This is a genomic window from Pseudomonas sp. GW821-FHT09C09 (genome assembly GCF_059418105.1).
The window spans coordinates 1-57,671 of sequence record NZ_JBWKPF010000011.1 but is presented as its reverse complement, the minus strand read 5'-3'; the positions used below and the strand labels follow the sequence as shown (position 1 = coordinate 57,671).

Annotated in this window: 47 protein-coding genes (1 of these 47 running past the window's edge); 13 read left to right on the top strand and 34 right to left on the bottom strand. The window is 60.5% G+C overall.

The features are described 5' to 3' along the window. A protein-coding gene (locus AC07NR_RS27595) for a DEAD/DEAH box helicase (RefSeq protein WP_305836419.1) crosses the window boundary here: on the top strand, positions 1-1,847 show its 3' portion. 844 nt of this gene lie to the left of the window's left edge; only the last 1,847 of its 2,691 coding nucleotides appear in the window; the start codon falls outside the window, past its left edge; it ends in the stop codon at positions 1,845-1,847. A gap of 43 nt (positions 1,848-1,890) precedes the next feature. On the opposite strand, the gene AC07NR_RS27590 is transcribed toward AC07NR_RS27595, so the two are convergent. The 3 genes from AC07NR_RS27590 to AC07NR_RS27580 all read right to left on the bottom strand — a co-directional run bounded on the left by AC07NR_RS27590 (position 1,891) and on the right by AC07NR_RS27580 (position 4,517). After that, complete coding sequence (locus tag AC07NR_RS27590; RefSeq protein WP_085733486.1) at positions 1,891-2,628, bottom strand: S-methyl-5'-thioinosine phosphorylase; 738 nt, start codon at positions 2,626-2,628, stop codon at positions 1,891-1,893. 12 nt (positions 2,629-2,640) lie between these two features. Then, entirely contained in the window at positions 2,641-3,639 is a 999-nt protein-coding gene (gene nagZ, locus AC07NR_RS27585) for a beta-N-acetylhexosaminidase (RefSeq protein ID WP_169432674.1), read from the bottom strand. 170 nt (positions 3,640-3,809) lie between these two features. Further along, the gene (locus tag AC07NR_RS27580; protein WP_085713141.1) at positions 3,810-4,517 is read right to left on the bottom strand and encodes a TetR/AcrR family transcriptional regulator; all 708 of its coding nucleotides are present in this window, start codon (positions 4,515-4,517) and stop codon (positions 3,810-3,812) included. Positions 4,518-4,747: 230 nt separating this feature from the next. Here AC07NR_RS27580 and lexA point away from each other — a divergent pair, with 230 nt between their 5' ends. Continuing rightward, on the top strand, positions 4,748-5,356 hold the full coding sequence (gene lexA / locus AC07NR_RS27575; protein ID WP_085713140.1) for a transcriptional repressor LexA: 609 nt from the start codon (positions 4,748-4,750) through the stop codon (positions 5,354-5,356). A gap of 10 nt (positions 5,357-5,366) precedes the next feature. Continuing rightward, on the top strand, positions 5,367-5,840 hold the full coding sequence (sulA, locus tag AC07NR_RS27570) for an SOS-induced cell division inhibitor SulA (protein ID WP_423203959.1): 474 nt from the start codon (positions 5,367-5,369) through the stop codon (positions 5,838-5,840). A gap of 79 nt (positions 5,841-5,919) precedes the next feature. Here sulA and AC07NR_RS27565 read toward each other — a convergent pair whose 3' ends face one another. The 7 genes from AC07NR_RS27565 to AC07NR_RS27535 all read right to left on the bottom strand — a co-directional run bounded on the left by AC07NR_RS27565 (position 5,920) and on the right by AC07NR_RS27535 (position 14,367). Beyond that, positions 5,920-6,153, bottom strand: a complete 234-nt coding sequence (locus AC07NR_RS27565) for a hypothetical protein (RefSeq protein WP_003226592.1) — start codon at positions 6,151-6,153, stop codon at positions 5,920-5,922. A gap of 106 nt (positions 6,154-6,259) precedes the next feature. Next, entirely contained in the window at positions 6,260-6,784 is a 525-nt protein-coding gene (locus AC07NR_RS27560; RefSeq protein ID WP_085713138.1) for a DUF6586 family protein, read from the bottom strand. Between the two features lie 171 nt (positions 6,785-6,955). Continuing rightward, positions 6,956-9,586, bottom strand: a complete 2,631-nt coding sequence (gene topA, locus AC07NR_RS27555; RefSeq protein ID WP_248741242.1) for a type I DNA topoisomerase — start codon at positions 9,584-9,586, stop codon at positions 6,956-6,958. Positions 9,587-9,700: 114 nt separating this feature from the next. Then, positions 9,701-9,937 carry a DUF1653 domain-containing protein gene (locus AC07NR_RS27550; protein ID WP_007953059.1) on the bottom strand — a complete coding sequence of 79 codons (237 nt, stop codon included), beginning with the start codon at positions 9,935-9,937 and terminating at the stop codon, positions 9,701-9,703. A 99-nt stretch (positions 9,938-10,036) separates the two neighbouring features. Then, positions 10,037-11,212, bottom strand: coding sequence for an acetyl-CoA C-acyltransferase FadA (gene fadA, locus AC07NR_RS27545; RefSeq protein ID WP_007953060.1), 1,176 nt, complete (start codon positions 11,210-11,212; stop codon positions 10,037-10,039). A 29-nt stretch (positions 11,213-11,241) separates the two neighbouring features. After that, complete coding sequence (gene fadB, locus AC07NR_RS27540; protein ID WP_305836418.1) at positions 11,242-13,389, bottom strand: fatty acid oxidation complex subunit alpha FadB; 2,148 nt, start codon at positions 13,387-13,389, stop codon at positions 11,242-11,244. 540 nt (positions 13,390-13,929) lie between these two features. After that, positions 13,930-14,367 (bottom strand): hypothetical protein, encoded by a 438-nt coding sequence (locus tag AC07NR_RS27535; RefSeq protein ID WP_495079876.1) that lies wholly within the window; start codon positions 14,365-14,367, stop codon positions 13,930-13,932. 103 nt (positions 14,368-14,470) lie between these two features. On the opposite strand from AC07NR_RS27535, the gene AC07NR_RS27530 reads away from it, so the two are divergent. Next, positions 14,471-14,908: a universal stress protein gene (locus AC07NR_RS27530; protein WP_047295289.1), complete on the top strand. Its 438-nt coding sequence runs from the start codon at positions 14,471-14,473 to the stop codon at positions 14,906-14,908. 75 nt (positions 14,909-14,983) lie between these two features. Here the strand turns inward: AC07NR_RS27530 and AC07NR_RS27525 are convergent, their stop codons facing one another. After that, positions 14,984-16,906 (bottom strand): ATP-binding cassette domain-containing protein, encoded by a 1,923-nt coding sequence (locus AC07NR_RS27525; protein ID WP_248741239.1) that lies wholly within the window; start codon positions 16,904-16,906, stop codon positions 14,984-14,986. A gap of 213 nt (positions 16,907-17,119) precedes the next feature. Here AC07NR_RS27525 and AC07NR_RS27520 point away from each other — a divergent pair, with 213 nt between their 5' ends. Then, a complete protein-coding gene (locus AC07NR_RS27520) occupies positions 17,120-19,048 on the top strand; it encodes a transglycosylase SLT domain-containing protein (RefSeq protein WP_248741238.1) in 1,929 nt (642 codons plus the stop codon). Positions 19,049-19,121: 73 nt separating this feature from the next. On the opposite strand, the gene AC07NR_RS27515 is transcribed toward AC07NR_RS27520, so the two are convergent. Together AC07NR_RS27515 and AC07NR_RS27510 are read right to left on the bottom strand one after the other, a co-directional pair. Further along, positions 19,122-20,156 (bottom strand): Fic family protein, encoded by a 1,035-nt coding sequence (locus AC07NR_RS27515; RefSeq protein WP_495079875.1) that lies wholly within the window; start codon positions 20,154-20,156, stop codon positions 19,122-19,124. Positions 20,157-20,221: 65 nt separating this feature from the next. Continuing rightward, positions 20,222-21,997: an ABC transporter transmembrane domain-containing protein gene (locus tag AC07NR_RS27510; RefSeq protein WP_495079874.1), complete on the bottom strand. Its 1,776-nt coding sequence runs from the start codon at positions 21,995-21,997 to the stop codon at positions 20,222-20,224. Positions 21,998-22,255: 258 nt separating this feature from the next. On the opposite strand from AC07NR_RS27510, the gene AC07NR_RS27505 reads away from it, so the two are divergent. After that, on the top strand, positions 22,256-22,435 hold the full coding sequence (locus AC07NR_RS27505) for a PA1571 family protein (protein ID WP_065260694.1): 180 nt from the start codon (positions 22,256-22,258) through the stop codon (positions 22,433-22,435). 57 nt (positions 22,436-22,492) lie between these two features. Here the strand turns inward: AC07NR_RS27505 and pdxB are convergent, their stop codons facing one another. Beyond that, positions 22,493-23,635, bottom strand: coding sequence for a 4-phosphoerythronate dehydrogenase PdxB (gene pdxB / locus AC07NR_RS27500; protein WP_248741235.1), 1,143 nt, complete (start codon positions 23,633-23,635; stop codon positions 22,493-22,495). A 160-nt stretch (positions 23,636-23,795) separates the two neighbouring features. Here pdxB and AC07NR_RS27495 point away from each other — a divergent pair, with 160 nt between their 5' ends. After that, positions 23,796-25,205, top strand: coding sequence for an MATE family efflux transporter (locus AC07NR_RS27495; RefSeq protein ID WP_495079873.1), 1,410 nt, complete (start codon positions 23,796-23,798; stop codon positions 25,203-25,205). 50 nt (positions 25,206-25,255) lie between these two features. On the opposite strand, the gene tusA is transcribed toward AC07NR_RS27495, so the two are convergent. Both tusA and rlmM read right to left on the bottom strand, forming a co-directional pair. Beyond that, positions 25,256-25,507, bottom strand: coding sequence for a sulfurtransferase TusA (gene tusA, locus AC07NR_RS27490; protein ID WP_011335204.1), 252 nt, complete (start codon positions 25,505-25,507; stop codon positions 25,256-25,258). A 65-nt stretch (positions 25,508-25,572) separates the two neighbouring features. Beyond that, positions 25,573-26,646, bottom strand: coding sequence for a 23S rRNA (cytidine(2498)-2'-O)-methyltransferase RlmM (rlmM, locus tag AC07NR_RS27485; RefSeq protein ID WP_495079872.1), 1,074 nt, complete (start codon positions 26,644-26,646; stop codon positions 25,573-25,575). Positions 26,647-26,867: 221 nt separating this feature from the next. Here rlmM and acnA point away from each other — a divergent pair, with 221 nt between their 5' ends. After that, complete coding sequence (gene acnA, locus AC07NR_RS27480; RefSeq protein WP_495079871.1) at positions 26,868-29,609, top strand: aconitate hydratase AcnA; 2,742 nt, start codon at positions 26,868-26,870, stop codon at positions 29,607-29,609. A 281-nt stretch (positions 29,610-29,890) separates the two neighbouring features. On the opposite strand, the gene AC07NR_RS27475 is transcribed toward acnA, so the two are convergent. Next, complete coding sequence (locus AC07NR_RS27475; RefSeq protein ID WP_423203966.1) at positions 29,891-30,715, bottom strand: aminoglycoside phosphotransferase family protein; 825 nt, start codon at positions 30,713-30,715, stop codon at positions 29,891-29,893. Then, entirely contained in the window at positions 30,708-31,196 is a 489-nt protein-coding gene (locus AC07NR_RS27470) for an SRPBCC family protein (protein ID WP_085713126.1), read from the bottom strand. The genes AC07NR_RS27475 and AC07NR_RS27470 overlap by 8 nt, the downstream gene beginning before the upstream one ends. A 134-nt stretch (positions 31,197-31,330) precedes the next feature. On the opposite strand from AC07NR_RS27470, the gene AC07NR_RS27465 reads away from it, so the two are divergent. After that, positions 31,331-31,735, top strand: coding sequence for a lysozyme inhibitor LprI family protein (locus tag AC07NR_RS27465; protein ID WP_423203967.1), 405 nt, complete (start codon positions 31,331-31,333; stop codon positions 31,733-31,735). A gap of 121 nt (positions 31,736-31,856) precedes the next feature. On the opposite strand, the gene peaD is transcribed toward AC07NR_RS27465, so the two are convergent. The 4 genes from peaD to peaA all read right to left on the bottom strand — a co-directional run bounded on the left by peaD (position 31,857) and on the right by peaA (position 36,426). Continuing rightward, positions 31,857-32,978: a quinohemoprotein amine dehydrogenase subunit beta gene (gene peaD, locus AC07NR_RS27460; RefSeq protein WP_423203968.1), complete on the bottom strand. Its 1,122-nt coding sequence runs from the start codon at positions 32,976-32,978 to the stop codon at positions 31,857-31,859. Positions 32,979-33,007: 29 nt separating this feature from the next. Next, complete coding sequence (qhpC, locus tag AC07NR_RS27455; protein WP_008016081.1) at positions 33,008-33,331, bottom strand: quinohemoprotein amine dehydrogenase subunit gamma; 324 nt, start codon at positions 33,329-33,331, stop codon at positions 33,008-33,010. 1 nt (position 33,332) lies between these two features. Beyond that, positions 33,333-34,763, bottom strand: coding sequence for a quinohemoprotein amine dehydrogenase maturation protein (gene peaB, locus AC07NR_RS27450; RefSeq protein ID WP_495079870.1), 1,431 nt, complete (start codon positions 34,761-34,763; stop codon positions 33,333-33,335). An 82-nt stretch (positions 34,764-34,845) separates the two neighbouring features. After that, positions 34,846-36,426, bottom strand: coding sequence for a quinohemoprotein amine dehydrogenase subunit alpha (gene peaA / locus AC07NR_RS27445; protein ID WP_423203970.1), 1,581 nt, complete (start codon positions 36,424-36,426; stop codon positions 34,846-34,848). A 370-nt stretch (positions 36,427-36,796) separates the two neighbouring features. On the opposite strand from peaA, the gene AC07NR_RS27440 reads away from it, so the two are divergent. Further along, complete coding sequence (locus AC07NR_RS27440; RefSeq protein WP_495079869.1) at positions 36,797-38,731, top strand: amidohydrolase; 1,935 nt, start codon at positions 36,797-36,799, stop codon at positions 38,729-38,731. Positions 38,732-38,996: 265 nt separating this feature from the next. Here AC07NR_RS27440 and AC07NR_RS27435 read toward each other — a convergent pair whose 3' ends face one another. Beyond that, a complete protein-coding gene (locus AC07NR_RS27435) occupies positions 38,997-39,197 on the bottom strand; it encodes a hypothetical protein (protein WP_432217296.1) in 201 nt (66 codons plus the stop codon). Between the two features lie 356 nt (positions 39,198-39,553). Here AC07NR_RS27435 and AC07NR_RS27430 point away from each other — a divergent pair, with 356 nt between their 5' ends. Then, positions 39,554-41,044 carry an aldehyde dehydrogenase family protein gene (locus tag AC07NR_RS27430; RefSeq protein WP_495079868.1) on the top strand — a complete coding sequence of 497 codons (1,491 nt, stop codon included), beginning with the start codon at positions 39,554-39,556 and terminating at the stop codon, positions 41,042-41,044. 16 nt (positions 41,045-41,060) lie between these two features. Here the strand turns inward: AC07NR_RS27430 and qhpG are convergent, their stop codons facing one another. The 7 genes from qhpG to AC07NR_RS27395 all read right to left on the bottom strand — a co-directional run bounded on the left by qhpG (position 41,061) and on the right by AC07NR_RS27395 (position 50,360). Beyond that, positions 41,061-42,356, bottom strand: coding sequence for a flavin-dependent monooxygenase QhpG (qhpG, locus tag AC07NR_RS27425; RefSeq protein WP_305836407.1), 1,296 nt, complete (start codon positions 42,354-42,356; stop codon positions 41,061-41,063). Continuing rightward, a complete protein-coding gene (qhpE, locus tag AC07NR_RS27420) occupies positions 42,353-43,030 on the bottom strand; it encodes a subtilisin-like serine protease QhpE (protein WP_305836406.1) in 678 nt (225 codons plus the stop codon). Before qhpE ends, qhpG begins: the two co-directional genes overlap by 4 nt. After that, a complete protein-coding gene (locus AC07NR_RS27415) occupies positions 43,020-44,738 on the bottom strand; it encodes an ABC transporter ATP-binding protein (protein ID WP_495079867.1) in 1,719 nt (572 codons plus the stop codon). Before AC07NR_RS27415 ends, qhpE begins: the two co-directional genes overlap by 11 nt. Next, complete coding sequence (locus AC07NR_RS27410; RefSeq protein WP_248741223.1) at positions 44,738-46,642, bottom strand: sigma-54-dependent Fis family transcriptional regulator; 1,905 nt, start codon at positions 46,640-46,642, stop codon at positions 44,738-44,740. The genes AC07NR_RS27415 and AC07NR_RS27410 overlap by 1 nt, the downstream gene beginning before the upstream one ends. Before the next feature lie 117 nt (positions 46,643-46,759). After that, positions 46,760-47,785 carry a histone deacetylase family protein gene (locus AC07NR_RS27405; RefSeq protein WP_495079866.1) on the bottom strand — a complete coding sequence of 342 codons (1,026 nt, stop codon included), beginning with the start codon at positions 47,783-47,785 and terminating at the stop codon, positions 46,760-46,762. Positions 47,786-47,788: 3 nt separating this feature from the next. After that, positions 47,789-49,027 carry a Zn-dependent hydrolase gene (locus AC07NR_RS27400; protein WP_423203975.1) on the bottom strand — a complete coding sequence of 413 codons (1,239 nt, stop codon included), beginning with the start codon at positions 49,025-49,027 and terminating at the stop codon, positions 47,789-47,791. A 22-nt stretch (positions 49,028-49,049) separates the two neighbouring features. Continuing rightward, positions 49,050-50,360, bottom strand: a complete 1,311-nt coding sequence (locus AC07NR_RS27395) for an MFS transporter (protein ID WP_495079865.1) — start codon at positions 50,358-50,360, stop codon at positions 49,050-49,052. A 162-nt stretch (positions 50,361-50,522) separates the two neighbouring features. Between AC07NR_RS27395 and AC07NR_RS27390 the strand changes: the two genes are divergently transcribed. Then, on the top strand, positions 50,523-51,458 hold the full coding sequence (locus tag AC07NR_RS27390) for a LysR family transcriptional regulator (protein ID WP_085704518.1): 936 nt from the start codon (positions 50,523-50,525) through the stop codon (positions 51,456-51,458). Here the strand turns inward: AC07NR_RS27390 and AC07NR_RS27385 are convergent. The 3 genes from AC07NR_RS27385 to AC07NR_RS27375 are packed head-to-tail and all read right to left on the bottom strand — an operon-like array spanning position 51,452 to position 54,431. Next, positions 51,452-52,381 (bottom strand): 2-hydroxyacid dehydrogenase, encoded by a 930-nt coding sequence (locus AC07NR_RS27385; RefSeq protein ID WP_495079864.1) that lies wholly within the window; start codon positions 52,379-52,381, stop codon positions 51,452-51,454. The genes AC07NR_RS27390 and AC07NR_RS27385 overlap by 7 nt on opposite strands. Next, the gene (locus AC07NR_RS27380) at positions 52,378-53,133 is read right to left on the bottom strand and encodes a class II aldolase/adducin family protein (protein WP_011335215.1); all 756 of its coding nucleotides are present in this window, start codon (positions 53,131-53,133) and stop codon (positions 52,378-52,380) included. Before AC07NR_RS27380 ends, AC07NR_RS27385 begins: the two co-directional genes overlap by 4 nt. After that, entirely contained in the window at positions 53,130-54,431 is a 1,302-nt protein-coding gene (locus AC07NR_RS27375) for an MFS transporter (protein WP_495079863.1), read from the bottom strand. Before AC07NR_RS27375 ends, AC07NR_RS27380 begins: the two co-directional genes overlap by 4 nt. Before the next feature lie 144 nt (positions 54,432-54,575). Between AC07NR_RS27375 and AC07NR_RS27370 the strand changes: the two genes are divergently transcribed. Then, positions 54,576-55,535, top strand: a complete 960-nt coding sequence (locus tag AC07NR_RS27370) for a LysR family transcriptional regulator (RefSeq protein ID WP_495079862.1) — start codon at positions 54,576-54,578, stop codon at positions 55,533-55,535. Positions 55,536-55,547: 12 nt separating this feature from the next. On the opposite strand, the gene mrdA is transcribed toward AC07NR_RS27370, so the two are convergent. Then, entirely contained in the window at positions 55,548-57,440 is a 1,893-nt protein-coding gene (gene mrdA, locus AC07NR_RS27365) for a penicillin-binding protein 2 (RefSeq protein WP_085713108.1), read from the bottom strand. Between the last annotated feature and the right edge of the window lie 231 nt (positions 57,441-57,671).

Below are 57,671 nucleotides of genomic sequence, written 5' to 3'. Positions count from 1 at the left end.
CAGAGCGGGACTGGTTCGATCTGGAACTGGGCATCATCGTCAATGGCGAACGCCTGAGCCTGCTGCCGATCCTGCTCAATCTGATGCGCTCGCACACGGAAATCCTCAACCCCGAACGCCTCGCCCGGCGACGGGACGATGAGTTGATTCTGGTGAACATTCCGCAACGCAACAGTGAGCACGGGCCGTTGCAAGTCGCCCTGCCTCTCGGGCGGTTGAAACCGGTACTGGCGACCCTGGGCGAGTTCTATCTGCAAGAGCCGGGCGAAACCACCCTGCGCCTGAGCAAGGCCGACGCCACACGCCTGAATTCGCTGGAAGGCATTCCTCTGCTTTGGGAAGGCGGGGAGCAGATCCGCAGCTTCGCCCAGCGCTTGCGCGATATCCGCGACTACAGCGCCGAAGCACCACAAGGGCTGAACGCGACACTGCGCCCTTATCAGCTCGAAGGCTTGAGCTGGATGCAGTCGTTGCGACAACTTGAGGTGGGCGGGATTCTCGCGGACGACATGGGCCTGGGCAAAACCCTACAGACCCTGGCGCATATTCTCAGCGAGAAAAACGCCGGACGCCTGGATCGACCCTGCATGGTGGTAATGCCCACCAGCCTGATCCCCAACTGGCTGGACGAAGCGGCACACTTTACGCCACAGCTCAAAGTGGTGGCCCTGTACGGCGCCAGCCGCAAAAAGCATTTTGAGCATCTGGCTGATTACGACCTGATCCTCACGACCTATGCGCTGCTGCCCAAGGATGTCGAGCGTCTCGCACAGCAACCGCTGCATGTATTGGTGCTGGACGAGGCGCAATACATCAAGAACCCGAACAGCAAAGCAGCTCAGGCTGCCCGCGAGCTGAACGCCCGTCAGCGCCTGTGCCTGAGCGGTACGCCGCTGGAAAACCACTTGGGCGAACTGTGGTCGCTGTTTCACTTCCTGCTGCCCGGATGGCTCGGCGACGTCAAAAGCTTCAACGCCGATTACCGTGTACCGATCGAAAAGCGCGCCAGCGAAGTCAGACTTCAACACCTCAACGGTCGGATCAAACCCTTCCTGCTGCGCCGCACCAAGGAACAGGTCGCGACCGAGTTGCCGCCGAAAACCGAGATCATCCACTGGGTCGATCTCAACGAGGCCCAGCGGGACGTTTACGAAACCATGCGCCTGGCCATGGACAAGAAGGTGCGCGACGAGATCACTCGCAAAGGCGTGGCGCGCAGCCAGATCATCATTCTCGAAGCACTGCTCAAGCTGCGTCAGGTCTGCTGCGATTTGCGCCTGGTCAACGACGCCACCCTGCCCGCTCGCGGCAGCACCTCGGGCAAGCTCGACAGCCTGATGGAAATGCTCGAGGAGTTGTTTGAGGAAGGACGGCGGATTCTGTTGTTCTCGCAGTTCACTTCGATGCTGTCATTGATCGAGGACGAGCTGAAAAAGCGCAATGTCCCCTATGCATTGCTGACCGGGCAAACCCGGGATCGGCGCACACCGGTGAAGGAATTCCAGAGCGGCAAGCGTCAGATCTTTCTCATCAGCCTGAAAGCTGGCGGCGTGGGCCTGAACCTGACGGAAGCGGACACCGTGATTCACTACGATCCGTGGTGGAACCCGGCGACCGAAAACCAGGCGACCGACCGTGCGTATCGCATTGGCCAGGAGAAGCCCGTGTTCGTCTACAAGATGATTGCCCGGGGCACGGTCGAGGAGAAGATTCAGCATCTGCAGAAGGAAAAATCCGACCTGGCGGCCGGCGTGCTGGACGGGCGCAAGGCCGGAGACTGGAAGTTGCAGAGTGATGATATCGAGGCGCTGTTTGCGCCGCTGCCGGACAAGTTTGAAAAGCGCTGAGATCCCTCAGCGCTTTTTCATTCAAGTCATTGCGGAGCCAGACTCAGCCCTTGAGCACTCGCGCCAACGTTGACTTCACTTTGCCCATGCCGTCATGCAGTGCCTGCTCGATCTCGGCCATGGTGATCACCGCCGTGGTCTTGCCCGCCGCCGGATTCACCACCAGCGACAGACAGGCGTAATCCAGATCCAGCTCGCGAGCCAGCGCCGCTTCCGGCATGCCGGTCATGCCGACGATGTCACAACCGTCACGCTCCAGACGCACGATTTCGGCCACGGTTTCCAGTCGCGGGCCCTGGGTGCAGGCGTAAACGCCTTGGTCGCTGTATTCGCAGCCTTCGGCGGCCAGCGCTGCAATCAATTGCTGACGCAGCGGCTCGCTGTAGGGAAAGCTGAAGTCGATGTGTGTGACATGTTCCAGATCATCGGCGAAATAGGTGTGCTCACGCCCGCTGGTGTAGTCCACGATCTGATGCGGTACACAGAAATGTCCGGTGCCCATTGCAGGATGAATCCCGCCCACGGCGTTGACCGCAATGATTGCTTCGGCCCCGGCCTGCTTCAACGCCCACAGATTGGCGCGATAGTTGACCTTGTGCGGCGGAAAGCGATGTGGGTGGCCGTGGCGAGCCAGGAACAGCACTTCCTTGCCGGCGTATTCACCGATCTGGACTTCAGCCGATGGCGCACCATAAGGCGTATCCACTGCCAGCGACTGACGAATGCTCAGGCCTTCAAGCTGGGTCAGGCCGGTGCCACCGATGATTGCGTAAACCGTCATAGCGAAAAATCCTTAATCGATCAGTTGTGCGTCTTTGAGGGCGCCGACAGCGGTCAGCCAGCGCGGATCCTGACGGTATTCGGTATTGGCGAATGCCTGACCGCGCATGCGTGCGATGCGCGGCGATGGCTTGACCTTCATGCGTTGCGCGGCACTCAGGGCCAGCTCGGCGGCAGCACGATCGTTGCACACCAGACCCATGTCGCAACCGGCGCTGAGTGCGGCTTCGATACGACTGGCGGCGTCGCCCACTACATGCGCGCCGGCCATCGACAGGTCATCGCTGAAGATCACGCCGTCGAACTGCAGCTCGCCACGCAGGATGTCCTGCAACCAGCGCCGGGAGAAACCTGCGGGCTGTGCGTCAACTTGCGGATAAATGACGTGGGCCGGCATGACGGCGGCCAGTTGCTTGCTGAGTCTGGCGAACGGCACGAGGTCGTTGGCGCGGATCTCTTCGAGGCTACGCTCGTCATTGGGGATTGCGACGTGGGAGTCGGCTTCCGCCCAGCCGTGGCCGGGGAAGTGCTTGCCGGTAGCCGCCATGCCGGCACTGTTCATACCTTTGATGAACGCACCGGCGAGCAGTGCTGCACGCTCCGGATCGCCTTCGAATGAACGAGTGCCAACCACGGCGCTGCGCTGGTAATCCAGGTCCAGCACGGGGGCAAAGCTCAGATCGAGGCCGACCGCAAGTACTTCTGTAGCCATGATCCAGCCGCATTGCTCGGCCAGATATTCGGCATTCGGGTTGTCGGCAATCGCCCGCATGGCCGGCAGACGCACGAAGCCCTGACGCAGACGCTGGACGCGACCGCCTTCCTGGTCCACCGCCAGCAGCAGATCCGGGCGAATGGCACGGATCGCCGCGCTCAGCTCGCGCACCTGACGCGGGTGCTCGATATTACGGGCAAAAATGATCAGGCCGCCCACTTCGGGCTGGCGCAACAATTGGCGATCTTCGGCCGTCAGCCAGGTACCGGCGACGTCCACCATCAACGAGCCTTGCAGGCCAGCAGTCATAGAGATTCCTTGAAAACGAAAAACCCGTCGCCCATGAAACCACTACCAGAGGCATTGCCCGGCAGGTTGGTGATTTCAATGAGTAACGGGTTCAAAACGAGAGTCGGCATGGGCGGCTAGCTTAGCGGATGTCCGCTGCCACGCCCACCCATGGACGGTTAAACCTTGGCCGGTGCCGGTGTCGATTTGCTGCGAGGACGCAACTGCGCGGTGGCCATTGCGGTATCGGTGACGCCGGTTTCGGCACGCATGCCGGCGGCCAGGAACGGCACCATCAGACGCATCACCTGCTCGATGGAGGTGTTGACGCCGAAATCGGTCTCGGCAATCGCGCGCAGGGCCTTGATACCCGACATGCTGAATGCCGCTGCGCCGAGCATGAAGTGCACGCGCCAGAACAGTTCGATAGGAGGAATACGTGGCGCCGCTTCGTTTACCAGCAGCATGTAGCGGCGGAAAACCTTGCCGTACATGTCTTCCAGATAACGGCGCAAGTGGCCCTGGCTCTGGCTGAATGCAAGACCGAGCAAGCGCATGAAGATCGACAGATCGTTGCCGCTGCGTGGCTGCACCACCAGCGCCTGCTCGACGAGGATTTCCAGCAGCTCTTCAAGCGAAGGCTTGTTCTCTGGCTTGGCCTGGCGGCGCTCCAGCTCTTTATCGAGGCTGATGCAGAACGGACCGAGAAAGCGCGAGAAAACCGCCTGGATCAGCGCCTTCTTCGAACCGAAGTGATAGTTCACCGCTGCGAGGTTGACCCCGGCCTTGCTGGTGATCAGACGCAATGAGGTTTCGGCGAAACCTTTTTCCGCGAACAGCTGTTCTGCAGCATCAAGAATGCGTTCAACGGTTTCCGACTGGGCCATGGCTACTCCGCCTGACAAACACTTGTTTGAAACATACGTTTCAGCCTGTGCCTTGTCAAGCCTGCCGGTTCGTTTTGGGAATGGTCGGTCAGATATTTAACCACAACAAGGACGCCACATTAATCGACGCCGTCACTGACCGTCCGGCGGCCTGGCAAAAAACGATCATTGCCAAGACTGCTTCACTGTATATAATCCCAGTCACTGTATAAAAAGACAGAGCGATCAATATGCTTAAGCTGACGCCACGCCAAGCCGAGATTCTGGCCTTTATCAAACGCTGCCTCGAAGACAACGGCTACCCGCCGACCCGTGCGGAAATCGCTCAGGAACTGGGTTTCAAATCGCCCAACGCGGCCGAAGAGCATCTCAAGGCGCTCGCCCGCAAAGGCGCAATCGAAATGACTCCCGGCGCCTCTCGCGGCATTCGAATCCCCGGCTTTGAAGCCAAGGTCGACGAATCCACCCTGCCGATCATCGGCCGAGTGGCCGCCGGTGCGCCGATTCTCGCCCAGCAGCACATCGAAGAGTCCTGCAACATCAACCCGGCCTTCTTCCATCCTCGCGCAGACTACTTGCTGCGCGTCCACGGGATGAGCATGAAGGACATCGGGATTTTCGACGGTGACCTGCTGGCAGTTCACACGACCCGGGAAGCACGCAACGGCCAGATCGTCGTTGCCCGGATCGGCGACGAGGTGACCGTCAAACGCTTCAAGCGCGATGGCAGCAAAGTCTGGTTGATCGCCGAGAACCCTGAGTTCGCCCCTATCGAAGTCGACCTGAAAGATCAGGAACTGGTGATTGAAGGCTTGAGTGTCGGCGTAATCCGCCGCTAAAGGAGGCTTTATGCAGTTCCCACACGTACCTCAGCAAACACAACTGCCGTTGTTCGAGGCTTTTCTGGCGCAACCATTGGCCCCCATCCTCAAGGATGTAGCCGAACGCCCATGGAATGTCGAACCCGAAGCGTTCAGTGAACTGTCGCTGCGCGGTGCGGCCGGGAACTGCCTGAACCTGCTGGCACCGATACTTCGTGAATTGAGTGAGGATCAGGACGCACGATGGCTGACCCTGATTGCGCCACCCGCGAGCCTGACCCAGGCCTGGCTGCGGGATGCAGGATTGAATCGCGAACGCATCCTGCTGCTGCAGCCGCGCGGGACTCAGAGTGCCCAGCAACTGGCTTGCGAAGCCCTGCGTCTGGGTCGTAGCCATACGGTGGTGACATGGTTGAACCCGCTCAGCTCAGGCTCACGCCAACAACTGATCAGCGCCGCCCGCACCGGGGACGCTCAAAGCCTGAATATTCGACTGGGCTGACTACGTGCGCGCTATCTGAAGCGCGGGGCTTCTCAAAGGACAGAGAAGCCGAAACGAAGCGATAAGCGACGGGCGGTGCTCAATGAAGAACCCGCGGCCCCTCCTCCTTATCAAACTCGCCTTCAACCATTCGACCAGCCATTTGCACACCAACGCTGAGCATCGCCTTGGCAATTTCAACGTGCTGGCCCTGCAGAAATGCCTTGGCATCCTCGGAGAAATCCAGAGTCACCAGAGAACCCTCGTCCTCGGCCCTGCGCAGTTCGATTCGGCCGTCTGGTAGCTCGACAATTTCTAGAAAGGACGTTGGCATATAGGTCTGTTCTCCACGAAAGGCAGGGATTATATAGACATCATTCGGGATTCGCTCGGGATCTTGACCAGCAGCATGCATCTCGTCGCCGCCAGTCACGAAGCCATCAGCACTCGTTCAGGCCTTCACGGAAACGGATCGCCAGACTCTTCAGATTCTGCCGCCAGCTCTCCAGCTCTTCACGACTCAACTCTTCCGGGGCTTGCTCTTCATCCAGATTGACCGCCTGAATCAGTGGCTGGGTCACATCGCCTTTTGGCTTGTGTGGCACCCGTGGCGGCTGAAACAGCGCCGAATGTGCGGCCAGCAATTTAGCCAGCCAGGTTTCCGGATTACCCGCCAACTCGACCATCTCGGCCAACTCTGGAATCGCAATCGACTCAAGCACTTCGCGGGTCAACAGCGTTTCCGCTCGCGGCGCGTTAGCCTGCGGTAGGCGGTAGAACCCGGCAATTTCGTGACACAACCCCAGCAATGCTCCGTATAGATGAAACAGCGCCGATTCGCGCCCGGCCTGAATCAACGCAAGCGAATTCATCGCCCGCCCCTCTTCAGCCCTGGCCAGCGCTTCCAGCGACAGACCCGCGAAATAGATCTTCTGATTGGTACGGGTATAGAGCTCGTGGGCCATATCGGCACTCTCCGCAGCGAAATAATTTCTTAATACAGGTCGAACAGTGTCATGGATCAGCCGATCCGACCGCAAGCATTAAACAAAAAGGCCGCATGAAAACCAGAAGGTTGTCATGCGGCCTTTTGTGTTGAAGCCACCCGGTCAGGGCAGCCTCGGATCAGCGCTTGCTCAAGCCTTGGCTTTCGCCGGACGCTTGTCTTCAACGGTCCACTTGCCACCGTCGAAGAACGCTTTCCAGCCTGTCGGCTTGCCGTCGACTTCGGTCTGGACGTATTGCTCCTTGGTCTTGCGGCTGTAGCGGATCACCGCCGGCAGACCATCTGGGTCCTTCTGCGGCGCTTCGCACAGGAAGTGGTACTTCGGATCGATCTCGTCCTTGTGCGGCAGAATCTCGATCACCAGCGGAGCACGGGTCTCGCGGTTTTTCGGGAACTGGCTCGCCGCCAGGAACAGGCCTGAAGCACCGTCGCGCAGGATATAGGTGTCGTTGACCTTTTCGCATTTCAGCTCAGGCATCTTCACCGGATCCATCTTCGGCGGCGCCGCATCACCGCTCTTCAGCAGTTTGCGGGTGTTCTTGCATGTCGGATTGGTGCAACCGAAGAACTTGCCGAAACGGCCGGTCTTGAGCTGCATCTCGCTGCCGCACTTGTCGCACTCCAGGCTCGGGCCTTCGTAACCCTTGATGCGATAGCTGCCCTCTTCGATTTCGTAGCCGGCGCAATCCGGGTTGTTACCGCAGATGTGCAGCTTGCGCTTTTCATCGAGCAGGTAAGCGTCCATTGCCGTGCTGCAGATCGGGCAACGATGCTTGCCGCGCAGCACCAGGGATTCCGATTCACCCTCGTCGTCCGCAGCAATTTCATCGCCTGGCACCAGGTTGACCGTGGCCTTGCAGCGCTCTTTCGGCGGCAGGCTGTAGCCCGAGCACCCGAGGAACACACCAGTCGATGCAGTACGAATCTGCATCGGACGGCCGCAAGTGGTGCACGGGATATCGGTCATCACCGGCTGGTTGGCACGCATGCCGGCTTCCGGATTCTCGGCCACTTCGAGTTTTTTCTTGAAGTCACCGTAGAACTCGTCCAGCACGTTTTTCCAGTCGCGTTCGCCCTGGGCCACGTCATCGAGGTTCTCTTCCATGCCGGCGGTGAAGCCGTAGTCCATGAGGTTCGAGAAGCTCTCGGACAGACGCTCGGTGACGATGTCGCCCATCTTTTCCGAATAGAAACGACGGTTGTGCAGGGTCACGTAACCGCGATCCTGAATGGTCGAAATGATCGCCGCGTAGGTCGAAGGACGGCCAATGCCGCGCTTTTCCATTTCCTTCACCAGGCTGGCTTCCGAGTAACGGGCCGGCGGCTTGGTGAAGTGCTGGGTCGGGTCGAGCTTGATCAGCTTCATCACGTCGCCCTGCGCCATGTCGGGCAGGACATCGTCGTCGCCCGGCTTGGCAATTTGCGGCAGGACGCGAGTGTAGCCGTCAAACTTCAGGATACGGCCCTTGGCACGCAGCTCGAAGTCGCCAGCGGCCACGCTGACGGTGGTCGACAGGTATTGCGCCGGCAGCATCTGGCAAGCCAGGAACTGGCGCCAGATCAGCTCGTAGAGGCGCTCAGCGTCACGCTCCATGCCAGCGAGCTTGCTTGGCGTGGTGTTGGCGTCGGAAGGACGAATCGCTTCGTGAGCCTCTTGTGCGCCTTCCTTGCTGCTGTAGACGTTCGGCGTTTCCGGCAGGTACTTCTTGCCGAACTCGTCTTCGATATAGGTACGCGCCATCGCCACGGCATCGGCCGAGAGGTTGGTCGAGTCGGTACGCATATAAGTGATGTAGCCGGCTTCGTACAGACGCTGGGCCATCATCATGGTTTTCTTTACGCCGAAGCCCAGGCGGTTGCTCGCAGCCTGTTGCAGCGTGGAGGTGATGAACGGTGCCGACGGCTTGCTGCTGGTCGGCTTGTCTTCACGCTTGACGATGCTGTAGCTGGAGGACTTCAGCTTCTCCAGCGCCGCCATGGCCTGCGCTTCGTTGAGCGGCTTGAAAGCTTCGCCCTTTTCACGGGCCACTTCGAAACGAACGGTCGAGCCTTTGGTGGTGCCGAGGTCGGCATGCACTTCCCAGTACTCTTCCGGGATAAACGCACGAATTTCACGCTCACGCTCCACCACCAGCTTCACGGCAACCGATTGCACACGACCGGCGGACAGACCGCGAGCGATCTTGGCCCACAGCAGCGGCGAAACCATGTAACCCACGACGCGGTCGAGGAAACGGCGGGCCTGCTGCGCGTTCACTCGATCGATGTCGAGCTCGCCCGGCTCCGAGAAGGCTTCCTGAATCGCTTTCTTGGTGATTTCGTTGAACACCACGCGCTTGTAGCGGCTGTCGTCACCACCGATGGCTTCGCGCAGGTGCCAGGCAATGGCTTCCCCCTCGCGATCCAAGTCGGTTGCGAGATAGATGGTGTCAGCATCCTTGGCGAGCCGGCGCAGCTCTTCGATGACCTTTTCCTTGCCCGGGAGGATCTCGTACTTGGCCTTCCAGCCATGATCCGGATCGACACCCATGCGCGAGACCAGCTGCTTGCGCGCCTTCTCTTTCGGCGACAGCGCTGGCGCTTCGCCCGCAGCTGCCTTGCCACGCTTGGCAGCTGGCTCCTTGCTGGCGCTAGCCGAACCGCTGGTGGGCAGGTCTCGGATATGGCCGATACTCGACTTCACCACGTATTGGTTGCCCAGATACTTGTTGATGGTCTTGGCCTTAGCCGGGGATTCCACAATGACCAGCGATTTGCCCATGGATCAGAAAATTCCTGAATTCTAGAAGTGAAAGGCGGTTGGCGCCTGACGCGGCACCGCTATATATAGTGGCTACAAGGTGAGGTCAAGCGCAGGGTTTTGCGCGCACTCGCCTTACGGCTTCGAAAAAAGGCTCGGTTCGGCTTGCACCAAAGCAAAGCGTGGGACCTGCTCGCCGTCAACCTCGACGGACTCCAGGAACATGCTCAAGGGACGTACCCAGAAGCCGTAATCGCCATACAGGGCTTGGTAAAAGACCACTTCTTCTTCGGTCTCGGAATGCCGCGCGACACTGAATACGCGGTACTGCGGACCTTTGTAATGTTGGTAGAGCCCAGGTTGTATCGGCACGCTTCGGCCCTCACTCAAATTTTTTCAAAATAAATACAAAAATAAATCCGCAAAAACAAAAACCGGGGCACTTGGCCCCGGCTTCCATCGACGAGACGCTTAAACGCGTTCGAAGACGGTGGAGATGCCTTGGCCGAGGCCAATGCACATGGTGGCCACCCCGAAGGTGCCGCCATTCTGCTTCATCACGTTCAGCAAGGTGCCGGAAATACGGGCACCGGAGCAACCGAACGGGTGACCCAGGGCGATCGCGCCGCCGTGCAGGTTAACCTTCTCATTCATCTTGTCGAGCACTTTCAGGTCTTTCAACACTGGCAGAGCCTGAGCAGCGAACGCTTCGTTGAGCTCGAAGAAGTCGATATCGTTGATACCCAGGCCAGCACGTTTCAGTGCTTTCTGAGTAGCCGGTACCGGACCATAGCCCATGATCGCCGGATCCACACCTGCCACCGCCATCGAACGAATCACGGCCAGCGGCTGAATGCCCAGGTCCTGTGCACGCTGCGCCGACATCACGATCATGCACGAAGCACCATCGGTGATCTGCGACGAAGTACCGGCAGTCACGGTGCCGCCCTTTGGATTGAATGCCGGCTTCAGAGCCGCCAGGCTTTCCAGGGTGGTTTCCGGACGAATGGTTTCGTCGTAGTCGAAGGTTTTCAGGAAACCGTTCTCGTCATAGCCCTGCATCGGGATGATTTCGTCCTTGAACTTGCCTTCCACAGTTGCCTTGTGGGCCAACTGGTGGGAGCGCACGCCAAAGGCGTCCTGCTGTTCGCGAGTGATGCCGTGCATTTTGCCCAGCATTTCAGCGGTCAGGCCCATCATGCCCGAGGCTTTCGCCGCGTACAGGGACATGTGCGGGTTCGGATCAACACCGTGCATCATGCTCACGTGACCCATATGCTCGACGCCGCCAACCACGAATACGTCACCGTTGCCGGTCATGATCGCTTGTGCGGCGGTGTGCAGCGCGCTCATCGACGAGCCACACAGACGGCTGACGGTCTGGCCGGCCGAAGTGTGCGGGATCTGGGTCATCAGCGACGCCATGCGCGCGATGTTCCAGCCCTGCTCCAGAGTCTGGTTCACACAGCCCCAGATCACGTCCTCGACTTCTGCAGGGTCGACCTTGGTGTTGCGTTCCAGCAGTTTGCTGATCAGGTGCGCCGACATGTCTTCGGCGCGGGTGTTGCGGTGCATGCCGCCCTTGGAGCGGCCCATCGGAGTACGACCGAAGTCGACAATCACGACGTCTCTAGGATTCAAGCTCATAAGTTCACTCTCACTCTAGTTGGGGGCGCTTAACCGAAGAAGCTCTGGCCGTTCTTGGCCATTTCGCGCAGCTTCGCGGTCGGGTGGTACAGCGCGCCCAAATCAGCGTACTGGTCGGCCAGGGCAACGAACTCGGCAACACCGATCGAATCGATGTAGCGCAGCGCACCGCCACGGAATGGAGGGAAACCAATACCGTAGACCAGACCCATGTCGGCTTCGGCAGCGGTTTCGACGATGCCGTCTTCCAGGCAACGCACGGTTTCCAGGCACAGCGGGATCATCATCCAGTTGATGATGTCTTCGTCAGTGACTTCGCGCTGCTCGTAGACGATCGGCTTGAGCACTTCCAGTACCGACGGATCGGCGACTTTCTTCTGCTTGCCTTTCTTGTCGGCCTCGTAGGCGTAGAAGCCCTTGCCGTTCTTCTGACCCAGACGCTTGGCTTCGTAAAGCACGTCGATGGCCGAACGACGGTCGTCCTTCATGCGGTCCGGGAAGCCTTCAGCCATCACGTCACGACCGTGGTGACCGGTGTCGATGCCGACCACGTCCATCAGGTATGCCGGGCCCATCGGCCAGCCGAATTTTTCCATGATCTTGTCGATACGGACGAAGTCCACACCGGCGCTGACCAGTTTGGCGAAGCCGCCGAAGTACGGGAACAGTACGCGGTTGACCAGGAAGCCCGGGCAGTCGTTGACGACGATCGGGTTCTTGCCCATTTTCTTGGCGTAGGCAACGGTGGTGGCAACAGCCAGCTCGCTGGACTTCTCGCCACGGATCACTTCCACCAGCGGCATCATGTGCACCGGGTTGAAAAAGTGCATGCCGACGAAGTTTTCCGGACGCTTGAGGGCTTTGGCCAGCAGACTGATGGAGATGGTCGAGGTGTTGGACGCGAGGATGGTGTCCTCTTTGACCTGAGCTTCGACTTCCGCCAGAACGGCTTGCTTGACCTTCGGGTTCTCGACCACGGCTTCAACGACCAGGTCAACGTGACCGAAATCGCCGTAGGACAGGGTCGGACGAATGCCGTTGAGCACTTCAGCCATCTTCGCGGCAGTCATGCGGCCTTTATCAACGCGGCCGACCAGCAGCTTGGCGGCTTCCGCCAGACCTTGCTCGATGCCGTGTTCGTTGATGTCCTTCATCAGGATCGGCGTACCCTTGGAGGCCGACTGATAGGCGATACCGCCACCCATGATGCCGGCGCCCAGTACGGCAGCCTGCTTCACGTCCTTGGCGATTTCGTCGTAGGCCTTGGCCTTTTTCTTCAGTTCCTGGTCGTTCAGGAACAGACCGATCAAGCTCTGCGCGGCAGAGGTCTTGGCCAGTTTCACGAAACCTGCAGCTTCGACTTCCAGTGCCTTGTCGCGACCGAAGTTCGCGGCTTTCTGGATGGTCTTGATCGCTTCAACCGGGGCCGGGTAGTTCGGCCCGGCCTGGCCAGCCACGAAACCTTTGGCGGTTTCGAAAGCCATCATTTGTTCAATGGCGTTCAGCTTGAGCTTTTCCAGCTTCGGCTGACGCTTGGCCTTGTAGTCGAACTCGCCGGAGATGGCGCGCTTGATCAGCTCAACAGCGGCATCCTGCAGCTTTTCAGGGGCAACCACGGCATCGACGGCGCCGACTTTCAGCGCGTCTTCAGGACGGTTTTCCTTGCCGGCGGCAATCCACTCGATGGCGTTGTCGGCACCGATCAGGCGCGGCAGACGCACGGTACCGCCGAAGCCCGGGTAGATGCCCAGCTTGACTTCCGGCAGACCGATCTTGGCCTTGGTGGACATGACGCGGTAGTCCGCCGCCAGGCACATTTCCAGACCGCCACCCAGAGCGATGCCGTTGATTGCGGCCACGGTCGGAACGTTGAGGTCTTCGAAATCGCTGAAGATCTTGTTGGCTTCGAGATTGCCAGCAACCAGCTCGGCATCCGGCAGCTTGAAGTTGTCGACAAATTCGGTGATGTCGGCGCCGACGATGAACACGTCCTTGCCACTGCTGACGATCACGCCCTTGATCGAAGCATCTGCCTTGATGGTGTCTACGGCCTGACGCAGTTCGTTCAGGGTAAGACGGTTGAACTTGTTGACGGACTCACCCTTGAGGTCGAATTTCAATTCGACGATGCCACTTTCAAGAGCTTTAACCGTGATGGCTTTACCTTCGTAAATCATCAACTGATCTCCACGATATGGAAGCTGAACAGTACACGTCGGACGCAGGCGAATGGCTCGGCAGGACGCTTTTTCGTCAATGCTGACACCAATCCACCCGGCACACCCGCCAACGCGATAGTCGGGATTCTGTAGGAGCAGTCTGCAATACAAACGCTCAATTCATACGCCCGTTTGATTTGGGTACGCCACCTTCACGGAATTTCCGACAATTGTCAATCGCCCTAAATACGGGTTGAAATGCGACTTTGCGGTCATTTCTGTAAGACGCAGCCCGTCCACGCATGCTTGCATGTCAGGGCATTCATAAGATTAATAGTTAGAAAAGTCGCCCTAATTCACCGCAAGCCTTGTTTAACAGGCTACGCTGGCTGGACTACGAAGGAAAACAGGCGCACGTTTGCTGACCGGATGACTCCGGTTCAACGCCCAAAAGAATTTCCGGCCTGCCTGGCCAACCCCGCCCGATGAATCATGTCGGGCTTTTTATTGCTCGTCTGCCAGACGTTTCGCACCGTTGCAGTGCGAAACGTCGGTGTGTCATGCCAGCGCTTTCAGCGTGGCATCGATTTCCAGCAGAACCGAAGCGTCACCCTTTTCGCCCCAATAGAGCGCGATCATCTGTTTGTCGGCCTCGACCTTGAAAACGTTGCCCGGCAATTTTTCGAAATGATTCAGCAGCAGCGGTTCTTCACAGACTTCCTGCCACTGATTGACCCACACACCCGGTGATTTCTGCCAATACGTCCAGCACTCCGGCTGCTTGCCGCACCGTGGCCGATGGTATTGCGCGCACGGGTTTGGCGGCTCCTGAGACAACCAGTGCGGCCACTCCTGCGGCGCCAACTGCATGGCCAGCCCGATACGCCGGGCCTCCGTGCGCAAGGCTATCCGGCCACTCTGTGCACGGGACGGACGCAACCACGCCAGAGGGCTCAACACCACCAGCAGGATTGACACCACCAGCCAGACCGTCATATGTGTACTCCCGTTTTGTCATGAGCCCATTGCGTCACTTTGGAACCAATGCGCTTGAAACCAGCCATACTTAACAATATTGATCCCTCACGAGGAGCACCTCATGCCCTACCACCATATCCTGGTCGCCGTAGATCTGACCGAAGAGTGCGACCCTGTGATCCACCGCGCCCGAGAGCTGTCGGTGAGCAATGGCGCCAAGCTGTCGCTGGTGCATATCGTCGAACCGATGGCCATGGCCTTCGGGGGTGACGTGCCGATGGATCTGTCACAACTGCAACAACAACAGTTCGATCAAGCCAAGGAACGCCTCGAGCGCCTGAAGCACAAGTACACCGAACTGGAAGGCTCCAACTGCCACCTGACCTACGGCCAGCCACGCCAGGAAATCCACCACTTCGCCAAGGATCAGGAATGCGACCTGATAGTGGTCGGCAGCCATGGCCGACATGGTCTGGCGCTGTTATTGGGTTCGACCGCCAACGATGTTCTGCACGGTGCACCTTGCGATGTGCTGGCGGTGCACCTGGTCAAACGCTGACCCCAGGCACTTGTGAAAAGCTAAAAAGCCCGACGTCCATCACTGGACGCCGGGCTTTTTCATGCCTGGAAACAATCAGGCATCCAGCTCGGCCCAACGCTCCACCAGCGCATCCAGCTCAGCCTGCAACTGCTCAAGCATTGCAATCACCTTGGCCGTTTCGGCCGGCGGACGCTGGTAGAAGCCGGCTTCAGCCATTTCAGCCTCCACAGCAGCAATCTGCTGCTCTTTGGCGTCGATGTCGCCCGGCAAAGCTTCCAGCTCGCGCTGAAGCTTGTAGCTCAGTTTCTTCTTCGCAGCCGGGGCCGTAGCGACAGGCGCGGCAACCGGGGCCGGTTCGGCAGTGACCACCGCCGAATTCAGGTCAGCCTTGCCGGATTTGCTTTCAGTCACGCCCAACAGACGCGGCGAACCGCCCTGGCGGATCCAGTCCTGATAGCCGCCGACGTATTCGCGAACCTTGCCTTCACCTTCGAAGACCAGGGTGCTGGTAACCACGTTATCGAGGAATGCCCGGTCGTGGCTGACCATCAGCACGGTGCCGTTGAAGGTCAGCAGCACTTCTTCGAGCAACTCGAGGGTTTCCACGTCCAGGTCGTTGGTCGGTTCGTCGAGCACCAGCAGGTTTGCAGGTTTGCTGAACAGTTTGGCCAGCAGCAGGCGCGCACGCTCACCACCGGACAACGCCTTCACCGGCGTGCGGGCACGCTGCGGGCTGAACAGGAAATCACCGAGATAGCTCAGCACGTGGCGGCTCTGGCCATTGATATCGATGAAATCGCGACCTTCGGCGACGTTGTCGACCACGGTCTTTTCCAGATCCAGCTGATGGCGCAACTGGTCGAAGTAGGCCACGTCAATTTTGGTGCCCTCTTCCACCTTGCCGCTGGTCGGTTGCAGACCGCTGAGCATCAATTTCAGCAGGGTGGTCTTGCCGGTACCGTTGGCGCCGAGCAGGCCGATACGATCGCCGCGCTGCAGCACCATGGAGAAATCGCGGATCAGGAACGGACCGCCCGGGTGCGCGAAGCTCACGTTATCCAGCACCATCACCTGCTTGCCGGACTTCTCCGCTGTTTCCAGCTGGATGTTGGCCTTGCCGGTGCGCTCTCGACGCTCGCTGCGCTCGACACGCAGGGCCTTCAACGCACGCACGCGGCCTTCGTTACGGGTACGACGGGCCTTGATGCCCTGACGAATCCACACTTCTTCCTGAGCCAGACGCTTGTCGAACAGCGCGTTGGCGGTTTCTTCAGCGGCCAGTTCGGCTTCTTTGTGGACCAGGAAACTGGCGTAGTCACCGTTCCAGTCGATCAGGCCGCCGCGATCCAGTTCGAGGATGCGGGTGGCCAAGTTTTGCAGGAAGGAACGGTCGTGCGTGATGAACAGCACGGCGCCCTGGAAATCCTTCAGCGCTTCTTCGAGCCAGGCAATCGCACCGATGTCCAGGTGGTTGGTCGGTTCGTCGAGCAGCAGCAGATCCGGCTCGGACACCAGCGCCTGGGCCAGCAGCACGCGACGACGCCAGCCACCGGACAACTCGGCGAGGGTCTTGTCGGCCGGCAGTTGCAGGCGGCTCAGGGTGCTGTCGACCAGGGTCTGCAAGCGCCAGCCGTCACGGGCTTCGAGGTCGTGCTGGACGTGCATCAGCTTTTCCAGATCAGCGTCGGTAACGATGTTCTGGCTCAGGTGATGGTATTCGGCAAGCAGCGCACCCACACCGTCGAGGCCTTCGGCCACCACGTCGAACACGGTCCGCTCGTCGGCCACCGGCAATTCCTGCGGCAATTCGCCGATTTTCAGACCGGGGGCACGCCACACGGCGCCGTCGTCAGGCTTCTGGTCGCCCTTGACCAGTTTCATCATGCTGGACTTGCCAGTGCCGTTGCGACCGATGATGCACACCCGCTCACCACGGGCGATCTGCCAGGACACCTTGTCCAACAACGGCATCGCGCCGAATGCAAGGGACACATCGCTGAATTTGAGCAGGGTCATGAGCTTCTCCAAAAACCGGGCGCGCATTCTACCTGAATCGAGGGCCGAACAGGCCGGCAATTTCGCCGCTGACGTACTCTGCACAACATTTGTTGCGAACTTGTGCCGCAAGGCCGGCAAAGCTTTCGCCGTCTGCTGGCAAAAGGCTAAGCTACAGACAATTCAGTGCCGCCCACGCTGGCACTTGTCATGATTTCTCTGCCCGGATGTCTCATGCGCAGTCGCCTTCTCAGTGTTTTGTCCTGTTTGCTACTCACCGCCGCTGCTGCTCAATCCGCCCAGGCGGTGGACCTGTCCACCCAGCGCCAGTATTACGATGAGGCCAAGCGCGCCCTGGCCAAGGGCGACACCGGCCCGTATTTCCGTTACAGCCAGGCGCTCGCCGATTATCCGCTGGAGCCGTATCTGGCCTATGACGAACTGACCGCCCGCCTGAAGACCGCCAGCAACGCGGAAATCGAGAAATTCCTCGCCGAACACGGTGACCTGCCCCAGGCCAACTGGATGAAGCTGCGCTGGTTGCGCTGGCTCGCCGACCGTGGCGACTGGGCGACCTTCGTCAAGTATTACGACCCGAAACTCAACTTCACCGAACTGGACTGCCTGAACGCGCAGTACCAGATCAGCAGCGGCCACAAGGCCGAGGGTTACGCCAATGCCGACAAACTGTGGCTGACCGGCAAATCGCAACCCGCCGCGTGTGACGCGCTGTTCGGGATCTGGGCCGCCGACGGCCAGTTGACCGAGCAAAAACGCTGGGAGCGCACCAAACTCGCCGCCCAGGCGCGTAACTATCCGTTGGCCAACAGCCTGGTCAACGGCCTGACCACACTGTCCCCACGCGGGCGTCTGCTGGTGGATGTGGCGCAGAAACCTGAACTGCTCAACCAGCCATCGCGCTTCACCCCGGCCGACGAACCGATGTCGGACATCGTCAGCCTCGGCCTGCGTCGTCTGGCCCGTCAGGATCCGGACAAGGCCATGGATCTGCTTGATGGCTACGCCAGCAGCATGCATTTCTCGCGGGATGAAAAAGTCGCCATCGCCCGGGAAATCGGCCTGACCCTGGCCCGTCGCTTCGACAGCCGCGCGCTGGACGTGATGACCAAATATGACCCGGAACTGCGCGACAACACAGTTTCCGAATGGCGCCTGCGCCTGCTGCTGCGCCTGGCGCGCTGGGACGATGCCTATCAGTTGACCCGCCGCCTGCCGCAGGATCTGGCCACCACCAACCGCTGGCGTTACTGGCAGGCCCGGAGCCTGGAACTGGCGCAACCGCAGAACCCGGAAGCACAGACGCTGTACAAGAGCCTCGCACGGGAGCGGGATTTCTACGGTTTCCTGGCTGCCGATCGTTCACAGCTGCCCTATTCGCTGGTCAACAAGCCGCTGGTACTCAGCCAGGCCACCATCAATAAGGTGCGCAACACCCCCGGCGTGCGCCGCGCGCTGGAATTCCACGCCCGTGGGCAGATCGTCGACGGACGTCGCGAGTGGTACCACGTCAGCCGCCATTTCAACCGCGACGAGATGGTCGCCCAGGCCAAACTGGCCTACGACCTGAAGTGGTACTTCCCGGCAATCCGCACCATCAGCCAGGCCCAGTATTGGGATGACCTGGACATCCGCTTCCCGATGGCCCACCGCGACACCCTCGTGCGTGAAGCCAAGGTCCGTGGCCTGCACTCGAGCTGGGTGTTCGCCATTACCCGTCAGGAAAGCGCCTTCATGGACGACGCCCGCTCCGGCGTCGGCGCCAGCGGCCTGATGCAGCTGATGCCCGGCACCGCCAAGGAAACCGCGCGCAAATTCAGCATTCCGCTGGCCTCGCCGCAGCAGGTGCTCGATCCGGACAAGAACATCCAGCTCGGCGCCGCCTACCTGAGCCAGGTACACAGCCAGTTCAACGGCAACCGCGTGCTCGCCTCCGCCGCCTACAATGCCGGCCCCGGCCGCGTGCGCCAGTGGCTGCGCGGTGCCGACCACCTGAGCTTTGACGTGTGGGTCGAAAGCATCCCGTTCGACGAAACCCGCCAGTACGTGCAGAACGTGCTGTCCTACTCAGTGATCTACGGCCAGAAACTCAACTCGCCGCAACCGCTGGTGGACTGGCATGAGCGGTACTTTGACGATCAGTGATCGTGCAAGGATCGACGTAAACAAAAATGCCCGCATCGAGAGATGCGGGCATTTTTTTGGGATCAGCAATTGGTTAACCGTGCTGCAACTTCACCAACTGAAATCTGCCGCTCGAAGTCAGCCGGTACTTCTGATTCGGGCTCCTCGGCGAGTCGGGATCAGTCATCTCGATCAATTCACCCACTAAAGCGGGTGTCAGGTAGTTCGCGCGAAAAGTAGCCTTGTGGACCAGACCCAGCGCCCCCATCAGCTCGTTGACACTGAGTGGAGCGCTATCAACGAGTAGCTGAAGCAGCTTTCTTACTTGGTCGGTTACTTGGTCGGTTACTTGGTCGGTAGAAGGCTCATTTTCAATAGCCTCGCGCAACGCCAGGTTCAGCGCATTCAGCATGTACTCCACGAACGGCGCTGATTCCGCCATTCGGTCAGCAGCCGACAACGCCGCGTAATAATCATCCTGCTGCTCGCGAATCACCGCCTCGACAGGCAAATACGCCAACACCGGTCGCCATTGACTGAGGATCAACGTCTGCCATAGCCGCCCCATTCGACCATTGCCATCGGCAAATGGATGGATGAACTCAAACTCGTAGTGAAAGACACAACTGGTAATCAGCGGATGCCAGTCCGAAGCCTCGAGCCACGCCAGCAAGTCGTCAACCAAATGGGCAATCCTGCTTGGCGGCGGAGCCATGTGGACCAGTTGTTCGCCACGATAGATACCGACTCCCGCTCGACGAAAGCGACCAAAGTCGTCAATCAATCCATGCATCAACAATTCGTGAGCACGCAGCAGGTCGGAACGATTACCGGGTTTCCAGTCAGTCAAGCACTCATATGCGGCAAAAGCATTGCGCACTTCCTGAATTTCCCGAGGCAGACCCAACACCCTTTGACCGGCCAACACAGCAGTTACCTGTTCGACACTGAGGGTGTTGTTCTCAATGGCCAGAGAAGCCTGGATCGTTCGAATACGATTCCCACGACGCAACTGAGGTGTCTGTCGCCCACTGTCAGCAGCCGAAAGCTGACCGATCTGCTCACTGATCTCTGCGATCAACGCAAGCATTCGAGGCGTCAGGGTCAACGGGGGTTGGTAGCGGCTCATATCCTTTCCAGATGCTTCTCAATGGTCGCCATAATGCCCGATGCCATCGAGCTCGGCAGCCATATTCAATGAGCTTTTTGCCCATCACTGAACTGCAACGCCGCCAACCGCGCATACAACGGATTGCTGGCAATCAACTCCTGATGCGTGCCGATCGCCACCAGCTTGCCCTGGTCCATTACTGCAATCCGGTCGGCGTTTTTCACCGTGGCCAAGCGGTGGGCGATTACCAGCGTGGTGCGGTTCTGCATCAGGCTGGGCAGGGCTTGCTGGATCAGGTGTTCGCTCTGGGCGTCGAGGGCGCTGGTGGCTTCGTCCAGCAGCAGGATCGGTGCGTCGACCAGCAACGCCCGGGCGATGGCCAGGCGCTGGCGTTGTCCACCTGACAGGCCGAGACCACCGTCGCCCAGATGGGTCTGGTAGCCGTCGGGCATTTGTTCGATGAAGTCGTGGGCGTGGGCGATTTTCGCGGCTTCCTGCACCTGCTCCAGGGTGGCGTTCGGGCAACCGTAGCGAATGTTTTCTTCGACGCTGCCGAAGAACAGCGCCGGAGTCTGCGAAACCAGCGCGAAACAGCGGCGCAAGTCCAGGGGATCAAGACTCGTCAGCGGCACGCCATCGATCAGGATTTGCCCTTCGCGTGGATCGTAGAAACGCAGCAACAAGTCATACACCGTGGACTTGCCCGCACCGGACGGACCTACAAGCGCAAGGGTTTCGCCCGCGTTGACCGTCAGATTCAAGCCGTCAACGGCAAAGCTTTCGGGACGCGAAGGGTAGGAAAAGCGCACGTCCTGCAACGCTAGCTCGCCTTTGATCCGCTCCGGCAAGGTTACCAGCCCGTCTTTCGGCGGCTGGATAATGTTCTCGGAACGCAGCAGTTCGGCAATGCGCTCGGCGGCGCCCGCTGCGCGCTGCAATTCGCCGATCACTTCGCTCAACGTGCCAAACGCACTGCCGACGATCAGGCTGTAGAACACGAACGCCGCCAGCTCACCGGCAGAAATTCGTCCGGCAATCACATCCATCCCGCCGACCCACAACATCACCGCGACGGCACCGAGCACCAGCACGATCACCAGCGTAATCAGCCAGGCCCGCTGGAAAATCCGTTTGCGTGCGGTTTCGAACGCCTGCTCGACGGTGCCGGCGAAGCGTTGTTCGTCCTGAACCTGATGGTTGTAGGCCTGAACGGTCTTGATCTGGCCAAGGGTTTCCGAGACATAGCTGCCAATGTCGGCGATCCGGTCCTGGCTCAATCGCGAGAGATTTCGCACACGTCGCCCGAAAATCAGGATCGGCGCAATCACCAGTGGCAGCGCAATCACCACGATACTGGTGAGCTTGGCATTGGTGATGAACAGCAGCACGACACCGCCAATGACCATCAGCAGATTGCGCAGGAACAGCGACAGCGACGAACCGATCACCGATTGCAGCAACGTCGTGTCAGCGGTCAGGCGCGACTGGATTTCCGAACTGCGGTTGTCCTCGTAGAACCCGGGATGCAGGTACACCAGATGGTTGAACACCTGCCGACGAATGTCGGCCACCACCCGCTCGCCGATCCATGACACCAGATAAAACCGGGCAAAAGTGCCGACCGCGAGCCCCAGCACCAAGAGCATGAACAGGCCAATGGACTGGTTGAGCAAATGCGGCGACTGGGTCATGAAACCCTGATCGACCAGCAGCTTGATGCCCTGCCCCATCGATAAAGTGATGCCGGCCGTGACGATCAGCGCGAGCAGTGCGCCGAAGGCCTGCCATCGATAAGGGGCGAGAAAATGACTGGTCAGGCGCAAGGCCCGGCGGTGTCGCGAGGAGAGCATCGGGATCATTCAGGTTCACGTCGTGTGCTGATTAATGGGGCCAGCCTGGACACTCAATGGGGTGGAACTCTGCAAATCACAATGAGTCAGGTTAATTATGACCGGCCAGACTACCCCCTAGATGCTATCGGTCTAATGTCCGGGTTGAGACGAACGGTCATTTCTGCTTGAGTGAAGATACCGTTCCGGAAAGATCGAAGGGAGTTGTCACAGCCTGGTCACCTGACGGTTTTATTGTGCTTACACAACCTGATGAGGAGACAGGCCATGTCCTTGCAACACAGCAGCGACGACAAGATTCAAGTGATCCGCACCAAGCCCGGCCAACCTCTGGGTTGCTCGATTATCGATAAGGATGGGCGTGAAGTGCCAATCACTGAAGACATGATCCAGAACGCTTGCCGCGAACTGGAGAAGCGATTGGTCAAGCCTGCCGAACAAAAGTGATGTAGCCACCGTCTTCCTGACCCGGCCCCTGCAGGCCGGGTTTTTTCTGCCCGCGGTTTATACGGCCACAGCGCCCAGCGCCGTCACGATCTGCCGCAGGGCCGGCGAATCACCGTCAATCCGCACCTTCAGCCCTTCGATCTCGCGCCGTACCGGATACTGCTTGCGCAACACATCGAACGCCGCACGTTGCTCGCCAACACTACCCAACAGGGTGCGACGGAAATCCGCATCGTCCCGGCGCGGGTCATACACGCCACGGCACAACATCGCCAGCGCCCAGGCCGGATCGCTGTCGGCATGCAGGGAAACTTCCGACAACCACGGTGCCGGCAACAGGTCGCCGAGCTGAATGCTGGCCGGCTGACCGATGAAATCGCAATACGCCTGATAGATTTGCGCCGTGCCGCGCTGTTTGCCATCGAGGCTGTAACCGGCGATATGCGGAGTCGCCAGCACACAGAGTTCTGCCAAGGCGACATCGACTTCAGGCTCGGCTTCCCACACATCGAGGACCGCTTGCAAGTCTTCACGCTCCAGCAGCACTTCGCGCAACGCGACGTTATCCACCACCGGACCACGGGCGGCATTGATCAGCCAGGCGCCGGGCTTGAGTTGCTGCAAACGTTGCTCGTCGAACAAGTGCCAGGTCGCGCCTTCACCACTGCGGGTCAGCGGGGTGTGCAGACTGATCACGTCGCACTGCTGGATGATCTGCTCCAGGCTGACATAGTCGCCGCCCTCGGCCGCCTGACGCGGCGGATCGCAGACTTTCACGTTCCAGCCCAGCCCTTTCAGCACCTTGATCAAGCGACCGCCCACTTCGCCGGCGCCGATCACACCGTAGGTGCGCTCACTCAAATCGACACCTTCGATTTCAGCCAGAGTCATCAGGCTGCCCAGCACATAATCCACCACACCACGAGCATTGCAGCCCGGCGCGCTGGACCAGGTGATGCCGGCCTCGTTGAAGTATTCGAGATCCAGATGATCGGTGCCGATGGTGCAGGTACCGACAAAACGCACCTGGCTGCCTTCGAGCAACGCGCGGTTGACGTTGGTCACCGAGCGCACCAGCAACACGTCGGCCTGTTCGACCGTAGCCCGGTCAATGGAACGGCCCGGCACCCGGCGGATCTCGCCGAAACCGGCAAAAAAGGCATCGAGCAGCGGGATATTTTCGTCGGCAACAATCAGCATGGCGGGGCTCCTTGGGCGGATCGGCAGTGTAGGCGCTGGGACTGCGATGAGCCAGCAGGCTGTTCGATTACAAATCCGCAACAGAGGATTTTTCCTGACCATAACGTCAGCGGCGTAGAATGCCCGGCCTTGCGCATCAACCCCTGTGGACGCTTTGCCTGTGAACTCCGTAACCGAACGCCCTGACGCCGTTTCCCTCAACCGCCCTGCCCGGGTTCGCCTGGAGCTGAAGAATCTGCTCGGCCTGGCCCTGCCGATCATGATCGCGCAGCTGGCAACCACCGCCATGGGCTTCGTCGATGCGGTGATGGCCGGGCGCGTCGGGCCAAAGGATCTGGCGGCCGTGGCATTGGGCAACTCGATCTGGGTACCGGTGTTTCTGCTGATGACCGGCACCCTGCTCGCCACCACGCCGAAAGTCGCCCAGCGCTTCGGCGCCGGCACCCACAGCGAGATCGGCCCGATCGTGCGTCAGGCATTGTGGCTGGCGCTGGTGGTCGGACTGATGGCGACCGGCTTGCTGTTCAGCGCAGAACCGATCCTGCACCTGATGAAGGTCGATCCGGAACTGATCGGCCCGTGCATGCAGTACCTGCACGGCATCGCCAGCGGTCTGCCGGCAGTGGCCTTCTACCATGTGCTGCGCTGCACCAGTGACGGCCTCGGTCGCACCCGCCCGGCGATGGTGCTGGGCCTCTGTGGTCTGGCGCTGAACATTCCGCTGAACTACGTGTTCATTTACGGCCACTTCGGCGTGCCGGCCATGGGCGGCGTCGGTTGCGGCTGGGCTACGGCGATCGTGATGTGGGTAATGGCGCTGGGTCTGGCCGGTTACGAGCGCTGGGCGCCGGCCTACAAGTCGAGCGAACTGTTCAGCCGTTTCGACTGGCCGCAATGGGCGGTGATCAAGCGCCTGCTGGCCATCGGTCTGCCGATTGGTATTGCGGTGTTTGCCGAGTCGAGCATCTTTGCGGTGATTGCGCTGCTGATCGGCAGCCTTGGCGCCACCGTGGTGGCCGGGCATCAGATCGCGCTGAACGTCAGCTCGCTGGTGTTCATGATTCCGTATTCATTGGGCATGGCCGTGACCGTGCGGGTCGGCCAGGCATTGGGCCGTGAAGAACCCCGTGAAGCGCGTTTTGCGGCGGGTGTCGGCATGGGCACCGCGCTGGCCTACGCCTGCCTGTCGGCGAGCATGATGCTGCTGATGCGCGAACACATTGCAGCGATCTACACCTCGGATCCGATGGTGATTCACATCGCCGCGATGCTGATCGTGTACTCGGCGCTGTTCCAGTTCTCCGACGCGATCCAGGTGACCGCCGCCGGCGCCCTGCGCGGTTATCAGGACACGCGGGTGACGATGATCCTGACCCTGTTCGCCTACTGGGGCATCGGCCTGCCGGTGGGTTACGCCCTCGGCCTGACCGACTGGTTCGGCGAGCCACGCGGCCCGAGCGGCTTGTGGGAAGGCCTGATCGTCGGTCTGAGCTGCGCGGCGCTGATGCTGTCGATCCGCCTGACGCGCAGTGCGCGCAAACGCATTCGCATCAGCCGCTCGATGGGCTGACCGGCCATAAAAAAAGACCTGCAATTGCAGGCCTTTTTTTTGCCTTCCGATCAACCGGACTTCTTGCGAATCCAGTACAGATAGGTCCCGGCCTCTTCGTGCTGCCCCACCAGTTCATGGTCGAGAAACACGCAGAACTTGGGGATGTCGCGACGGGTCGACGGGTCGGTGGCAATCACCTTGAGCAGGCCGCCGGGCACCAGGTCACGGATGTGCTGGTGCAGCATCATCACCGGCTCCGGGCAATTGAGGCCCGTTGCGTCGAGGGTGCCGTCGACCGGCGTATTGATCATTTCACTCATGATTCACTCCTGAAACTGGCCGGCATTGTCGCCCAATGCCGGGTGTTCGGTCACCTGTCGCGCGCTCAGCGGGCTTTGGCTTTCTTCACGTCATGGCGGCGCAAATGGCAGGTCACTTCCTCGCGGTCGTGGTACAGCTGCTTGCAGCCGATGTCGACCTTGATTCCCCGGGCCTTGAAACCATCGGCGATGCGCTCCAGCAGACGCTTCACTTCGGCGTATCGCTGCTTCATCGGCAACTTGAGGTTGACCACCGCTTCCCGGCAATGCCCCTCGCCGATCCACTCTTCAAGCATCGCGGCGTTGCGCGCCGGCTTCTCGACGATGTCGCAGACCATCCAGTCCACTGGCTGTTTGGGCTTGAAGGTGAAACCGTCAGCCATCAAGTGCTGTACCAGACCGGTGTCCATCAGGCTTTCGGCCATCGGGCCGTTATCGATGGCTGTCACCAGCATGCCGCGATTGACCAGTTGCCAGGTCCAGCCGCCCGGCGCCGCGCCGAGGTCGACACCGGTCATGTCGCTGTGCAGGCGCTCGTCCCACTGATCCCGGGGGATGAAGTGGTGCCAGGCTTCTTCCAGCTTCAGGGTCGAACGGCTTGGCGCCTCACGCGGGAACTTCAAACGCGGAATGCCCATCGGCCACATCGCCGAGTTACCGGCATCGGCCAGACCGAGGAACACCTCTCGACCGCTTTTGAAGGTCAGCAGCAGGCGCGGCTTGCCGGCGTCGTCCACCAGTTTGCCGGCGCCGGTCAGCGCCTTGCGCAGCGGGCCTTCGAACTTCTTGCAGAAATTCGACAGTTCCTTGCCGTCATTGGTGTCGACGACTTCCAGCCACAGGCTGCCGCACACCGGGAATTCGGCCATGTGCGCGAGGATCACGCTGATGCGGTCGGTTTCCGGCAGATCGATGAAAAACCCGCGAGCCCATTGGCGCGGGAAGATCAGCTCGGCGAAACGCTGGCCACGCATCAGGCGCTCGGCGCCGTCTTCTTCGGTACAGACGAACTCGGCGCAAGCGGTCGCCGGTTTGGCCTTGGCGTAGCCGGCCACGTTCAGTTGGGCGGCGAGGTCGGAAATCTCCGAGCAGACTTCGCCTTCGAAGCCCGGCCGGCAATGCATGAATAGGGTGTTCATTCTTACTCCTGGGCAGAGGGCGATCATTCATCCCCTGCGCGATGTCCAGACTTGCGTCAAAGCAAAGCCTGTCACGAAAACCGGCGCATGATAGCCGATGTCGGAACCTTGGACTTGCCCATAGAGTCCAGTTATTAGCCAGCTACTGAAAACAGGGCTACGTTGATAGCTCTGCCCGTCCCCTCAGTCCGTAGCCGTGCGGACTCAAAGGAGTGATCGTAATGCCGTCCCTCGATAGTCTGAAATCCCTTAAAACCCTGAAAGTCGACGACAAGACTTACCACTATTTCAGCTTGCCGGATGCCGCCAAGACCTTGGGCGTTCTCGACAAGCTGCCGATGTCACTGAAAGTCCTGCTGGAAAACCTGCTGCGCTGGGAAGATGAAAAAACCGTCACCGGCGCCGACCTCAAGGCGATTGCCGCGTGGCTCAAGGAGCGTCGCTCCGACCGGGAAATCCAGTACCGCCCTGCCCGCGTGCTGATGCAGGACTTTACCGGCGTCCCCGCCGTGGTCGATCTGGCCGCGATGCGCGCCGCAATGGCCAAGGCCGGCGGCGATCCGCAGCGAATCAACCCGCTGTCACCGGTGGATCTGGTGATCGACCACTCGGTGATGGTCGACAAGTTCGCCAGCGCCAGCGCATTCGAACAGAACGTCGACATCGAAATGCAGCGCAACGGCGAACGCTACGCCTTCCTGCGCTGGGGCCAGAGCGCCTTCGACAACTTCAGCGTGGTGCCGCCGGGCACCGGGATCTGTCACCAGGTCAACCTCGAATACCTCGGGCGCACGGTGTGGACCAAGGACGAAGACGGCCGCACCTATGCCTTCCCCGACACGCTGGTCGGCACTGACTCCCACACCACCATGATCAACGGCCTGGGCGTACTTGGCTGGGGCGTCGGCGGGATCGAGGCGGAAGCGGCGATGCTCGGGCAACCGGTATCGATGCTGATTCCCGAGGTGATCGGCTTCAAACTCACCGGCAAACTCAAGGAAGGCATCACCGCCACCGACCTGGTGCTGACCGTGACCCAGATGCTGCGCAAGAAAGGCGTGGTCGGCAAATTCGTCGAGTTCTACGGTGACGGCCTCGCCGACCTGCCGCTAGCCGACCGCGCGACCATCGCCAACATGGCCCCGGAATATGGCGCGACCTGCGGCTTCTTCCCGGTGGATGACGTGACTCTCGAATACCTGCGCCTTTCCGGCCGCCCCACCGAAGTGGTGAAACTGGTCGAGGCTTACACCAAGGTCCAGGGCCTGTGGCGCCTGCCCGGTCAGGAGCCGGTGTTCACCGACAGCCTGGCACTGGACATGGGCAGCGTCGAAGCCAGCCTCGCCGGGCCGAAACGCCCGCAGGATCGCGTCTCGCTGCCGAATGTCGGCCAGGCGTTCAGCGACTTCCTCGACCTGCAATTCAAACCCGTCAGCAAGGAAGAAGGACGCCTGGAAAGCGAGGGCGGCGGCGGTGTCGCGGTGGGCAATGCCGATCTGGTCGGCGAAACCGATTACGAGTACGACGGCCATACCTATCGCCTGAAAAACGGTGCCGTGGTGATTGCCGCGATCACGTCCTGCACCAATACCTCCAACCCGAGCGTCATGATGGCCGCCGGTCTGCTCGCGAAAAAAGCCGTGGAAAAAGGCCTGACCCGCAAACCGTGGGTGAAAAGCTCACTGGCACCGGGTTCCAAAGTCGTCACTGACTATTACAAGGCTGCCGGACTGACTCAGTACCTAGATCAACTCGGGTTTTCGTTGGTGGGCTATGGCTGCACGACTTGCATCGGCAACTCCGGGCCGCTGCCGGAACCCATCGAAAAAGCCATCCAGAAAGCCGACCTGACCGTGGCTTCAGTACTGTCCGGTAACCGCAATTTTGAAGGCCGGGTGCATCCGTTGGTGAAAACCAACTGGCTGGCCTCGCCACCGCTGGTCGTCGCCTACGCCCTGGCCGGCACCGTGCGCACGGACATCAGCAGTGAACCGCTGGGTCAAGACAAGCAAGGCAATCCGGTCTACCTGCGCGATATCTGGCCGAGCAGCAAGGAAATCGCCGACGCGGTGAATCAGGTCAACACGGCGATGTTCCACAAGGAATATGCCGAGGTGTTCGCCGGCGACGAACAGTGGCAGGCCATCGAAGTGCCGCAAGCTGCCACCTATGTCTGGCAGGATGACTCGACCTACATCCAGCACCCGCCGTTCTTCGATGACATTGCCGGGCCTTTGCCGGTGATCACCGATGTGAAAGGCGCACGAGTGCTGGCGTTGCTGGGCGATTCGGTAACCACCGACCACATCTCCCCCGCCGGCAACATCAAGGCTGACAGTCCGGCCGGGCGTTATCTGCGGGAAAAAGGTGTGGAGCCGCGGGACTTCAACTCCTACGGCTCACGCCGGGGTAACCACGAAGTGATGATGCGCGGCACCTTCGCCAACATCCGTATCCGCAATGAAATGCTCGGCGGGGAAGAAGGTGGCAACACAATCTACATTCCGACCGGGGAAAAACTGGCGATCTACGACGCGGCCATGCGTTATCAGGCCTCGGGCACGCCGCTGGTGGTGATTGCCGGGCAAGAATACGGCACCGGTTCCAGCCGTGACTGGGCGGCCAAGGGCACTAACCTGCTCGGGGTGAAAGCGGTGATCGCCGAAAGCTTCGAACGCATCCACCGTTCCAACCTGGTAGGCATGGGCGTGCTGCCGCTGCAGTTCAAGCTCGATCAGAACCGCAAGAGCCTGAACCTCACCGGCAAGGAAACCCTGGAGATTCAGGGTTTGACCGGTGTCGAGCTGACGCCACGGATGAATCTGACCCTGGTGATCACCCGGGAAGACGGACGTCAGGAGAAGATCGAAGTGCTGTGCCGCATCGATACCCTCAACGAGGTGGAGTACTTCAAGTCCGGCGGGATCCTGCATTACGTGTTGCGACAGCTGATCGCCTCGTAAAACCTGCAAATGCAGAAACACCGCCAGATCGGCGGTGTTTCTGTTTGTGGGCGACACTTTTCTGCGGACGAAAAAAAACCCGCCGAAGCGGGTTTTTCCCAAGACCATTATCGACTCCCTGTCGGCAGCGATCCTTGCATATGGTCGATCATCCATGATCCTGAAACACTCCCTGTGCTTCAGTTGATGAGGCTAGATTACGCTGTGGATCCAATCGGCAATAGTCGAAAAAGCTACCAGCGCGTGTAAGACATTCGCCATAGCACCCCTTCCGAAAACCCTTAGACGTGTCGGGCATTGAGTGCAACAGCCGCCAGATCCGCGACTTTCAGCTGTCCGGCGGCGGCTTTCTGCTCGTCATCCTCCATGAACCATGCGGCAGACAGTCCGGCAAACGCCAGTACCCATTGCAGAAGGCGTTTTCGCTCAAGTCCCGCCGTTTCACAGATCACATCGACCTGCCGTTGAAAGCGTTCAAGATCGGCAGCCGTCGGCAGTTCCGGATTGCAGATCAGGTTGGCGTAGTCATAACCACGCTCGCCCCGCACACGTTTCGGGTCAATGGCCAGCCAGCCACGCGGGCCGAAATCCAGGACGTTGTCGTGGTGCATGTCGCCGTGCAGAACCACGATGTCCCGGGGCTCGGCGAGCAAGGTTTCAGCCATTTGCAGGCAGATAGAATATTGGCCGCCGTATCGGGCGGCGGCCACTCGCAGCGAGGCAAACCAAGGCGCCAGCTCCACCAGTGTTGGTGGCTTCGCAGGGCGCGGTGCATGCAACCGCGCCAATGCCCGGCACATGATCCGGGTGGCCTCGTCATCCTCGCCATTGAGCGCCATGTGCATCAACGAACGCCGGCCCATTGCCCGCTCCAGCAACAGGCCGTCCTCGTGATGAGCGAGCACCCGGGCGGCGCCATTTCCGTCCCACCAGGTCATCAACAGGTTGCCGTACTTTTCCTCGTCGTCCACCGCGACTTTCAGCATCGCCGGTACGTCGCCCTGACGCACCGGCAACAGCTTGCTGCCCGGCGTGATGATCGGAGCACCGTCGGGCACCAGCGCCCAACGCTTCAACCACGGGTCAAACCATTCGCTGTCAGCCACCTTCACGCTCGCGTGCCCTGTCGGTCTCGGCGAGAAAGTGTTCGAGCCTGCTCAACTGCTCTTCCCAGCCACGGCTGTCCATGTAATACGCTTCTTTCTGACGCACATCGGGAATATGCGCAAAACCTGACTCGGAGACCTTCAGCAGCGTGCCGTTTTCATAGTCCTGCAGCTCGAATTTGACCAGCGTGGTCGGTTCCTGGGAGTAATCGATTTTCGGGTTCACCGCATACGGGTGCCAGCGAAAGGAAAACAACTGCTGGGGCTCGACCCGCTCCACCAGCACGTTCCAGAGCACATGTTCATAACCGGGGTACGTGACCTGCCCCTGCGTCCACTCGCCGGCGATAAACCTCCGCCCTTCCAGAGCCACGCCAAACCACTGGCCAAACGCCTCGGCATCGACCAGCGCACGCCAGACATGGGAGCGCGGCGAGCGGAGCATGATTTTACGTTCAAAGCTGTTGGGTACTGGTTTCATACGTCACCTCCTGTTTTGAACAGTAGGCTTGTATGACCACATGTCCAATGCGAAGTTGTATCAAACGACTGATCGAAGTCATCCTTCGCCTGTCTACACTGCACATCTCTTCACCGCAAACAGCGAGAAATCCCATGTCCCCACGCCTGCTCCTGGCCCTGACGCCTTTTCTTTTCACTTCCATCGCCCACGCCGCTGTCGACTGCGCCAATGCCAGCGATCAGGCGACGATGAATCAGTGTGCCGGGCAGGAATACAAAGCAGCCGACAAGGAACTGAATGCGGTGTACCAGCAGATCACCGCGCGTTTGAAGGACAACGCCGAGGGCAAGAAGCTGCTGATCAGCGCACAACGAGCGTGGATCGGGTTTCGGGACGCCGAATGCAACTTTTCGGCGTCCGGGGTGGCAGGCGGGAGTGTTTATCCGTTGATTTACAGCAACTGCCTGACATCGGTGACCAAGGTGCGTACCGAGGCCCTGAAGCAGTATCTGAAGTGTGAGGAAGGTGATTTGAGTTGCCCGGTGCCGGGGGCCTGATATTCAGAACCTTTGAAGGCCTCATCGCTGGCAAGCCAGCTCCCACATTGTTTTGGTGTCGTTCACCAACTCCCTGTGGGAGCGAGCCTGCTCGCGATAGCGTCATCCCTGACACTCCCCATCAACGAACAAATATCTGCGCCGTAGTAATCGCCATATCCCCACCCGGCAACTTGATGCTGCCGGTCTGTTTCATGGTCTCGGCATCGAAGATCGCCACGTCGTTGAACGTCCCGGCCAGGTAGATCTTGCTCCCTTCCTTGTTGAACGAAATGCAGTAGTAGGAATGGTCCAGCGTGGCTGCCTGGATCAGCTTCTTCTGCTTGATGTCGTACTTGGCCAGACGGTTGAGCACGCCGAACATCAGATTCGGGTCCTTCGGCGAGCGCATGCCGCTGAAATAGATTTCGGTCAGCGGGCCGAAGTCGGTGGTTTCGGTCTTGCCGGTTTTCAGGTCGACGCTGAACAAGCCGTACAAGTATTCAGCGGTGGCCGGGTCCTGTTTCTTGTCCTTGAACTTCGCTGCCGTGTACAACAGCGAAAAATCGTGGCGATAGGTCTGCTGGTTCCACACGTAGAGCACGTCCGGCGCGCTGTAGTTCGGGCGTTTCCAGTGACGGCTGGGGATCAACACGTCGAACTTGCCGCTCTTCACATCGACCTTGTACACATCAGCGCCAGCGACATACAGCGTGCCGTCATCGCCGCCCTGCATGATCGTCAACTGCCGTGGCGCCGGGAAGCTGCGAACCGGTCTGGCGTTCATTCCGGCGTCAGTGGCGTAGACGTCCAGACGCGGCTGCTTGACCTCGTAGTGATCATTGAGCATCAGCGTCGGGTTGGCGATGGTGTACAGCTCCTTGCCGTCGTGGCTGACGGTGAAGGCAAACATCGACCGTGCCTTCTCGCCCGGCTGCTGGGTGATGCTGGCATGAAACACCTGCTTGCAACTGTCCAGCTCGACACCGTAAACGTCGGCGTAATGGTTGTTCAGCACGTACGCGGTCTTGCGATCCGGCGACAGCTGCACGGTGCCGGGGCCGAAGGCATCGGGCATCTTGCAGGTCTTGTACAAGGTGTCAGTCGACAGGTCGATGACGTGCAGGTTGTTCGGGTAATTGGTGGTCAACATGTACTCGTGACCGTCTTGCAGCGCGGTGTTTTCATCGGCCAGAACCGGGAGCGCACAGGCGCTCAGAACCGCGAGTGCGGCAAGGCCGCAGGCTTTGTTGAGGCTAGGCATGCTGGAATCCTTCTTTTTGTCCGGAAAGGTCACTTGTCTTTCGGGAAGACAGTGCCGAGGTTGCGCCAGTTGTCGTTGGACGCCTGGGCATCCTTGTTCCAGTCCGGGTAGGTGCTCATCATGTCCGGCACCTGGGCCGGCCACCAGCACGGGTCGGAGCAGCCATACAGGTCGGCTTCCATCGGCTGGCACAGCGACGACACCCCGCCGAACGCATCGATTTCCCAGCCCGGGTCGGTGGTCGAGGCACAGCCGGCGACCGAGCTCATCGCCACCACCTCTTCAATGCGGTTCTCGTCCGCGGCCTGATCCAGCTTCAACGCTTTGTTATTGATTGCCTTGAGATGTTTCATATCAGTGAGCCTTGCGCGGAGTGATGTAGCTGCTGATGAACGCAGGGTTGGCGGCCATGATCCGGGTGTAGACCTCGATGCCGAAGTCGACCCAGTCACGCATCAGTTCGCAGTAGTGATACGTCGGATGGGCCGGGTCGCCGTAGCGGGCATAGCTCTCGTGGTAGCAGCCGCCGGAACACAGGTTGCGGATCTGACAGTCATGGCAACCGGTGTTGGTGCGGTCCAGGCGCAGGGACAGAAAGTCGTTCAACTCGACCTGTTTCACCCCGCTGTGAACGTTACCGAAAGTCGGCAGCGACGAGCCGGTAAAGCGATGGCACAGGTTCAATTCACCCTTGTGATCGACCGCCAGCATCTTCAGCCCGGCACCGCACGGCAGGGCTTTTTTGTGGCCTTCATGGATGTCGGTGATCAACTGGTGCAGGTTGGAAAAACCGATGTTGCGGTGTTCCAGCGCCGCTTCCAGATAACGCCGACCCAGGCGTTTCATGCTGGCGAACACTTCGATCAATTCGTCGTTGGTCAGGTTGAAACTGCTGATATCGCCGGACGTCACCGGAGCAAATCCGACCTCGGCAAACCCCAACTCGTTGAACAGGTGATCCCAAATGGTTTCAACGTCGGTGACGCCGGTAGTCAGGGTCACCCGCGCGCCCACCGGGCGACTGTTGTAGCGCGACAGCAGCATTTCGGCCTTGCGCCGCACCACGTCATACGTACCCTGCCCGCCCACGGTGATGCGGTTGCGGTCGTGCACCGTTTTCGGCCCGTCGATACTCACCGACAGACCAAAGCGGTGGGCATTCAGGTAATCCACGGTTTCTTCGGTGAGCAGCGTGGCGTTGGTGGTCATCACGAACTCGACGAACTTGCCGGCCTCGGCAAACCGTTTCTCGCAGTAATCGACCATGTACTCGATCAGCTTGCGATTGCTCAGCGGTTCGCCGCCGAAAAACACCACGGTGAAGCGCTCTTCATCGGGGGATTCACGCAGCAGCATTTCCACTGACGCGATGGCGGTTTCGACATCCATCTTCTTGCCGGCGGACGGCTTGTCGAGGTCTTCCTTGTAGCAGTAGGTGCAGCTCAGATTGCAGCCAGTGTTGACGTTGAGTACCACGGTGTTGATCGCGGTGCGCTCGACGCGTTTGACCGCGATGTCCGGGGTCAGCGGCGAGCCATCGCTGACCAGTTCCAGCGAGATCAGCTCGCGCAGGGTCTCGTTGATTTCCTCGCCGTTGAACCGCGCACCGAGGCGCTGGATCAGGTCTTCCGAGGAGCAGCCAGGGCCGCGCAAAGCATCGATGATGGTGCCGGTCAGTTCATCGCTGGCGAACAGCGAACTGCTGGGGATATGGAACAGCATGCGGTCGGCGTCGACGTGCACTTCGTGCAGATTACGTTCGACCAGATTCAAGATAGCGCCCATTGCAAACCTCCTGTGCAAGCCCCGCCTGACGGGACTTGCGGTCATTCCGAAAAGTGTCTGAATCGCTGCTCTTCAGGACAACTCAAGGAATGGGTGGATTGTTCCAGCGTTGCACAGTGACGATCAGGTGGCCTTCGCCGGTCAGGGATTTCCCTGCGTCGTCGACGGCGGCGATCACCTTGAGGTTGCCGGCATTGTTGGTGGACATCTTGCGTGCCGGATTCGGCCCGGCATCGCCCGGGGTGAACACGCCCGCGTCGGTCTGCATGGTGCCGGCGAACTTGACGTCTTCGTCCTCCTTGGCGCGCTCGTCGAAGGCTTCGACCTTCCATTGCGCCGGGAACACGCCGATGCGATACGGCTTGCCGTCGGCGCCCTTGCCCCAGGCTTCGGCGTCGAAGCGGCCCTGGACTTTCGGCGTCGAACCGCCGCCCTCGCCGATGCGCGCCACCGAGAATTCCGGCACCACTTTGACCGAGGCAATCGTGCTGTACACCGACAGGCTCGGGCCTTTCAGGCTGCCGACGCTGACGGCGCGCAGGCCCGGCTGGGCATTGGCTGCGGCTTTGACCTTGACCTTGATCCGCTCGGCGTTCTGCTCGACCACTTCGACCACGTCTACGCCTTTGCCGAAATTCGGCTTGCCGCTCAGACCGCTACCGATCAGTGTCACTTCGGTTTCGCTGCCGGCCTTCACATAACCCGGCTGCACCGCCAGCAAGCGCTGGGAACCCTGTTTGGCGGCAACGAAGTCCAGACCGCGCTCATCGTGCTCGGCCTCGAACATCCGGCCCTGCATGGCGTTGCCTTGTGCAGCGAACACCTGACGCATCGTCACGCCATCGACGGTCACGTTGCCGCGCCATTCGTAGCCGCTGTAGAGGATCGCACTGCCATCGCCGTTGAACGGGCTGCCATCGGCATATTGACCTTTGACGGCAACCTTGAAAGTGTCACTACCATCGGCGGTAACGCTCATGATGCCGGCCAGTTCACCCTTGCCCGGCAGGTGGCCGCTGAAGCTCCAGTCGCCGATCAATGCTTCGGCTTTCGGCGCGGTTTTCACCCAGGCCTGCCACTCCGGGTTATCCAGCGGATAACGTTTGGCCAGCAGCGGGACCATTTCCTTGCGGGCGATATCGAACCAGTCGCGATCACGGGCCAGCGCCTGATACTCCAGCGACGGCCACTGGCCGAGGTGGAAATTCACCAGGCGCTCCCATTCCTGGGCCGGACGCCGTTGCAGGGCGATCCGCGCACCGGAGTGGCAGCGGCCGCACATCTGCGCGGTTTTCTCGTCGAACTGCTCGACGGTGTTCAACCGACGTTCCAGCGCATAACGCACGCCATCGGTTTCGCTGGGCGCCAGGCCCTGGGTGTCGGCCAGGTATTTGACCAGTGTGCGGCGGTCTTCATCGCTGATCTGCAGACCGTGCATGGTCTGCATGCGGGCGATGCTCATCAGCCAGCCTTCCGGGGTCTTGCGCTGATGACTGATACGGCTCAACCGGTCGCCGGCTTCAGGGGTATGACAGCCCTGGCAGGTTTCCTTGAGGATGGTCTGGGCGTCACGGGCTGCCAGGCTGTGGGGCGAATGCAGGGCCACGCAAGCGGCCACGGCCAGCAGGCTGGCGCTCATGCCTGATCGGAGTTTTCTCTTCATCAACGTCGAACCTCGCACGGTGCTTTCTTATTTTTGTGGCTTATCGTTTTTATGGTTTCTGCCGTTCGTGGCGATGCACGGACGGAGGCAAGCGAAACGTCTGAGGTGAGCAATACACGGAGCGTGCCAGCTTGCCGATAAGCTGTTCAATCAAGCAGTTACGCGCTCATCACAGTGTCGCGCCAATCTTTGCGTGGCCTCCCGGCGTCCAATTTCGCGACAGCTGTTGCAGTCTGAGACAAGCACAGTGCAGCGCCAAAAGCCCGGTTGCCGACGACTGACCGTCCGATATCAAAGTGCCTGCTACGCTTGCTGTTCGCACACTCCGTGCGTCACGCCTCAAACCACCGAAAACCTGAGGAATGGAATCATGGGATCACATGGACAGGGTCAAGGCTGCACCCATTGCGGCTGCGAAAACCCGGTATGGAATACGCTCAGACACACCGTCGACCTTAAAGCCTTCGCAGGCAAGGTCGCCGGGCTGCTACCGGAACCCGGCAGCGAATCGTTGATCTTCACCGGCGGCACCATCTACCCCCTGATAAACGGCAACATGGATGAGCAGGTCGAAGCCCTGGGCATCCATGGCGGTGACGTGGTTGCGTCGGGCACCCTCGCCCATGTGCAGGAGCGCATGAAGGCCAAGGGCATCAAGTACAAGATTCAATCGCTGGAGAAAAGAACCCTGCTGCCGGGACTGGTCGAACCGCACGCTCATATCGTGCAGTCGTGCGTCATGAGCAACTGGCGGGACCTGGGGCCGATCGACGACTTCACGCAACAACTGCGCCCCCTCTACAACTGGGACTACCTGGTGAGGCTCATCAAAGATGACCTGCCCAAAGACAACAAGACCTGGATTCTCGGGCACATGGTCGATCCGGCGCTGATGCCACTGATCGTCGACAAGAACGGGCAAAAACAACTGACCCGCTTCTATTGCGACGCCAGTTTCGACCCGGCTCAGGACAACATCGGCAATCTGGACAGCATCGTCAGCAAAAGTCCGTTGCTGATGATGAGCGCCTCCATGCACACCGTTTACCTGAACACTGCCGCGACCAACGCCGTGTATGACCACCAGTGCAAAAAGGATCCGGACTTCAAGAAGCAATACCCGACTGCCCAGGCGTTTGTGAACGCCACGCAAGGCGTCCTGCAGGAAGAGGCCGGGGTCATGCTCGCCATCAGCGCGATTCCGCTCATACAGGCGCTCGATGTGGTGAACATCTTCAAATACATGAAGAAGTACTTCGACAACGCGTCCAGCCGGGGCATCACGCTGCTGTACGACGCCATGGTGGATCCGGTATCCAAGGTGATTCTGGAAGCCTATGGCCTGACACATCCGCGTAATCTGCGCGTCGGGTATGCAGCGGCCTGTAATGGTGTGGATTTCAGCAAGATCGAAAAATACAAACCGGTGACCAAAGAAGCCGCACGACTTTTTTATCAAGGGTCCGTCAAGCTGATCTCCGATGGCTCGAATCAGGGCCTGACCGGCTACCAATCCCGGAAATACTGCTGCGATGCCACCTCCCCATATGGCAACTTCAACTTCGTCGACGCCGATGACAAAGAGCCAAAAACGCTGCCCGACACCTACGAAAAAACATTGAAGGAAGCCGTGAAAACCGGCTGGCCACTGATGATCCATGCCAACGGCGACCGGGCCATCGCGTTCACCTTGCAGGCTTACAAGGAGGCGTTGAACGGCCAGAGCGGCCTGGCAAAACGCCATCGCATCGAACACTGCTCAATGCTGAGCAATGACACGCTCGACCAAATGAAGGATCTGGGCATCTCTCCCAGCTTCCTGATCGGTCACGTCGGTTATTGGGGGTATGCGTTCGAACAGGCGATTTTCGAGGAACGGGCCAGCGAAATGCTCGACCTGTGCCAGGACGCCCTGGACAGGGGCTTGCGCATCTCGTTGCACAGCGATTGCACCGTCACCCCGTTGGGGCCGTTGCGCTCGATGGAACAGGCGGTGACCCGCAAGATGGAAGGCATACGCGACAAGAACGGTACGTTTGTCAAAGACGCAGCCCGACAACCCGTGCTCAACGAAGGGCAATGCCTGACCCGCCAGCAAGCGCTCAAAGCCATCACCTATGACGCTGCGTGGCAGTGCCATGCCGATGCCTTTACCGGTTCGCTGCAGGACGGGCATTTCGCCGACTTCGTGATTCTCGGCGAGAACCCGCTCGATGAAAAGGTTGCGGCTACCAGCATCCGTGACATCAAGGTCTGTGAAACCTGGAAAGGTGGACACAAGGTGTACACCCATCCCCTGCCCTGACCGATGAACGCCCGATCACCCGGCAACCACGCCGGGTGATCGGTTTCGGCAAATAACCGAGCCCGAATCTAGCGAACGGAATTATCCGGGTGAACCTTGTAACACCCACAAAACTCGCAAACCGTCGAACATTCAGCTTGCGTGTCGGCCTTGGCTGCCAATGACCCGGAATCACGCAGGGCAGCTTGAATTCGACGCTCGCGGTAAAACGCATACGTGATCAGCAAACTAAAGCCCAATGACCAAAAACACAGAATTAAAGCCGTCATGATTTTTCCTCGAGCATGGCAACTGCGAAAGAAGTGGCGATCAAGAAAATACTGCTTGTAGCCATCAAGGCACCTGCCCGAATCGTATCAACATCGGTCAGATCGCCGATCAACAGCGCCGCAAACCCCGTCACCAGAAATCCAGTCCCCACGCCTATCATGAAATTGGTTAGCCACCGAATGGTTAAGTTGTTCATCGACATCCTTGTGAAAACACTGACCCGCCAAATCCATGGCAGGAAAACCCTATACACAAAGCAACTTAGCTCGTACTTAATGCCTCCACCAGTCGGCAAAAACTGTCAGACGCGCGATTTTTCCTACTGCTGAAACGGCCCGATTTCGTCGAGACCCCGTCACCGCGGCATTGGCTTTGTAGGACGCGTATCCTGCATCTCAATGACTGTCGCGTTTTGAGACAAATTCACGCTCATTGCCGATCAAACACTTCCCCCGTCACCCCATGAAACGGGGCTGTGCGCGACCCTCGAGCATTTGGCACAACCATTGCGAAAGCCCCTCTCGATCCCATCGAACAACAAGAGGTTTCGCCATGCCCCTGCCCTATCTGCTCCCTGCCACCTCGGCCTTCATCCAGCGCCCGCCGCGCATGCTGATCGGCGGCGACTGGGTCGAAGCCGCCGACGGCCAGACCATGCCGCTGCACAATCCGGCCACCGGCGAAGTGCTGTGTGTGGTGCCTCGCGCCACACCGGAGGATGTCGACCGCGCGGTGCTCGCCGCGCGTCAGGCTTTCGATGATTCCGCCTGGAGCCGCACCCGTCCGCGTGAACGGCAGAACCTGCTGTGGAAACTCGCCGACCTGATGCAGCGCGACGCCGAACTGCTGGCTCAACTGGAATGCCTGAACAACGGCAAGAGCGCGGCGGTGGCGCAAGTGATGGATGTACAACTGGCCATCGACTTCCTGCGTTATATGGCCGGTTGGGCCACCAAGATCGAAGGTTCCAGCGTCGACGTTTCGCTGCCGCTGATGCCCGGCGATCAATTCCACAGTTTCATCCGCCGCGAAGCTGTGGGCGTGGTCGGCGCCATCGTTGCCTGGAATTTTCCGCTGCTGCTGGCCTGCTGGAAACTCGGCCCGGCGCTGGCCACCGGTTGCACCGTGGTGCTCAAACCCGCCGACGAAACCCCGCTGACCGCGCTGAAACTGGCAGAGCTGGTACTGGAGGCAGGTTATCCGGAAGGCGTGTTCAACGTGGTCACCGGCACCGGGATCACGGCCGGTTCCGCGCTGACTCACAACCCGTTGGTCGACAAGCTGACCTTCACCGGCTCCACTGCCGTCGGCAAGCAGATCGGCAAGATCGCCATGGATTCCATGACCCGCGTCACCCTGGAACTGGGCGGCAAATCACCGACCATCGTCATGGCCGACGCCGACCTGAAAACCGCTGCGGCGGGTGCGGCCAGTGCGATTTTCTTCAACCAGGGCCAGGTCTGCTGCGCGGGCTCCAGGCTGTACGTGCAGCGCAAGCATTTCGACAATGTGGTGGCCGATATCAGCGACATCGCCAATGCGATGAAACTCGGCAACGGCCTCGACCCTAGCGTGGAGATGGGCCCGCTGATTTCCGCGCGCCAGCAGGAGCGGGTCTACAACTACATCGAAATGGGCCGGGAAAGCGGCGCGACCATCGCCTGCGGCGGCGAGCAATTCGGGCCGGGGTTCTTCGTCAAACCGACGGTGATTGTCGATGTCGACCAGCAACATTCGCTGGTGCAGGAAGAGATCTTCGGGCCGGTGCTGGTGGCGATTCCATTCGATGACGAAGCCGATGCTTTGCGCATGGCCAATGACAGCCCTTACGGCCTGGGCGCCAGCATCTGGTCGAACGATCTGGCGGCGGTGCACCGGATGATTCCCCGGATCAAGTCGGGATCGGTGTGGGTCAACTGCCACAGTGCGCTGGACCCGGCGCTGCCGTTTGGTGGCTACAAGATGTCCGGCGTCGGGCGCGAGATGGGGTATGCGGCGATTGAGCATTACACCGAGTTGAAGTCGGTGTTGATCAAGTTGTAATGACTGGGCTCATGGCTCAGGGTTTGAAACCCTGAGCCAACAGCCACCCGCGAACGGCTCGCCCCTGCTCTAACGTCAACCCCGCCAACACCTGATCCGCTGGCTCATCGCACAACCGCCGCACCAGCGGCGCCAGTTCCACGCCTTGCACATGCCAGATCCCCAGCGGCTGATCCGCCGTGATCACCACCTCGGTTTCATCGACAAACCCGTCACGCAACACCGGCATCCGCTCGATGCGCAGCGCGGCAAAATCCGCTGCCGCATGGGCCATTTCAACGTCGGGCCACTGTCGCCGTGCTTGCCAAAACGGCTGATCGAGCCAGCGCTTTTCATCGGCATAAAAGTCTCGACCTATCCGCGCAAAGCGAAGGAACAACTGCTCAACTCGCTGACGGTGAAAACGCTGCGCCAGCAACGCCCGCTCAGGTTTGCGCAACAGTGTGTTGATCACCAATGGCGCCTGCAAAGCCGAGGACAACGACTGAAAAATCCCGTTGCCGGACAGCGGGTCCACTGCCATCGCCGCGTCGCCGACACGAATCCAGTTATCAGCGCAGACCTGTGACGCGAGAATCGCAGTGCTGCTGCGAGCGTGCAGTTGCAACGCCGATTCCTGCCCGCCGGCAAAGAACGCTTGAGCAAAATCGGAGGCCTGACGCCGCGCGCGGCAGTAATCGAGCAACTGCGCCTTACCCGGCAACCCGGCACTGGCAACGTCCACGGTCCATTGCCAATAACATTGGCCGTCGTCACGCCGGGCCATCCACGCCCAGCCATCCTCAAGGCTTTCCACGGCGCTGGCGGTCACACCCGGCGTACCTTGCCAGCGATTGAGCAGGCTGACCGTCTCCGGCCCGCGCAGACCTTTTCCGGATGCCGGCGCTTGTCGCCCCCGAGCTTCCACCAGGAAATCCGCCGCCAACTTCTGTCCGCCATCGAGTTCGACCTGATGGCCGTCGCCCGAGGACTGAACACTCAGGATTCGTCCTTCAATCACCTCGACCCCGGCCACCCGCAGATCTTCACGCAAACCACGATCGAAGGCCGGGCGATCCAGCAGAAACTCGATGTTCTGCGCATGCTGCTGACCATTCCACGAAACCTGTCGCCGGGACGGCAACGTGGTGTCCGCCAGCGCATGATCCAACCCGGCACCGCGCAACGCCTCCAGTACCCGTTGCGACACGCCTTCGAGCGCCGAAAACCGGCGCCATTCGCTGATCAGCGTCACGGCGTAACCCAGCCGTCGTAACCCCAGCGCCACCGCCGCACCGGCTGGCCCGGCACCGAGAATCAGGATCGGCGTCATGGACCGAAACGCCGTTCAGGGCCGCGATAGCGAGCGTGCTGTTTCAGCCAGGCGATGACCTCGGCATTGCTCGCCTGCGGGTGCGCCAGCAGATAGCCCGCGATGTGACCGCTTAACGCGGCGCACCCCAGGCTGGCGCCGGACTGCCCCGGATAGGTGCCACGAACACACGCGGCAAAATCCGCCTGCGCGCTGTCGAGCCAGGACCATTGTTCATCGGTACAACGGGCATCGCCGGTCACCCGCAATACTTGCGGATAACTGGCCGGAAACACCGCTGCGCCCTGTGCCGGGCTCGATGCACACAGCAACACACCTCGGGCCACCGCCGCCGCGCAGGCCTGGCGCAACAGGCTGCGATCCTGCCGCAGGCCCAGACTCAGATTAATCAGCCGCACGTCCTGCGCCACCAGCCAGTCAATGGCTGCTGAAATCTGCAAGGCGCTGGTGACACCGCGCTGATCGAACACCTGAGCCACACAGATCTGCGCGGCCGGTGCCCGGCGGCTGATCGCCTCGATCACCGCGCTGCCATGGCCAAGCGGATCGTCGCGCAAATCCGATTCCGCCAGTCCGTCCTCCAGCAACGAGAAACGTCGCCCGGCAATCACCTGCACTCGCTGCGCTGCCGAGTACCCGCTGTCGACCACACCGATACGCAATTCAGGCTTCATGCAGCACCGTTTTCGAAATGAGTACACCGTCGAGCAACTCGAAACGCAGGTCGGCATCGGCCAAAGTCGAGGGGCGGTGGCTGATGAGGATCCGTGTGCGCCCGGCAAACAAACGGTCGATGGCTTCGATCACCTCGCGCTCGGTGGCTTCGTCGACGGCCGACGTGGCTTCGTCGAGCACCAGAATCAACGGATCCTGCAACAACGCCCGCGCTATCGCGATGCGCTGTTTCTGCCCGCCGGACAACTGCTGGCCGCGCTCGCCCAACGGGCTGTCGAGGCCTTCGGGCAACGACGCGATCAGGCTGTCGAGTTGCGCCAGCCGTGCGACTTCAGCGATGGCTTCGCGGCTGGCGTCCGGCACTGCGTAAGCCAGGTTGTCGGCGAGGCTGCCGCGAAACAGCACGATGTCCTGACTGACCACGGCGATGCGTCGGCGCAGTTCGAACAGCTCAAGTTCGCGCAGATCCACTTCGCCGAGCAGCACCCGCCCGGACTGCGGATCGTGATGCCGTTGCAGCAGATCGATCAACGTCGACTTGCCGACGCCGGAGCCGCCGCTCAAGGCGACTTTCAGACCGTAGGGAATCGTCGCTTCGATGCCGCTCAACGTGCTCGGCCGCCCCGGATGGCTGAAGTGCACCGCGTCGAAACGCAGTTCGCCCGAGGTCGGAAACGGTTTTGGCGTGACCGGCGAAAACACCGTGGGTTCTTCGCCGCGCAACTCCATGACCCGACCGAGACTGACGGTCATGCGCTGGATCGCCACGTAAAGCCCCAACAGGCTCTGCACCGGCCCGACCGCCATCCCCAGATAGGTGGAAAACGCGATCAGCGCGCCGAGTTGCCAAGTGCCCTGCACCACCCAATAACCGCCGATCAAAAAAGCGCAGGCGCGGGACAGCGAGGTCAAGGTGCCGGGCACGGCCTGAGTGAAAAACTCGGTGACTTGCAGGCGCAACAACTGGTTCATGTAGCCCTGTCCGAGGTTTTCCAGACGTCGTGCTTCACGCTGCTGCTGACCGGCGGACTGGATGAATTTCATCACCGGCAAGGTCTCGACCATGAACGACGACATGTCCGCCGAGCGCTCGCGCAACTGCCGCACATCGCGCTCGACCTTGCGCCGCATCCAGCGCAGCCAGAGCACGTCGAGCGGGATCAGCACCAGCGCCAGCAGCGAGAGTTTCCACGACAGCGTTAACAGCATCGCAATCGCGACCACCAGGCCGATCACGCTCGATACCGCCGAGAACAACGAGTCCACGGCGAAGCGCTGAATCTCCGCCACATCACCGTCGAGCCGCGACATCAGATCGCCGATCCGCCGCTGGCCGTAGAAGCTTGGCGACAGCTTCTGCAAATGCCGATAAAGGTCGTCACGAAGGGCAAACAGAATCCGCCCGGACAGCCGCGTGTGCAGATAACGGTTGATCCCCGACAACGCCGTGCCGAGCAACCCGGCGATGATCATCAGCACCGCGATCATTACCAGCATTGGAAAGTTGCGCGCCAGCAGCCCGTCGTCGATCAACAGTTTGACCAGCCAAGGCTGCACCAGCACCAGCAGCGAAGCGCACACCGACAGACCGAGCAAACCGGCAATCGCCAACCGCTGCGGCCGCACGAAACCGTACAACCAGCGCAACGCGGCTTGCAGCGCCGCGGGGTTCTGGCTGTCGATCAGCCGCATGAACAGGCGGTGCATCACGAGCGCAACTGTTTGAGTTTGCGGTACAGGGTCGCGCGGCTGATGCCAAGGGCGTCGGCCGCAGCCGAAACGTTACCCTGATGGGTATCGAGGGACTGGCGAATCATCTCCAGCTCGTTCTCGCGAATGCTACCGGTCTGGGGTTTCTCGCTGGCAGAGAGTTCGTCGAGCATGCTGTCGGGCAGGTGATCGAGGGTCAGCACGGTTTCACCGGGTTCGCGCATGGCCAAAGCGGTGCGCAAGACCATTTCCAGTTGGCGGATGTTGCCCGGCCAGTGATAACCCGCGAGCAGGCGATTGAGGTCGTCGTGCAACACGGCGTTCGGCGCGTCGAGCTTGCCCAGCAAGCGAGTGACCAGCGCGGCGAAGTCATCGCGCTCACGCAGGGCCGGAAGCATCACGCTGATGCCGTTGACCCGGTAGAACAGATCCTCCCGGAATTGCTTGTCCTCGACCTGACGCTTGAGGTCGCGGTGGGTGGCGCAGATCAGCGCGACGTCGATGTCCTGCTCTTCTCCGGCCCCCAGTGGCGCGACTTTGCGATCTTGAAGAACGCGCAGCAGGCGCGCCTGCAAGGCCAGCGGCATGTCGCCGATTTCATCGAGGAACAACGTGCCGCCATGGGCTTGTTGCAGTCGCCCGATCATCCCGCCACGACGCGACCCGGTGAACGCGCCTTCGCGGTAGCCGAACAGTTCCGACTCGATCAGGCCTTCGGGAATTGCCGCGCAGTTCACGGCTACAAAGGGTTTGTCGCTGCGGCTGCCGGCCAGGTGCAGGGCACGGGCGATCACTTCTTTACCGGTGCCGGTTTCGCCGAGCAACAGCACCGGCAACTCATTGGCCAGACCTTGGCGGGCCATGCGCAGAGCTCGGGCATAACGGGCGTTGTTGCCGGCCAGTGCTTCCAGATCCGGTTGCGCCTTGGCAGTTTTCGCCACGCTGCGCGGCGGGCCGCCGAGGTTGACCGAGCGCGCCGGGGCTCGCAGGGTCTTGTAGAAAAATTCGCCCTTGGCGGTCTGCACACTGCCGACGCCGCCCTGTTGCAGACGAGTCAGCAATTGCACGCCATCGACCCCGAGGAACTCCTCACAGCGCTTGCCGACCAATGCAGAACGCTCGGCCCGCAGCAACTGACAGGCCTGGGCACTGACCGCCAGAATCTGCCCGCCGAGACTCACTGCCAGCAGACCTTGCCACGGCGATTCCAGATACTGCCGGCGACTGTGAAACGCCAGGACGATCTGATCGGGAAAACTGTTGTTGAACACTCGGCTCTCGATCTGGCTGACCGCCATGCTCAGCAGCGCGGTGCTGTCATGGACGCGGCCGAGCGGGCCTTCGCGGGTCAGGTCGAGAACGCCGAGAATTTCGCCCTGGGGGCAATGGATCGGCACCGAGGTGCAGGAAAAATCGGTGAGGCGGTCGAGGTAGTGTTCGCCGCAATCGATCAGGGTGGGCCGTGCTTCCACCAGTGCCGTACCGAGGGCGTTGGTGCCGCGTGCGGCTTCGCTCCAGCAGGCACCGAGGGTGATGTCCTGCAGGCCGCTGCCCTTGAGCCGGTCGGCACGTCCTTCGACCGCGAGAATGGTAGCGTCGGAATTGGCGAGGATGATCAGGCCTTCCTTGCCCTGACGTTCGGCCAGGTAGTCGATGGCCGGAATCGCCGCATCGATCAGCAGGCGATTGCTCGCCAGCAACACATCGAGACTGGCGCTCGATTCCAGCGCCAGCTCATGCTTGCCATTGAAATGCACGCCGTGGCTCAGGCTGCGCCGCCACGAAGCATCGATCTCCGCACGCAACACGCCATCCGGGACCTGCCCTTCGAGATGGAGTTTTTCCCGGGCCAGCCGGGCTTCGTGGTGAGACTTGGGATCGGTTGTTTTTATTAGAGTCATCAAGCGCTCCGGAGCGGTCCGCTTTGCGCTTTTTCACATCAGCGCCCTGACGCCAATGTTTACGTTAACGTCAGGGCGATGGCAAGCACCACAGGGCGCTTCGTCAGGTGGATCGTCTCAGCGCCGCCACACCTCGGCATTCACGAAAAACGCCCGTGCGTTGTCTTCGAGACTTTCCAGGTGATAGCCGCCTTCCTGCACGATCAGGCACGGCAGGCCGAGGCTGCGGATCCGCTCACCCAGTGCTGCAAAACCTTCGCGGGTCACGGCGACTTTGCTTTGCGGGTCCAGTTCATAGATATCGAAGCCCAGCGACAGCACCAGCACCTCGGCGCCGAACTCGCGCACCGCGCTCAACGCAACTTCCAGTTGCCCGAGGAAATCCGCTTCGCTTGAACCATGGGCCATCGGCAGGTTGAGGTTGAAGCCCTCTCCCGCACCGCTGCCGCGTTCGTCGGCAAACCCGGCGACGCCGGGATAGAAGTTGGTCGGATCGCCATGCACCGAAACGTAGAGCACGTCATCACGATCGTAGAAGATCTCCTGAATGCCTTGGCCATGGTGCATGTCGGTGTCGAGCACCGCGACCTTTTCGAACTTGTCGCGCAACACCTGCGCCGCTACCGCTGCGTTGTTCACGTAACAGAAACCACCCGCCGCTTCGGCCCGGGCATGGTGCCCCGGTGGACGGCACAGTGCATACGCTGCCGGTTCACCATCGATCAGCGCCTGCGCCCCGGCCACTGCGCTTTGCGCCGACCAGTAGGCCGAACGCCAGGTCTGCTCACCGACCGGGCAACTGCCGTCCGCCAGATAGCGCGCCGCCTGGGCAAGGATGCCGCGCAAGGCGTTGGGCTCGCGGACGAAGATGTTCGACATCACCTCATCGCCCCAGTCTTCGGGGATTTCCTTCCAGCGTGCATGCGCTTCCTGAAGGAACGTCAGATAAGGCGCGCCATGCACAGCCAGCAATGGGGCGAGGCCGGCATCGGCGGGCTGCTCGACACTAAAGCCCAGACCGTGAGCGGCTTGCACCAGACGCTGAGCGCGCTCGGGGACTTCCTGCGGCGTGCGCATCTGCCCGCGCGAGTAATAGCTGCGCGGATGGTGGAGCAATTGTTCGGGATGGAAAAAGCTGCGCATGCTTCAGACTCCTTGTTCGATTCGACCGGCGCGGGCCAGCACGGCGTTGAGCAAAACATCGGTGCCCTGCTTCACGTCTTCGGGCAACACATCTTCGGCCTCGTTGTGGCTCAAACCACCGACGCACGGGATGAACACCATCGCCGTCGGGCAGTAGCGCGCCAGATGAATCGCGTCATGCCCGGCACCGCTGACAATCGACTGCTGAGCGTAGCCCAGCGCATCCACCGCCTCTTGCACTGCCGCCACGCATTCGACGTCGAACGGCGTGGCCGGACTGATCCAGTGCGGGGTGATGGTCAGGTTCAGGCCTCGTCCATCGGCAATCGCCTGCAACCGGGCGCGGACTTGTTGCTCCATGGCGGCAATGGCGTCGTCGCGGTGATGACGCAGATCGACGGTGAAATTCACCAGCCCCGGAATGGTGTTGCGCGAGGACTTGTTGATACTCAGTTCGCCAACCGTGGTCAGGCCCTCCGGCGCAAAATCCGCCGCCAGACCTTCGATTGCCTGAATCATCCGCGCCACGCCGTACAAGGCGTCTTTACGCAGCGGCATCGGCGTGGTGCCGGCGTGGGCCGCCATGCCTTCCACACGCACGTCGAGCCAGCGGATCGCCTGACCACCCGTGACCACGCCGATGCTTTTGGCGTTGTCTTCAAGGATCGGGCCTTGCTCGATGTGCGCTTCAAAATACGCATCCACCGCGCCGCCCAACGGACGCTCACCGGCGTAACCGGTCCGCTGCAAGGCCTCGGCAACGCTGATGCCATCGGCATCACGTACCGCCAGCGCGGCATTCAGATCCATGATTCCGGTGAACACCGCCGAGCCGAACATGGCCGGGGTGAAACGCGCGCCTTCTTCGTTGGTCCACACGGCCACTTCCAGCGGTTTGCGGGTCTGGATGTTCAGGTCGTTAAGGCAACGCACCACTTCCAGCCCGGCGAGCACGCCGTAGACGCCATCGAAACGGCCGCCCTCGGGCTGGGTGTCGAGGTGGCTGCCCATCATCACCGGCGCGGCGTCCGGATCGGTGCCGGCACGACGGGCGAACAGGTTGCCGATGGCATCCACGCTCAAGGTCATGCCGGCTTCGCGGCACCAGTGGGCAAACAGTTCGCGACCGGCCTTGTCTTCATCGCTCAATGCCAGGCGGCAGCTGCCACCTCGGGCTGTAGCACCGATTTCGGCCATGGCCATCAGGCTCGCCCACAGGCGTTCGCCATTGATTTTCAACATGAGGTTCTCCTGAAATTCCGGGTTAGGCACGGGCCATTTCCGCGCGATGGGCGCTGGCGTGACGACGGGCGAGGGACAGTACGCAGACCAGCGAGATACCGGCGATCAGGCTGTAGAACACTGCCATCGGCCACCACTGCCCGGTGAACTTGTGCGCCAGCATCGTGCCGATCAGCGGCGTCAGGCCGCCGGCCACCGCGCCGCAAATCTGATAGGCCAGGGAGATCGCGGTGTAGCGCACGCGGGTCTCGAACATGCCGCTGACGTAACCGGCGATCACCGCGTAGAACGACGCCATGCACACCACCGCCAGGGCGATGCCGAGGATGATCAGCGGCGCCTGGGCCGAGCTGACCAGCACGAACATTGGATACGGCGAGGCCATCGCCAGCAGCGACACCAGACACAGGAAGCGCGTTGCCCCGATCTTCTCGGCAGTCCACGCAGCCAGCGGCTGAATGCAGAACTGAATGATCGCGACGAAGAACAGGCATTCGAGAATCAGCGAACGCGGCAGCGCCAGTTGTTGAGTGGTGTAGGCGATCATGAAGGTGTTGGTGAAATACACCCCGGCGATGCCCAGCGTGTTGGCGCCGATGCACAGCAGCAGCGGACGCCACGCGGTGCGCAACACTTCCATCACCGGCGCCTGTTCTTTCTTGATTTGCTTGGTGGCCTGCTCGCGGCTGGCGAGGAATTCCGGCGACTCGTTCACGCCCAGACGAATCGCCAGACCCACCAGCAGCAACAGCGCACTGGCGAGGAACGGCACGCGCCAGCCCCAGCTCATCAAATCTTCTTCCGGCAAACGAGTCACCGCGCTGAAGGCTAGCAGCGACAGGATCAACCCCGCCGGGCTGCCCAATTGCGCGAACGACGCGAAGAAATTGCGCCGGCCCTTCGGCGCATGCTCGCCGGCCATCAACACCGCCCCGCCCCACTCGCCACCGACAGCGATGCCCTGAACGATGCGCAGCAGAATCAGCAGCACTGGTGCCGCCGCGCCGATCTGCGCGTAGGTCGGCAACAGACCGATGCACACCGTGACCACGCCCATCATCAGCAGCGTGATAATCAGCGATTTCTTGCGACCGATACGATCGCCGATATGACCGAAAATGATTCCGCCCAACGGCCGGGCAAAGAAGCCCACGGCGAAGGTGCCGAATGCGGCCATGGTGCTGAACAGCGGATCGTCGGAGGGAAAGAACAGCGCGCCGAACACCAGTGCGGCGGCGGTGGCGTAGATGTAAAAGTCGTACCACTCGATCATGGTGCCGATGAAGGCTGCGGCCGCCGCACGGCGCGGCTGGTTCGAAGCGTGGGGCTTCATGGGGTCGGGCTCCTTTGATTGTTTTTCTGGCAGGAGGGAAACGGCAAATCCGAGGCACTCTAACGGCGCCTGTCTGGGGGTGATTTATCGTCCCGGGGCTATGATTAGTCAATTTTCTATTTATTATTCCGACTATTACCCAACCTTATAATCGAGAATCCCATGGCCGAACGCGATGTCCAGCGCCTGCTCAACGACCGCCTCGACTGGAACCTGTTGCGCACCTTCCGGGTAATCGGCCAGGAGCTGAGCATCAGCCGCGCCGCCGCGCGTCTGCACCTGACACAACCGGCGGTGAGTCAGGCGCTCAAGCGTCTGGAGGAGCAACTGGGTCGTCAGTTGATTGCCCGACGCGGTCCGCGATTTGCCCTCACCGAGGTTGGCGAGCAGATCTTCGAACTGGCCGGCGAGATCTACGGACAGATGTCCCAGGTCAGCAGCCTGCTGGAGCAACCGGCCGACGAAGTGATCGGCAAGGTGCGGCTGCTGATCATCAGCCGGATCTTTTCCGAGCGCTTCGATGACTTCCTCGCCGACTTTCACCGGCAGTATCCACGGGTGGATCTGGAGGTCGATGTGATGCGCAGTTCGGACATCGTCAGCGCCCTTCAGGAGAAAACCGCGACCCTCGGCCTGAGCCTCAATCGCCGCCCGCAACCGCGCCTGGAACAGCGTCTGTTCCTGCGTCAGCGCTATGCGTTTTTCTGTGGCAAACACCATGCGCTGTTCGGCCGAAAGGACATCGGCGAAGGCGATTTGCAGCGGGAGAATTTCGTCAGTTTCACCAGCGACCAGATTGGCGGGATGCTCTCACCACTGACGATTTTTCGCGATCAGCAAGGCTTCAGCGGACGTATCGTCGCCTCATCGCCGAGCCTGGAGGAAGTGCGACGACTGGTGATCGCCGGATTTGGAATTGGTTGTTTGCCGGAGCACGTGGTGGCGGCGGACGTCGAGGCCGGATTGCTCTGGCGCCTGCCACCCCACGAAGGGATCGCCGATGTCGACATTCATCTACTGTGGAACCGCGATCAGCGCATGAGCCGAGCCGAGACGCTGTTCATCGAGCGCTTGCAGGCCTGTCTGGCGGATCAGTAACCGAGCAGTCGATCCGCGCTGTTGAGCAAAGGCTCACCGGCATTCAAACGGCGGAAGTTTTCGGCGATCTGTTCGGCGATGCAATCGTGGGAGGCCGCCGAAGCCATGTGCGGTGTGATGGTCACGCCCGGGGTTTTCCACAGAGAATGGCTGGCGGGCAGCGGTTCCTGTTCGAACACATCGAGCAGCGCCCCACGCAGTTTTCCACGGGCCAGTGCCTGTTGCAGATCCTCAATGCTCAGATGCCCGCCGCGGCCGACATTCACCAGTGCCGCGCCGTTGGCCAGCCGTTCGAAGGTCTGACGATTGAGGATGCCGCGTGTTTCGTGAGTGAGCGGCAACAGATTGATCAGCAACTCCACACCGTCGAGAAATGGATTGAAGGCATCAGTGCCGGCGAAGGTCTGCACACCCGGCAGATCCTTGCTGCTGCGCGCCCAGCCACGTACGTCGTAACCGGCGGTTGCCAGATCTTGGGCGATTGCGCTGCCGAGCGAGCCGAGCCCCATCACACCGATCCGGAACTCATGGGCCGGGCGTTGCAGCGGTCGCTCCCAATGCTGCTGGCGCTGTTGCTCAAGGACTTGATCGAAGCCGCGATGGTAGTGAATCACCGCCCAGCGCACGTATTCGGTCATGCCCTGGCGATGGCCGGGATCGACCACCCGGCACACCGGCAGGTCCGGGCACGACGGATCGTGCTCCAGATGATCGATGCCGGCGGCGACCGAGTGAATCACTTGCAGATTGGGCAGCGCGGCGAGGCTGTCCGGCAGCGGAAACCAGCACGCTGCGATCTGCGCATTCACCGCCCGGGGATCATCGGCCAGTACCGCCGAGAGCTGCGGCGCACGGCGGGCAAAGGCTTCCTGCAACTGTTTGAGCAACAGCGTGTCACGGGACATCAGTGCAACGGTGTTCATGACAGATAGGACTCGCGCTGGGATTCGATCAGGGTCAGTGCGGCCTCCCAGGCCAGGTCGATGATGTTGTCCTGTTCATCGCGGTCGAACTGTTCGGCGGTGTGAGCGCAGACTTCCGGCGACGGGAAATGCAGCTCGCAGCCGCCGGCCAGTGCTTGCACTTGCGCCTGGCAGGCACGTTCCAGAAAGTGGATTTCCTGAAACGCCTGGGCCACGCCTGAGCCGCCGACCAGCAAGCCGTGATTGCGCAGGATCATCGCCCGGTGCGGACCGAGATCGGCGATCAAACGCTCGCGCTCATCCAGCGACAAGGCGATGCCTTCGTAGGTGTGATAAGCAAGTTTTCCGTAGAACTTCAGTGCGTGCTGACTGATCGGCAGCAGGCCTTGTTTCTGTGCAGCGACGGCCATGCCGGCAGCGGTGTGGGTGTGGATCACGCAGTTCAGATCCGGCCGCGCCATGTGGATCGCCGAGTGAATCACGAAGCCGGCGGCGTTGACACGATGCCCGGCGTATTCAGGGTCGACGATGCGCCCGTCCTGATCGATGCGCACCAGATCGGAGGCGCGCATGCGGTCGAAGATCACGCCGTAGCGGTTAATCAGGAAATGATGCTCCGGCCCCGGAATCCGCAGGGTGATGTGGGTGTCGATCAGGTCGGTCATGCGAAAGTGCGCGATCAGGCGGTACAGCGCGGCGAGCTCGCAACGGGCTTGCCATTCGATCGGGTCGATGTGGGCGGGTTTACTCACGAATACACCTCTTTACTTGCGTGAAGGACGACCGGGTTGGCCCGCAGACGCGCGAGGCCACAGACACCGATCAGGGAAAGAGCGGACAGCAGCGTGAAGAACACCGCCAACGGCAGCCACTGCCCGGAGAACTTGCTGGCCAGCAGCGTGCCGATCAGCGGCGTGGTACCGCCGGCAACCGCACAGCTCAATTGGTAGGCGATGGAAATGCCCGAATAGCGCAGATGCACCGGGAACGCCTGGGTCATGTAGCCGGCGATCACCGCATACAGCGCCGAGAGGATCACCACCGCGATGGCGATGCCGAGGGTCATCAACAGAATGTTCTGAGTGCCGACCAGCAGGAACATCGGGTACGGCGTGACCATGCACAGCAACGCCACCAGCATCAGGAACCGCCCTTCGCCGATGCGTTCGGCCAGCAGCGCCGACAACGGTTGCGAGAGCAATTGGATGATCGTCACCAGGAACAGGCAGTCGAGAATGGTCGCTCGTGGAATGCCCTGATATTGGGTGACGTAGGTGATCATGAAGGTGTTGGTGAAGAAGAAACCGGCCGAGCCGATGGTCACGGCGGCGGCCGCGAACAGGATCTGTCGCCAGCACTGACGGATAACATCCTTCACCGGGTATTTCGCGGTTTCGTTGTTGTCTTTGGCCTTGGCGAACTCCGGCGATTCGTGCACACCGGAACGGATCATCAACCCGACCATCATCAGCACGCCACTGGCGAGAAACGGCAGACGCCAGCCCCAGGCGAGGAAGTCTTCCGGCGACAGCGACGTGACCAGACGGAACGCGATCAATGCCAGCAGCAAACCCGCCGGGCTACCGAGCTGGGCGAACGAGGCGTAGAAGGTCCTGCGTTTGGCCGGCGCGTGCTCGCTGGCCATCAACACCGCCCCGCCCCACTCGCCACCGACAGAGATGCCCTGAATCAGGCGCAGGATTATCAGACCGATGGGCGCCCAGATACCGACGCTGGCGTAACTCGGCAGCAGACCGATGCCAGCGGTGGCCAGGCCCATCAGTGCCATGGTCACCAGCAGCATTTTCTTGCGGCCGAGGCGGTCGCCCAGGTGTCCGAACACCATGCCGGCCATCGGGCGGGCGATGAAGCCAACGGCGAAACTGCCGAACGCGGCGAGTGTGCTGGTCACCGGATCGCTGCTGGGAAAGAACACTTGCCCGAGCACCAGTGCGGCGGCGGTTGCGTAGATATAGAAATCGTAGAATTCGATGGTCGTGCCAATGAAGGCAGCGGCCGCGGCGCGACGCGGCTGAGCGGTGGTGTGCATGCAAGAACCCTGTGTATTTATAGTTTTGGGCAGGTGTCGAGGCGGCTGACAGTCGCGCTCTGTGGCGCTTGTGGGCTTTATCGCTTCCGTGACAGGATTAGTCAATTTTCAAAATCTTATCTTTACTATTAGCGTGGCTACTGCATGAGCTCTTCCTCGAATCCCTGGATCGGCCGACGTTTTCTCAACGACCGGCTCGACTGGAACCTGCTGCGCACGTACCTGGTGATCGGTCAGGAAGGCAGCATGAGCCGCGCCGCTGCGCGATTGCACATCACTCAGTCGGCGGTCAGTCAGGCGTTGAAACGTCTCGAGGAACAACTGGATTGTGTGTTGATTGCGCGCAGCGGACGGCGCTTTGATCTGACGGAAACCGGGGAGGAAGTCCTGCGGATTGCGGCGGATATCTACGGCGATATTTCCCGCTTGGGCACCGTGCTCGAGAACCGCCATGACGATGTTGTCGGCAAGATCCGCATCCTCACCGTCAGCGGCGTGCAGGCGCGGCATTACGATGAGTTTCTTGCGGACTTCCACGAAACTCACCCGAAAATCGAGCTGGAAGTCGAAGTGATGGGCAGCTCGAACATCATCAGTTCATTGCTGCAAAAGACCGCTACGGTCGGTGTCGGATTATGTCGCCTGCCACAGCCGCGGCTGGAGCAACGGGTATTGTTTCGTGAGCGCTATGCGTACTTTTGCGGACAGCGGCATCGACTGTTCGGGCAGCAGAATCTGACACTGGAGCAATTGGCGGCGGAGAACTTTGTCAGCTTCACCAGCGATCAGCTTGGCGGCAATCTTTCGCCGTTGACGCTGTTTCGTGACCAGCAGGGTTTTACCGGCAAGATCGTCGCTTCCTCTACCAGTTTCGAAGAGATTTACCGATTGATCTGTGCAGGATTCGGCATTGGCTGTCTGCCGACTCACCTGGTCCGTCGGGATGTCGAACAGGGCTTGCTGTGGCGCTTGCCGCCGGAGGACGGGGTGGTGGATTTCGATATCCAGCTGCTGTGGAATCGCGAACAGAAGATGACTCAGGCGGAAACGGTGTTCCTCGACAGCTTCCAGCACATGCTCAGCTTGCGTGAGCCTGTGCTGTGAAGCTGTGGCGGATTACACGTGAGGATCGCCCGGCGCCTTGGTCGGCGCAGCGTATTGCGGCTTGAGGTGACCGTCCTGGTCGAGTAGCCAGGCGTCCATGATCTGCCGTACCACGGGACCTGCGACTCGGCCACCGGCCTCGCCGTTCTCGATCATTACCGAGATCGCGATCTTCGGATGTTCGGCCGGGGCAAACCCGACGAACAGAGCGTTGTCACGATGGCGCTCGAGGGTTTTCTCGCGGTTGTAGCGCTCACCCTGCTTGATCGCCACCACCTGCGCCGTACCACTCTTGCCGGCGATGCGGTATTGCGCACCGGCTGCAGCGGCGCGGGCGATACCACGGGCGTCGTGCATCACCATCTGCATGCCGTGGTTGACCTGATCCCAGTCACGCGGATCCTTGAGCAGGATGTTTGGCATCGGGTGTTCGTCCACAGGCGGCACACCGTCGACGGTCTTGGCCAGGTGCGGACGATTCCAGACGCCCTTGTTGGCGATCAGCGCGGTGGCCTGAGCCAATTGCAGCGGCGTGACCTGCATGTAGCCCTGGCCGATGCCGAGAATCACTGTCTCACCGGGGAACCAGGCCTGGCGTCGAGTGGCGCGCTTCCAGGCTTGGGAAGGCATCAGGCCGGGAGACTCTTCGAACATGTCCAGCGAGACTTTCTCGCCGAGGCCGAACATCGCCATGTAGTCGTGCAGGCGATCGATACCCAGCTTGTGCGCCAGGTCGTAGAAGTAGGTGTCGTTGGAGCGCATGATCGCCGCATCCATGTCCACCCAGCCATCGCCGCTGTGGTTCCAGTTGCGGTACTTGTGGTCGAAGTCCGGCAACTGGTAGTAGCCCGGATCGAAAACGCGGGTCTGTGGCGTGACCACGCCGGCATCGAGCCCGGCAATTGCCACCTCGGGCTTGATCGTCGAACCGGGCGCGTACAAGCCGCGCAGCACGCGGTTGAACAGCGGTCGGTCGATGGAGTCACGCAGCGCGGAATATTCCTTGGAGCTGATACCGGTCACGAACAGGTTGGGATCGAAGCTGGGATTGCTGACCATGGCCAGTACTTCACCGGTCGAAGGGTCCAGCGCAACCACTGAGCCGCGACGGTCGCCCAGGGCGGCTTCGGCAGCTTCCTGAAGCTTGACGTCGAGGCTCAGGACGATGTTTTTGCCGGGCACTGGATCGGTGTGCTTGAGGACACGCAATACGCGGCCCTGAGCGTTGGTCTCCACTTCCTCGTAACCGACATGGCCGTGCAGTTGCGCTTCGTAGAAACGCTCTACACCCGTCTTGCCGATGGATTGGGTGCCGCGGTACTCAACGGAGTCGAGCGTCTTGGATTCTTTTTCGTTGATGCGACCGACATAGCCGATCGAGTGAGCGAAGTGCGCGCCGAGCGGGTAGTGACGAACGAACTGCGGTTCGACATCCAGCCCCGGCAAGCGGAACTCGTTGACCGCCAGCACGGCAATCTGTTCTTCGGTCAGTTCATAGAACAGGGTCACCGGTGTAAACGGGTGACGCGACTGCTTCATGGCCTTGTCGAAGACCGAACGATCTTCCGCGGGCAGGTGCAGGAGACTGATGACTTCGTCCAGCTCCTGATTGACATCAGTGGCTCGTTCGCGGGTGATGATCAGGTTGTAACTGGGACGGTTGTCGGCCAGCAGCACGCCATTGCGGTCGTAAATCAGCCCGCGTGTTGGGGGGATTGGCAGGACGTGGACGCGGTTGTTTTCGGAGATGGTCGAGTGGTAGTCGAACTCGACCACTTGCAGGATGTACAGACGCACTACCAGTGCACAGCTTATCGCGAAGACGAACAAGGCACAGGCAACCAGCCGTTTGTTGACCAGACGCGTCTCTTTTTCGTGATCCTTGATGGGAATTGGTTCAGGCATTTCTGCAGCAACTCTTTGACAAAATGAGCGCCGATCCGTGGGCGAGACATCAGTCCGTTAAAAACGAGCTGCACCATACCAAAAACCGGGCGGTCATTTCAGAGGGATTTCCCCAGTGGTTACGATCACGACGCCTGGCCCCCTCTTCCAGGATTTTCCTGCGGGCAAAACAAAACCCCAACTGCTTTCGCAATTGGGGTTTCGGAATTTAATCTTGACGATGACCTACTC

Excerpts from the sequence above, each read along its gene's own strand:
- AC07NR_RS27590 (WP_085733486.1), bottom strand. The coding sequence starts at position 2,628 with ATGACGGTTTACGCAATCATCGGTGGCACCGGCCTGACCCAGCTTGAA.
- AC07NR_RS27580 (WP_085713141.1), bottom strand. The coding sequence starts at position 4,517 with ATGGCCCAGTCGGAAACCGTTGAACGCATTCTTGATGCTGCAGAACAG.
- lexA (WP_085713140.1), top strand. The coding sequence starts at position 4,748 with ATGCTTAAGCTGACGCCACGCCAAGCCGAGATTCTGGCCTTTATCAAA.
- sulA (WP_423203959.1), top strand. The coding sequence starts at position 5,367 with ATGCAGTTCCCACACGTACCTCAGCAAACACAACTGCCGTTGTTCGAG.
- AC07NR_RS27565 (WP_003226592.1), bottom strand. The coding sequence starts at position 6,153 with ATGCCAACGTCCTTTCTAGAAATTGTCGAGCTACCAGACGGCCGAATC.
- AC07NR_RS27560 (WP_085713138.1), bottom strand. The coding sequence starts at position 6,784 with ATGGCCCACGAGCTCTATACCCGTACCAATCAGAAGATCTATTTCGCG.
- topA (WP_248741242.1), bottom strand. The coding sequence starts at position 9,586 with ATGGGCAAATCGCTGGTCATTGTGGAATCCCCGGCTAAGGCCAAGACC.
- fadA (WP_007953060.1), bottom strand. The coding sequence starts at position 11,212 with ATGAGCTTGAATCCTAGAGACGTCGTGATTGTCGACTTCGGTCGTACT.
- fadB (WP_305836418.1), bottom strand. The coding sequence starts at position 13,389 with ATGATTTACGAAGGTAAAGCCATCACGGTTAAAGCTCTTGAAAGTGGC.
- AC07NR_RS27535 (WP_495079876.1), bottom strand. The coding sequence starts at position 14,367 with ATGACGGTCTGGCTGGTGGTGTCAATCCTGCTGGTGGTGTTGAGCCCT.
- AC07NR_RS27530 (WP_047295289.1), top strand. The coding sequence starts at position 14,471 with ATGCCCTACCACCATATCCTGGTCGCCGTAGATCTGACCGAAGAGTGC.
- AC07NR_RS27525 (WP_248741239.1), bottom strand. The coding sequence starts at position 16,906 with ATGACCCTGCTCAAATTCAGCGATGTGTCCCTTGCATTCGGCGCGATG.
- AC07NR_RS27520 (WP_248741238.1), top strand. The coding sequence starts at position 17,120 with ATGCGCAGTCGCCTTCTCAGTGTTTTGTCCTGTTTGCTACTCACCGCC.
- AC07NR_RS27515 (WP_495079875.1), bottom strand. The coding sequence starts at position 20,156 with ATGAGCCGCTACCAACCCCCGTTGACCCTGACGCCTCGAATGCTTGCG.
- AC07NR_RS27510 (WP_495079874.1), bottom strand. The coding sequence starts at position 21,997 with ATGATCCCGATGCTCTCCTCGCGACACCGCCGGGCCTTGCGCCTGACC.
- AC07NR_RS27505 (WP_065260694.1), top strand. The coding sequence starts at position 22,256 with ATGTCCTTGCAACACAGCAGCGACGACAAGATTCAAGTGATCCGCACC.
- pdxB (WP_248741235.1), bottom strand. The coding sequence starts at position 23,635 with ATGCTGATTGTTGCCGACGAAAATATCCCGCTGCTCGATGCCTTTTTT.
- tusA (WP_011335204.1), bottom strand. The coding sequence starts at position 25,507 with ATGAGTGAAATGATCAATACGCCGGTCGACGGCACCCTCGACGCAACG.
- rlmM (WP_495079872.1), bottom strand. The coding sequence starts at position 26,646 with ATGAACACCCTATTCATGCATTGCCGGCCGGGCTTCGAAGGCGAAGTC.
- acnA (WP_495079871.1), top strand. The coding sequence starts at position 26,868 with ATGCCGTCCCTCGATAGTCTGAAATCCCTTAAAACCCTGAAAGTCGAC.
- AC07NR_RS27470 (WP_085713126.1), bottom strand. The coding sequence starts at position 31,196 with ATGAAACCAGTACCCAACAGCTTTGAACGTAAAATCATGCTCCGCTCG.
- AC07NR_RS27465 (WP_423203967.1), top strand. The coding sequence starts at position 31,331 with ATGTCCCCACGCCTGCTCCTGGCCCTGACGCCTTTTCTTTTCACTTCC.
- peaD (WP_423203968.1), bottom strand. The coding sequence starts at position 32,978 with ATGCCTAGCCTCAACAAAGCCTGCGGCCTTGCCGCACTCGCGGTTCTG.
- qhpC (WP_008016081.1), bottom strand. The coding sequence starts at position 33,331 with ATGAAACATCTCAAGGCAATCAATAACAAAGCGTTGAAGCTGGATCAG.
- peaB (WP_495079870.1), bottom strand. The coding sequence starts at position 34,763 with ATGGGCGCTATCTTGAATCTGGTCGAACGTAATCTGCACGAAGTGCAC.
- peaA (WP_423203970.1), bottom strand. The coding sequence starts at position 36,426 with ATGAAGAGAAAACTCCGATCAGGCATGAGCGCCAGCCTGCTGGCCGTG.
- AC07NR_RS27440 (WP_495079869.1), top strand. The coding sequence starts at position 36,797 with ATGGGATCACATGGACAGGGTCAAGGCTGCACCCATTGCGGCTGCGAA.
- AC07NR_RS27435 (WP_432217296.1), bottom strand. The coding sequence starts at position 39,197 with ATGAACAACTTAACCATTCGGTGGCTAACCAATTTCATGATAGGCGTG.
- AC07NR_RS27430 (WP_495079868.1), top strand. The coding sequence starts at position 39,554 with ATGCCCCTGCCCTATCTGCTCCCTGCCACCTCGGCCTTCATCCAGCGC.
- qhpG (WP_305836407.1), bottom strand. The coding sequence starts at position 42,356 with ATGACGCCGATCCTGATTCTCGGTGCCGGGCCAGCCGGTGCGGCGGTG.
- qhpE (WP_305836406.1), bottom strand. The coding sequence starts at position 43,030 with ATGAAGCCTGAATTGCGTATCGGTGTGGTCGACAGCGGGTACTCGGCA.
- AC07NR_RS27415 (WP_495079867.1), bottom strand. The coding sequence starts at position 44,738 with ATGCACCGCCTGTTCATGCGGCTGATCGACAGCCAGAACCCCGCGGCG.
- AC07NR_RS27410 (WP_248741223.1), bottom strand. The coding sequence starts at position 46,642 with ATGACTCTAATAAAAACAACCGATCCCAAGTCTCACCACGAAGCCCGG.
- AC07NR_RS27405 (WP_495079866.1), bottom strand. The coding sequence starts at position 47,785 with ATGCGCAGCTTTTTCCATCCCGAACAATTGCTCCACCATCCGCGCAGC.
- AC07NR_RS27400 (WP_423203975.1), bottom strand. The coding sequence starts at position 49,027 with ATGTTGAAAATCAATGGCGAACGCCTGTGGGCGAGCCTGATGGCCATG.
- AC07NR_RS27395 (WP_495079865.1), bottom strand. The coding sequence starts at position 50,360 with ATGAAGCCCCACGCTTCGAACCAGCCGCGCCGTGCGGCGGCCGCAGCC.
- AC07NR_RS27390 (WP_085704518.1), top strand. The coding sequence starts at position 50,523 with ATGGCCGAACGCGATGTCCAGCGCCTGCTCAACGACCGCCTCGACTGG.
- AC07NR_RS27385 (WP_495079864.1), bottom strand. The coding sequence starts at position 52,381 with ATGAACACCGTTGCACTGATGTCCCGTGACACGCTGTTGCTCAAACAG.
- AC07NR_RS27375 (WP_495079863.1), bottom strand. The coding sequence starts at position 54,431 with ATGCACACCACCGCTCAGCCGCGTCGCGCCGCGGCCGCTGCCTTCATT.
- AC07NR_RS27370 (WP_495079862.1), top strand. The coding sequence starts at position 54,576 with ATGAGCTCTTCCTCGAATCCCTGGATCGGCCGACGTTTTCTCAACGAC.
- mrdA (WP_085713108.1), bottom strand. The coding sequence starts at position 57,440 with ATGCCTGAACCAATTCCCATCAAGGATCACGAAAAAGAGACGCGTCTG.